Source organism: Polynucleobacter sp. Latsch14-2 (assembly GCF_018881925.1).
In the GTDB taxonomy this organism is placed as follows: Bacteria; Pseudomonadota; Gammaproteobacteria; order Burkholderiales; family Burkholderiaceae; genus Polynucleobacter.
Genome location: NZ_JACVPL010000004.1, coordinates 1 through 57,671, shown reverse-complemented (window position 1 = coordinate 57,671; position 57,671 = coordinate 1). Strand labels below are relative to the sequence as shown.

At 45.3% G+C, this 57,671-nt stretch carries 55 protein-coding genes, 2 tRNA genes, 1 pseudogene and 1 riboswitch (1 of these 59 running past the window's edge); of the genes and pseudogenes, 32 read left to right on the top strand and 26 right to left on the bottom strand.

The annotated features are described in order from the left end of the window. Together ICN46_RS05405 and ICN46_RS05400 are read right to left on the bottom strand one after the other, a co-directional pair. Positions 1-848 carry the 5' portion of a TauD/TfdA dioxygenase family protein gene (locus ICN46_RS05405; protein WP_216205654.1) on the bottom strand. It extends 4 nt beyond the left edge of the window, so only the first 848 of its 852 coding nucleotides appear in the window; it begins with the start codon at positions 846-848; its stop codon lies off the left edge, out of view. A gap of 48 nt (positions 849-896) precedes the next feature. After that, positions 897-2,354, bottom strand: a complete 1,458-nt coding sequence (locus ICN46_RS05400) for an MmgE/PrpD family protein (RefSeq protein ID WP_216205651.1) — start codon at positions 2,352-2,354, stop codon at positions 897-899. Positions 2,355-2,484: 130 nt separating this feature from the next. Here ICN46_RS05400 and ICN46_RS05395 point away from each other — a divergent pair, with 130 nt between their 5' ends. The 7 genes from ICN46_RS05395 to ICN46_RS05365 all read left to right on the top strand — a co-directional run bounded on the left by ICN46_RS05395 (position 2,485) and on the right by ICN46_RS05365 (position 6,858). Next, entirely contained in the window at positions 2,485-3,690 is a 1,206-nt protein-coding gene (locus ICN46_RS05395; RefSeq protein ID WP_216205648.1) for a Gfo/Idh/MocA family protein, read from the top strand. A 9-nt stretch (positions 3,691-3,699) separates the two neighbouring features. Next, positions 3,700-4,656 carry a Bug family tripartite tricarboxylate transporter substrate binding protein gene (locus ICN46_RS05390; RefSeq protein ID WP_216205645.1) on the top strand — a complete coding sequence of 319 codons (957 nt, stop codon included), beginning with the start codon at positions 3,700-3,702 and terminating at the stop codon, positions 4,654-4,656. A 351-nt stretch (positions 4,657-5,007) separates the two neighbouring features. Further along, on the top strand, positions 5,008-5,304 hold the full coding sequence (locus ICN46_RS05385) for a hypothetical protein (RefSeq protein WP_216205642.1): 297 nt from the start codon (positions 5,008-5,010) through the stop codon (positions 5,302-5,304). Between the two features lie 59 nt (positions 5,305-5,363). After that, positions 5,364-5,816: a Smr/MutS family protein gene (locus tag ICN46_RS05380; protein ID WP_216205640.1), complete on the top strand. Its 453-nt coding sequence runs from the start codon at positions 5,364-5,366 to the stop codon at positions 5,814-5,816. Positions 5,817-5,859: 43 nt separating this feature from the next. Beyond that, complete coding sequence (locus ICN46_RS05375) at positions 5,860-6,201, top strand: ElaB/YgaM/YqjD family protein (protein ID WP_216205638.1); 342 nt, start codon at positions 5,860-5,862, stop codon at positions 6,199-6,201. Between the two features lie 7 nt (positions 6,202-6,208). Next, entirely contained in the window at positions 6,209-6,577 is a 369-nt protein-coding gene (locus ICN46_RS05370) for a phage holin family protein (protein ID WP_216205635.1), read from the top strand. Continuing rightward, complete coding sequence (locus tag ICN46_RS05365) at positions 6,577-6,858, top strand: YqjK family protein (protein WP_216205631.1); 282 nt, start codon at positions 6,577-6,579, stop codon at positions 6,856-6,858. The genes ICN46_RS05370 and ICN46_RS05365 overlap by 1 nt, the downstream gene beginning before the upstream one ends. Before the next feature lie 7 nt (positions 6,859-6,865). Here the strand turns inward: ICN46_RS05365 and ICN46_RS05360 are convergent, their stop codons facing one another. Continuing rightward, positions 6,866-7,384 carry an adenine phosphoribosyltransferase gene (locus ICN46_RS05360; RefSeq protein WP_216205628.1) on the bottom strand — a complete coding sequence of 173 codons (519 nt, stop codon included), beginning with the start codon at positions 7,382-7,384 and terminating at the stop codon, positions 6,866-6,868. 11 nt (positions 7,385-7,395) lie between these two features. Between ICN46_RS05360 and ICN46_RS05355 the strand changes: the two genes are divergently transcribed. Together ICN46_RS05355 and ICN46_RS05350 are read left to right on the top strand one after the other, a co-directional pair. Beyond that, positions 7,396-7,959: a phosphorylase family protein gene (locus ICN46_RS05355; protein ID WP_216205626.1), complete on the top strand. Its 564-nt coding sequence runs from the start codon at positions 7,396-7,398 to the stop codon at positions 7,957-7,959. Between the two features lie 11 nt (positions 7,960-7,970). Next, on the top strand, positions 7,971-9,650 hold the full coding sequence (locus ICN46_RS05350; RefSeq protein WP_216205623.1) for an AMP-binding protein: 1,680 nt from the start codon (positions 7,971-7,973) through the stop codon (positions 9,648-9,650). An 18-nt stretch (positions 9,651-9,668) separates the two neighbouring features. Here the strand turns inward: ICN46_RS05350 and ICN46_RS05345 are convergent, their stop codons facing one another. The 3 genes from ICN46_RS05345 to ICN46_RS05335 form a co-directional block, all read right to left on the bottom strand. Then, positions 9,669-11,420 (bottom strand): IlvD/Edd family dehydratase, encoded by a 1,752-nt coding sequence (locus tag ICN46_RS05345; protein ID WP_216205620.1) that lies wholly within the window; start codon positions 11,418-11,420, stop codon positions 9,669-9,671. An 82-nt stretch (positions 11,421-11,502) separates the two neighbouring features. Further along, positions 11,503-12,375 (bottom strand): transporter, encoded by an 873-nt coding sequence (locus ICN46_RS05340; protein WP_216205617.1) that lies wholly within the window; start codon positions 12,373-12,375, stop codon positions 11,503-11,505. A gap of 9 nt (positions 12,376-12,384) precedes the next feature. Continuing rightward, positions 12,385-12,918 carry a hypothetical protein gene (locus ICN46_RS05335; protein WP_216205612.1) on the bottom strand — a complete coding sequence of 178 codons (534 nt, stop codon included), beginning with the start codon at positions 12,916-12,918 and terminating at the stop codon, positions 12,385-12,387. Between the two features lie 108 nt (positions 12,919-13,026). Between ICN46_RS05335 and ICN46_RS05330 the strand changes: the two genes are divergently transcribed. Next, positions 13,027-13,857, top strand: a complete 831-nt coding sequence (locus ICN46_RS05330; RefSeq protein WP_255538758.1) for a peptidylprolyl isomerase — start codon at positions 13,027-13,029, stop codon at positions 13,855-13,857. Between the two features lie 3 nt (positions 13,858-13,860). On the opposite strand, the gene trhP is transcribed toward ICN46_RS05330, so the two are convergent. Both trhP and ICN46_RS05320 read right to left on the bottom strand, forming a co-directional pair. Continuing rightward, a complete protein-coding gene (gene trhP, locus ICN46_RS05325; RefSeq protein WP_216205610.1) occupies positions 13,861-15,180 on the bottom strand; it encodes a prephenate-dependent tRNA uridine(34) hydroxylase TrhP in 1,320 nt (439 codons plus the stop codon). A gap of 87 nt (positions 15,181-15,267) precedes the next feature. Continuing rightward, entirely contained in the window at positions 15,268-16,311 is a 1,044-nt protein-coding gene (locus ICN46_RS05320; RefSeq protein ID WP_216205607.1) for an amidohydrolase family protein, read from the bottom strand. A gap of 256 nt (positions 16,312-16,567) precedes the next feature. On the opposite strand from ICN46_RS05320, the gene ICN46_RS05315 reads away from it, so the two are divergent. The 13 genes from ICN46_RS05315 (at position 16,568) to ICN46_RS05255 (ending at position 29,796) form a co-directional block, all read left to right on the top strand. Continuing rightward, entirely contained in the window at positions 16,568-17,191 is a 624-nt protein-coding gene (locus ICN46_RS05315) for a flavin reductase family protein (RefSeq protein WP_216205604.1), read from the top strand. Between the two features lie 13 nt (positions 17,192-17,204). Beyond that, positions 17,205-18,071: a dioxygenase family protein gene (locus ICN46_RS05310; RefSeq protein WP_216205601.1), complete on the top strand. Its 867-nt coding sequence runs from the start codon at positions 17,205-17,207 to the stop codon at positions 18,069-18,071. A 9-nt stretch (positions 18,072-18,080) separates the two neighbouring features. Further along, positions 18,081-18,842 carry an SDR family NAD(P)-dependent oxidoreductase gene (locus tag ICN46_RS05305; protein WP_216205598.1) on the top strand — a complete coding sequence of 254 codons (762 nt, stop codon included), beginning with the start codon at positions 18,081-18,083 and terminating at the stop codon, positions 18,840-18,842. Between the two features lie 30 nt (positions 18,843-18,872). Further along, positions 18,873-19,853, top strand: coding sequence for a quinone oxidoreductase family protein (locus tag ICN46_RS05300; RefSeq protein ID WP_216205595.1), 981 nt, complete (start codon positions 18,873-18,875; stop codon positions 19,851-19,853). Between the two features lie 36 nt (positions 19,854-19,889). Then, on the top strand, positions 19,890-20,240 hold the full coding sequence (locus ICN46_RS05295) for a cupin domain-containing protein (protein WP_216205592.1): 351 nt from the start codon (positions 19,890-19,892) through the stop codon (positions 20,238-20,240). Positions 20,241-20,275: 35 nt separating this feature from the next. Further along, complete coding sequence (locus ICN46_RS05290) at positions 20,276-21,274, top strand: tripartite tricarboxylate transporter substrate-binding protein (RefSeq protein WP_216205589.1); 999 nt, start codon at positions 20,276-20,278, stop codon at positions 21,272-21,274. A 1-nt stretch (position 21,275) separates the two neighbouring features. Next, complete coding sequence (locus ICN46_RS05285) at positions 21,276-22,247, top strand: Bug family tripartite tricarboxylate transporter substrate binding protein (RefSeq protein WP_216205586.1); 972 nt, start codon at positions 21,276-21,278, stop codon at positions 22,245-22,247. Between the two features lie 134 nt (positions 22,248-22,381). Next, on the top strand, positions 22,382-23,776 hold the full coding sequence (locus tag ICN46_RS05280; protein ID WP_216205581.1) for an MmgE/PrpD family protein: 1,395 nt from the start codon (positions 22,382-22,384) through the stop codon (positions 23,774-23,776). A 17-nt stretch (positions 23,777-23,793) separates the two neighbouring features. Next, positions 23,794-25,161 carry an MmgE/PrpD family protein gene (locus ICN46_RS05275; RefSeq protein ID WP_216205577.1) on the top strand — a complete coding sequence of 456 codons (1,368 nt, stop codon included), beginning with the start codon at positions 23,794-23,796 and terminating at the stop codon, positions 25,159-25,161. Positions 25,162-25,163: 2 nt separating this feature from the next. Further along, positions 25,164-26,150 (top strand): tripartite tricarboxylate transporter substrate binding protein, encoded by a 987-nt coding sequence (locus ICN46_RS05270; protein ID WP_216205574.1) that lies wholly within the window; start codon positions 25,164-25,166, stop codon positions 26,148-26,150. A gap of 15 nt (positions 26,151-26,165) precedes the next feature. Then, a complete protein-coding gene (locus tag ICN46_RS05265) occupies positions 26,166-27,542 on the top strand; it encodes an MmgE/PrpD family protein (RefSeq protein ID WP_216205571.1) in 1,377 nt (458 codons plus the stop codon). A gap of 16 nt (positions 27,543-27,558) precedes the next feature. Next, positions 27,559-29,046 carry an FAD-dependent tricarballylate dehydrogenase TcuA gene (gene tcuA, locus ICN46_RS05260; protein WP_216205568.1) on the top strand — a complete coding sequence of 496 codons (1,488 nt, stop codon included), beginning with the start codon at positions 27,559-27,561 and terminating at the stop codon, positions 29,044-29,046. A gap of 21 nt (positions 29,047-29,067) precedes the next feature. Beyond that, positions 29,068-29,796, top strand: a complete 729-nt coding sequence (locus ICN46_RS05255; protein WP_216205565.1) for a GntR family transcriptional regulator — start codon at positions 29,068-29,070, stop codon at positions 29,794-29,796. A 77-nt stretch (positions 29,797-29,873) separates the two neighbouring features. Here the strand turns inward: ICN46_RS05255 and ICN46_RS05250 are convergent, their stop codons facing one another. The 3 genes from ICN46_RS05250 to ICN46_RS05240 are packed head-to-tail and all read right to left on the bottom strand — an operon-like array spanning position 29,874 to position 32,955. Further along, positions 29,874-31,388 (bottom strand): class I adenylate-forming enzyme family protein, encoded by a 1,515-nt coding sequence (locus ICN46_RS05250; protein ID WP_216205563.1) that lies wholly within the window; start codon positions 31,386-31,388, stop codon positions 29,874-29,876. 4 nt (positions 31,389-31,392) lie between these two features. Continuing rightward, entirely contained in the window at positions 31,393-32,364 is a 972-nt protein-coding gene (locus ICN46_RS05245; RefSeq protein ID WP_216205561.1) for a Bug family tripartite tricarboxylate transporter substrate binding protein, read from the bottom strand. A 48-nt stretch (positions 32,365-32,412) separates the two neighbouring features. Then, positions 32,413-32,955 carry a cupin domain-containing protein gene (locus ICN46_RS05240; protein ID WP_216205558.1) on the bottom strand — a complete coding sequence of 181 codons (543 nt, stop codon included), beginning with the start codon at positions 32,953-32,955 and terminating at the stop codon, positions 32,413-32,415. A gap of 124 nt (positions 32,956-33,079) precedes the next feature. On the opposite strand from ICN46_RS05240, the gene fahA reads away from it, so the two are divergent. Together fahA and ICN46_RS05230 are read left to right on the top strand one after the other, a co-directional pair. Further along, positions 33,080-34,390, top strand: a complete 1,311-nt coding sequence (gene fahA, locus ICN46_RS05235; RefSeq protein ID WP_216205870.1) for a fumarylacetoacetase — start codon at positions 33,080-33,082, stop codon at positions 34,388-34,390. A gap of 36 nt (positions 34,391-34,426) precedes the next feature. Next, positions 34,427-35,287, top strand: a complete 861-nt coding sequence (locus ICN46_RS05230) for a fumarylacetoacetate hydrolase family protein (RefSeq protein ID WP_216205555.1) — start codon at positions 34,427-34,429, stop codon at positions 35,285-35,287. 179 nt (positions 35,288-35,466) lie between these two features. On the opposite strand, the gene ICN46_RS05225 is transcribed toward ICN46_RS05230, so the two are convergent. Continuing rightward, positions 35,467-35,542 (bottom strand) — tRNA-Asn (locus ICN46_RS05225). Between the two features lie 21 nt (positions 35,543-35,563). Here ICN46_RS05225 and thiD point away from each other — a divergent pair. Next, positions 35,564-36,442: a bifunctional hydroxymethylpyrimidine kinase/phosphomethylpyrimidine kinase gene (gene thiD, locus ICN46_RS05220; RefSeq protein ID WP_216205552.1), complete on the top strand. Its 879-nt coding sequence runs from the start codon at positions 35,564-35,566 to the stop codon at positions 36,440-36,442. Positions 36,443-36,455: 13 nt separating this feature from the next. Here thiD and ICN46_RS05215 read toward each other — a convergent pair whose 3' ends face one another. The 6 genes from ICN46_RS05215 to ICN46_RS05190 form a co-directional block, all read right to left on the bottom strand. Further along, entirely contained in the window at positions 36,456-37,382 is a 927-nt protein-coding gene (locus ICN46_RS05215) for a thiamine phosphate synthase (protein ID WP_216205549.1), read from the bottom strand. A gap of 22 nt (positions 37,383-37,404) precedes the next feature. Beyond that, positions 37,405-38,223 (bottom strand): thiazole synthase, encoded by an 819-nt coding sequence (locus tag ICN46_RS05210; protein WP_216205546.1) that lies wholly within the window; start codon positions 38,221-38,223, stop codon positions 37,405-37,407. A 3-nt stretch (positions 38,224-38,226) separates the two neighbouring features. Continuing rightward, positions 38,227-38,424 (bottom strand): sulfur carrier protein ThiS, encoded by a 198-nt coding sequence (gene thiS / locus ICN46_RS05205; protein WP_216205542.1) that lies wholly within the window; start codon positions 38,422-38,424, stop codon positions 38,227-38,229. Further along, positions 38,415-39,563, bottom strand: coding sequence for an FAD-dependent oxidoreductase (locus tag ICN46_RS05200; RefSeq protein ID WP_216205540.1), 1,149 nt, complete (start codon positions 39,561-39,563; stop codon positions 38,415-38,417). Before ICN46_RS05200 ends, thiS begins: the two co-directional genes overlap by 10 nt. A gap of 8 nt (positions 39,564-39,571) precedes the next feature. Further along, complete coding sequence (gene thiC / locus ICN46_RS05195) at positions 39,572-41,509, bottom strand: phosphomethylpyrimidine synthase ThiC (RefSeq protein ID WP_255538757.1); 1,938 nt, start codon at positions 41,507-41,509, stop codon at positions 39,572-39,574. Positions 41,510-41,546: 37 nt separating this feature from the next. Next, positions 41,547-41,654: riboswitch (TPP riboswitch) on the bottom strand. A 64-nt stretch (positions 41,655-41,718) separates the two neighbouring features. Beyond that, positions 41,719-42,552, bottom strand: coding sequence for an NUDIX hydrolase (locus ICN46_RS05190; RefSeq protein WP_216205538.1), 834 nt, complete (start codon positions 42,550-42,552; stop codon positions 41,719-41,721). A gap of 22 nt (positions 42,553-42,574) precedes the next feature. Here ICN46_RS05190 and ICN46_RS05185 point away from each other — a divergent pair, with 22 nt between their 5' ends. Beyond that, positions 42,575-44,236, top strand: coding sequence for a thiamine pyrophosphate-binding protein (locus ICN46_RS05185; protein ID WP_216205536.1), 1,662 nt, complete (start codon positions 42,575-42,577; stop codon positions 44,234-44,236). Between the two features lie 80 nt (positions 44,237-44,316). Here ICN46_RS05185 and ICN46_RS05180 read toward each other — a convergent pair. From ICN46_RS05180 to ICN46_RS05165, 4 genes and pseudogenes are all read right to left on the bottom strand, one after another. Continuing rightward, positions 44,317-45,301: pseudogene (locus ICN46_RS05180) on the bottom strand (Bug family tripartite tricarboxylate transporter substrate binding protein). 220 nt (positions 45,302-45,521) lie between these two features. Continuing rightward, positions 45,522-45,596: transfer RNA gene (locus ICN46_RS05175), tRNA-Arg, on the bottom strand. 190 nt (positions 45,597-45,786) lie between these two features. Continuing rightward, positions 45,787-47,019, bottom strand: coding sequence for an MFS transporter (locus tag ICN46_RS05170; RefSeq protein ID WP_216205532.1), 1,233 nt, complete (start codon positions 47,017-47,019; stop codon positions 45,787-45,789). Positions 47,020-47,024: 5 nt separating this feature from the next. Then, the gene (locus tag ICN46_RS05165; RefSeq protein WP_216205530.1) at positions 47,025-48,245 is read right to left on the bottom strand and encodes a CaiB/BaiF CoA transferase family protein; all 1,221 of its coding nucleotides are present in this window, start codon (positions 48,243-48,245) and stop codon (positions 47,025-47,027) included. A 79-nt stretch (positions 48,246-48,324) separates the two neighbouring features. On the opposite strand from ICN46_RS05165, the gene ICN46_RS05160 reads away from it, so the two are divergent. Together ICN46_RS05160 and parC are read left to right on the top strand one after the other, a co-directional pair. Next, complete coding sequence (locus ICN46_RS05160; protein ID WP_216205528.1) at positions 48,325-50,313, top strand: DNA topoisomerase IV subunit B; 1,989 nt, start codon at positions 48,325-48,327, stop codon at positions 50,311-50,313. Between the two features lie 68 nt (positions 50,314-50,381). After that, the gene (gene parC / locus ICN46_RS05155) at positions 50,382-52,769 is read left to right on the top strand and encodes a DNA topoisomerase IV subunit A (RefSeq protein WP_370625487.1); all 2,388 of its coding nucleotides are present in this window, start codon (positions 50,382-50,384) and stop codon (positions 52,767-52,769) included. A gap of 61 nt (positions 52,770-52,830) precedes the next feature. Here parC and ICN46_RS05150 read toward each other — a convergent pair whose 3' ends face one another. After that, positions 52,831-53,784, bottom strand: a complete 954-nt coding sequence (locus tag ICN46_RS05150) for an XdhC family protein (protein ID WP_216205525.1) — start codon at positions 53,782-53,784, stop codon at positions 52,831-52,833. 44 nt (positions 53,785-53,828) lie between these two features. On the opposite strand from ICN46_RS05150, the gene ICN46_RS05145 reads away from it, so the two are divergent. After that, entirely contained in the window at positions 53,829-54,476 is a 648-nt protein-coding gene (locus tag ICN46_RS05145; protein WP_216205520.1) for a nucleotidyltransferase family protein, read from the top strand. Between the two features lie 88 nt (positions 54,477-54,564). On the opposite strand, the gene ICN46_RS05140 is transcribed toward ICN46_RS05145, so the two are convergent. Together ICN46_RS05140 and ICN46_RS05135 are read right to left on the bottom strand one after the other, a co-directional pair. After that, entirely contained in the window at positions 54,565-55,740 is a 1,176-nt protein-coding gene (locus ICN46_RS05140; protein ID WP_216205517.1) for a vWA domain-containing protein, read from the bottom strand. Positions 55,741-55,767: 27 nt separating this feature from the next. Further along, the gene (locus ICN46_RS05135; RefSeq protein WP_216205515.1) at positions 55,768-56,625 is read right to left on the bottom strand and encodes an AAA family ATPase; all 858 of its coding nucleotides are present in this window, start codon (positions 56,623-56,625) and stop codon (positions 55,768-55,770) included. A 159-nt stretch (positions 56,626-56,784) separates the two neighbouring features. On the opposite strand from ICN46_RS05135, the gene ICN46_RS05130 reads away from it, so the two are divergent. After that, positions 56,785-57,150 (top strand): c-type cytochrome, encoded by a 366-nt coding sequence (locus ICN46_RS05130; protein WP_255538755.1) that lies wholly within the window; start codon positions 56,785-56,787, stop codon positions 57,148-57,150. Positions 57,151-57,167: 17 nt separating this feature from the next. After that, positions 57,168-57,512, top strand: a complete 345-nt coding sequence (locus ICN46_RS05125) for a c-type cytochrome (protein WP_216205511.1) — start codon at positions 57,168-57,170, stop codon at positions 57,510-57,512. 63 nt (positions 57,513-57,575) lie between these two features. Here the strand turns inward: ICN46_RS05125 and ICN46_RS05120 are convergent. Further along, a partial coding sequence (locus ICN46_RS05120; RefSeq protein WP_216205431.1) for an IS3 family transposase occupies positions 57,576-57,671 on the bottom strand: 96 nt, incomplete at its 5' end.

The following is a 57,671-nucleotide window of genomic DNA, read 5'->3' as shown; positions in this document are numbered from 1 at the left end:
TGAAGGACATAGCCAGAGGGCGTCCCCAAAATAGTGGTTCTTTCTAGGTGGCGTATCTCAGACTCGTCGTAATCACCTAAAGCAAGGTGCATCGTGCAGCGGTTATCCCAAAACAATAATTCATTCGCTTGCCATTGGTGGCGGTACACAAATTGCGGTTTGCTGGCATGCCTGCATAAGTAATCTATTAAAGGCTTACTTTCGTCTTCTGTCATACCAACAAATGACTTTACCTTTTCTCCGATATAAAGCGCTTTTTTTCCAGTTTCAGGATGAATGCGCACAATGGGTTGTGCTACGGGTGGAATTAACTTTTTAGTCTCATCAATTCTATCTTGGCTTAAATCGATAATTTTCCTGGCGCTCGTATGGACGCCATGTAAATCACTGATTAAATTTTGCATTCCCTTTGATAGCTTCTCGTAAGCTAGCGTCATATTCGAAAACATCGTGTCGCCACCAACTGAAGGGACTTTGATGCTTCGCAGAATTGAGCCCATGGCTGGCGCTAGGGTAAAAGACATATCTGAATGCCACACCTGACCAGTATATTTAGAATCCGATGGCATACCATTTGGCTTGGGCTCATTAGTTACCATTAACAATTCGGAGTAATCTGGATGACGATCCCGAGGCAGAGATTCATGTTGGTCTAGTTCACCAAAGAGCTTGCTAAAGCCAATATGCTGTTCGCGACTAATATGTTGATCGCGAAATAATAAGATTCCGTATTTTAGGAATCCTGCGCGCACCAACTCGATTTGCTCTTTGGAAGGACTATCTTTAATTTTTAGACCTAGAACCTCAGCACCTAAGCTAAAGGATAGGGGTTTAAATTCAATAGTCATGAGCTATCTCCGCATGGCTTAAATTGACTCTAAATTTTTTTAGAGATCCTACGCTACTGTTGATTTGGCGAACTTGCCAGCACTTTGCAGTTCTGCCATACGCCAAGAGTCCGCTAGGAGAGTTTTGCAGCGAGCACGCGGCAGAATATCTTCGGTTAGATCCAAAAATTTCGCATCTAACTGCTCATTGGTCATCGGATTTTCAACACCACCAACAGCACTCTCAATGAACTTATTGAGAACTCGACCATCGTTGAGGGTAATAGTGACTTCACCAGATTTTTTCGGTAAAGATTTATCGATCTCGACAGTAATTTTGTTACGTAGGGCAATAGTCTTTGGACTCAATACAGCTGCATCAGAGTATTGTTTTTCGCCAGCGCGACCGTCAATGATGGCAATCGCAACAGAATGGTATACGCTGAATTTCCCTTCTAGACCAGTTTGTGGTGTTTTTTTACCAGTCAACTCTACAACATAGGGATTGGCTTTAATTAAGATCGATTTTATTTGGTCTGGCTTTAGTTTGTATTGGTCTCTTAATTGGATGGCAGCATCTAATGCCGGATGAATCACAATCCCGCAGGCAAAAGGTTTATAGGTATCCTTGGCTATTTCATAACGTGAACCAAGATCACCTAGCATCTCTTGATAGTCGCACTTAGTGCTCATTGCGGCAGCCCAGCCAATGCGAGATTCTATCATTTGGTTTGAGCTGGTAAAATTGCGTTGCGCCAAAAGGGCTGCAAAGAGTCCATTGGCAGCAGATCTACCAGGATTAAAGCTCTTGTTCATTGAGCCAAAAGAGTCTCTAAAGCCAACCTGCTGTGATGCGGCTAATCCAAGATTCCAAATCATTTGCTGCTCGCTGAGATTCATCAGTCGACCAACAGCTGCAGCAGCGCCTATGCAAGGGGCAGTACCCGAGACATGCCAGCCAATGTCAGCATGATTGGGGGCTAATGCATTAGAAAGTCGAATACTGTATTCCACGCCTAGATAGAAGGCGTTCATGAACTCACGTCCGGTCACAGGTTTAATTTCTGAATACGCTAGTAATGCAGAAGCAATAGGGCCGGCAGCATGAACATTCGTAACGAGGTGAGTATCATCAAAATCAAACACATGGCTACTTACGCCGTTGATAAATGCGGCATTAAGTGCATCAAATCGTTCTTTTCTGCCCAAGACGGTTGCCTGACTAGATCCGGAAACTGGCCTGAGGGCATCAATCGAAATTTCCACGGCCTCATGGCGACAGCTGCCGACTGTAACGCCAATATAGTTAACAAATGCCCTGGATGCCTCCCTTTTAATATTGGCTGGCAAATCATCATATTTTGTTTTGAGAGCATATTGCGCCAATATTCTTGTTGCATCTTTACCGTTTTCAAAAGTAGTAGCTTGCTCCGCTGCCGCAGAAAATATTGTGTATCCCGGCAAAGCCATTGCAGCGATTCCGGTTGCGCTAGATTTTAAAAAAGATCTTCTTTGCTTGCTGTTCATATTGTTGTCTCCGGCTTTATGTTTTATTTTTACTGCAGGGAAAAAATTAAACGCTTGTATAAATATACCAATTCTGATGCTATCCTACCTGAGTTGACTGTCAACTTCATTCGGATGGCTGGTTACATAAATGTTGCTGAGCAGCATTTACAGGCCTTTGCATTATTGTTTAGTATCAGACGTATTAAAAATATTGATTCGATATAAAAAAGATAGTGCTGATCGATTATTTGATTGGGATCGGCACGGCAAGGAAATCATGAAGACACAAAAACAAATTGGCTTAGCCATCATTGGCTCTGGGCGTATTGGCACATTGAGGGCAAAGTTAGCAAAGATGCATCCATCGGTTGGCTACATTGCGGTTTCCGATGTGAACCCTGAAGCTGCAGAAAAATTAGCCAAAACAGTTGGCGCTGATTTTTGGAGTGTTGATAGTAATGAGGTGATGACAAGACCCGAGGTCAATGCCATTGATATCGCCACCCCAGAGCACGAACACACTAAACCCTTGCTGGCTGCTCTAGAGCTTGGATTTCCGGTGCTGGTGGAGAAACCCATAGCTCTCCTAGAGTCAGATGCTGATTTGGTTTTGAAGAGGGCTCAACAATTAAATAGCGACTTACATATTGGCTATAGCCGACGCTATAAAAATCGCTATTTGATTGCTAAAGAACAAATTGTGCAAGGGCGCTTAGGAACTATTACGGGAGCATGCGCGCGCCTCTACAATTCTCGTTCGCAATGTTTTGCCATGCTCAAGCGCAATAAGGGTGCAACACCTGTAGTGGATGCGCTGACTTATTACGTTGATTTGATGGGCTGGTTGATGGCTAACAATCCTGTAACCGAAGTCTTCGCTAAGGGTCAAAAGGGCATTATCCATGCGGCCGGATACGATACAGAAGACGTGACTTGGGCGATCTTGACTTGTAAAGACGGCGCAGTCGTGAACTTGGGTGTCAGTTACGCCTTGCCAGAAAAATGGCCTTCAGTTGGGCACAGTGCCCGCGTTGAACTTTTGGGCACTCACGGCACGCTGCTGATTAATGACGACCATACAGATCAGATTATGCAAACTGAGTTGGGTTTTCCACATGTATATCTCTCTGATCACAAGATTGAAACCGTCTTTTTGGAAAGTTCCACTCCTGGGGACTGGGCCTTGGGAGATTTTCTTGGCCCCATTGCTGATGAGACAAGAGCTTGGCTTGACTACGTCTCAACTGGTAAGCCATGCAACCTAGCAAAGCCAGAGGATGCTAGACGCACACTTGCGGTTACCTTAGCCATCGAAGAATCTGCCAGAACTGGCAAAACCATTTACCTAAAATAAGACTATATTTTGAAAGCTATTTTTTTTGGACTCATGCTTGCCCTAGGCTGTGGCTTTGCAAACGCTGCCTATCCCGATAAACCAATTCGTTTGATTGTTGCCTATCCACCTGGTGGTGGTACGGACATTATTGCTAGACTGATTGCTCCTGAGCTTTCCAGAAAATTAGGTCAACCCATTGCAATTGAAAATCGCGGCGGGGCTAGTGGCAATATTGGTACAGAAGCGGTTGTGAATTCTGCACCCAATGGTTATACGCTTTTGATGGGGAATGTTGCACCCAACGCCATTAACGTCAGTATCTTCAAGAAGCTTCCATACAACCCTGAAAAGGATCTGGCTCCGATTTCGTTGGTGGCAATTACCCCAAATATCTTGGTTTCCAACCTTAATGTTCCAGTTAAATCCGTAGCTGATCTCTTGGCATTGGCTAAAGCCTCCCCTGGAAAAATCAACTACCCATCAGCAGGAAACGGCTCTTCATCCCACTTGGCAGGTGTCTTATTTGATTCCATGGGTGGGGTAAGCATGACCCATGTCCCTTATAAAGGGGGCGGTCTTGCCATGAATGATCTCTTAGGTGGGCAAGTGGATATCTTCTTTGCCACCATGCCTGCAGCCATGCCTTTTGTTAAATCTGGTCAGCTGAGGCCTATTGCTGTCACTTCTGAAAGATCCTCGTTGGCGATGCCAAGTTTGCCGACTATTTCTGATTCTGGTCTTCATGGTTATAGTGCCACTACCTGGTATGGTTTGTATGCACCCAAGGGTACGCCGCCTGAAATTATCAATCGTATTAATCAAGTCACCCTTGAGGTACTGAAAATTCCTGAATTAAGGGAGCAGTTGATTCAGAGGGGATTTGAACCGGTTGGTAACTCACCCAAAGAATTTGCTAACTTTATTTCTTCCGAGATTGTTAAATGGGCAAAGGTAGTTAGGATTGCCGGCATAGAACCCGAGTAGTCGTAGCCTCTTTCTTCTCCTTCCTTTTCAGATTTAAAGCCCCTCTGCGGGGCTTTTTCTTTTTGGGTTTCCTTACACATCGATGCAGAAAAACGACAATAATAAATTATTGTTCACAACTTCACAACTTCACTACTTCTGTGGTATAGTATTTACATGGAAGGAGTGTTATGAAAAGACTGGTGCCAAAAACCCATCAAGCAATTGAGTGGGTAGGGAAGGGAATGAGTGCAGCCCAGGCGGCGAGAAAGATGGAAATCTCGGAATCAAGTGTTTACGCAGCACTCAGAAAACTAAAAGCGAAGGATTTAGGTTGTTGTCCAACATGCGGTCAAAAAGTTAGGAAATAAAATGAAAAAGACATTACTAGCAGGTGTTTGTATATCAGTGGCAGCCTTTGCATTTGCCAATACGACAACAGATTCATCGGCGCTGATGACTCAACAGTGCAGACTATCGGCGGAGACGGTCGCTACCCTGAAGAATCTACAGTATGGAAATACGGCCATTCGCAAAGATGTTGGAAGTTTGATTTCGGCAACGCTCAAGGTGCAAGACAATAGAGAGGAAGCGCAAAAGGCGATGAACTTGATGGTTGACGACAAGGCAAAAGATGCCAGCACCTTAGAGATGAAGTATTGCTCTTAAACCGTCATCGCTGCCTGTGGATTCTCCAGGGTTGATATTGCTGGTGTGGGTATAACTAAATGAAGCAGTCATTTAATTGCCCTGAGTGTGGCAATGCTCGGCATTGGATGGGCGCTTGTCAGCATTGCGGAAGTCAAGCAATGCCAGAGTCATTGAGTGATACGCTAGAGATTAACTTGAAGCGTGGCGGACCCAGTGCGGAAGAGGCTTTAGACAGACTGACTCACCAATTACGCAGAGCTAGTGAGCTTGGTATCAAGGTTGTTCTATTGGTTCATGGGTATGGATCAAGCGGCGAGGGTGGCCACATTAAAAGGGTAATACGTGAGGCTCTAGATAATAACTATTTCTCAGACCGAGTTACTGACTATTATTGTGGTGAAGATTTGGCCTATGGAAGCGAGTTGTACCAAGCTTTATTGCGCAGGCGACCAAGCATAAAGCATCATCTACAGTCATCTAAGCATGGAAACGCCGGGTTAACCATTTTATTGTTGGGTGCAAGCTCGTAAATGCTTAGAATGGGTTAACCAGTCATTTTTCGAAAGCAGGGCTATGACAGCTAAAAAAAATTCAGATAAGCTTGAGCATAATCAATCAGATATCAATCCAGAGCAATTGGTGAGCGACTTTAAGGCGCTTATGAGCGATGCTGAGGCCTTGATTAAGGCAACAGCTGGACAGGAGGATGGCATGATAGCTTCCATTCGCTCTAAAGCGCTCGAGACCTTATCGAGCGCAAAGGAGAGTCTCTCAAATACTGAAGATGCTTTTACAGAAAAGGTGAAGCTTGCCGCCGAGGGTGCGGATGATTTTGTTCATCGGAACCCCTGGGAGGCTATTGGAGTAGCCGCAGGTCTGGGCTTATTAATTGGCCTATTTATTCGACGCCGCTAGGAAAAGAATGTCACAAGAAAACTTGCTTTCATCGCTGAAGAATTTGCTGGCCACTGGTACATCAATCGCACAAACCCGTCTTGAGCTTATTTCTACCGATGTACAAATTGCCAGAAGTCGATTCATTAGCTTATTGGTAATGATTATATTTGCCCTATTTTTTCTTTTTTTTGGGCTTGTGATGTTCGCATTATTAATCGTCATTTATAGCTGGGAGTCGAATCGCATTTTCGCCTTAACTTTATTGGCGAGTGGCTTCTTGATAATAGGTTCGATCTTAGCCGCTCTAGTTTTGCAATCACTCAGAACTATGCCTAAGTTATTTGAGGCAACAATCGATGAGTTACAAAGGGATCGCGAGGAGCTTTCAAAGTAATGAACTCAAAACTAAAAGCTTTGCAGCAACGCCGAGTAGCGCTACAAGACAGAGCCGCGCTTGAGCGTCGTAATTTATCTCTGCATTTTGAGCCTTGGCAAAAGCCTCTGACTTGGGCTGACAAAGGAATTGATGCTGTTAATTTTATAAAAAGCAACCCCATTGTTTGGAGTACTGCTTTTGCAGCACTTGCGCATTACAAACCAAAACTTGCTAGCAAGACTCTTGCAATCGGCTGGGGGGCACTCAAACTCTTAAAAGGTGCCAAGAGTATTCTTTAGCGTCTATTTAGGCGACCAGCAAGGTGCGACTTGTAATGCCGTTCTCTTTTAGGATGTTGGAGCCGTTTAATCCTGCAATTTCCAGCAACGTCAGTGCACCACAAACTTCAAATCCAGCGCCCTTGAGTAATTTGTGTGCCGCGACTAATGTTCCCCCGGTAGCCAGCACATCATCTATTAACAAGACTCTGGCATCCTTTGTAAGGGCCGATTGCTGGAATTCCAATGAGTCTTGACCATATTCAAGTCCATAAGTCTGCCTGTGGCTCGCTAAGGGTAATTTATTTGGTTTTCTGGCTAAAGCCAGTCCTTTGTGAGCGTAGTGAGCTAGAGCAGAGCCAAAGATAAAGCCCCGAGATTCAATGCCTAAAATGTGGGTGTAATCAAAAGACTTGGCTAGCTCATTCAGTTGCCTAATGGCCTCTTGGAAGGCGATTGGACTGGCCAATAATGGAGAGATATCCCTAAAGAGGATGCCCGGCTTTGGGAAGTCAGGCACACCAGGTAGATAATCTAATAAATTCATAATTTGCCGACATGAAAAATCAATTACTCATTATTGCCGCATTAGAGTCTGAACTCAAGCATGAATTCCTTCCGCATGGGGTGAAGATTGCCTACTCTGGGATTGGTAAGATCAATGCCGCACTGACTACGCTCAAGGCCGCACAAGAATTCCAACCCAAAAGAATCTTAAATTTTGGGACTGCTGGAAAAGTCAATCCTAGTGTGCAGGGATTGCTGGAGATTGCTCGAGTCATTCAGCGTGATATGCAAACCGAACCACTTGCGCCGAGAGGAAAAACCCCGTTTTGCCCGAGACCATTTGAATACTTTTCTTTGGGCGGCAACTATGTATGTGGCACTGGGGATAGTTTTGTAACGGCGCATGATCCTTGGCTACATACTCAAAGGGTTGATGTGGTTGATATGGAGCTATTTGCGATTGCGGCTGTTGCGTACCAATTGAATATTCCTTGGCAAGCCTATAAATACATAACAGATAATGCCAATAAAGATGCTGGAAAAGATTGGGGTGAAAAGGTGAATCATGGCCAAGAGCTTTTTTTAGAAAAGCTGAGTGAGATCGTAAAGGATTGATTGGATTGGGTATGAATTCTGAAAAGCCTTGGTTAAAACACTACCCCGAAGGAGTTCCTCACGATATTGATCTGAAGAAATATTCCTCATTGGTGGATATTTTTGAGGAATCTTTTAGACGCTACCCCAATCGCCATGCTCTAGAGACTATGGGCAAGCCTTTGACTTACCGTGAGCTAGATCAGATGTCGAGAAATTTTGCAGGATATTTGCAGACATTAGAGTTAGAGCCGGGATCTCGGGTAGCCATCATGTTTCCTAATGTTGCGGAATATTTGGTGGCTATGCTAGGTACGCTCCGTGCAGGATTGGTAGTTGTGAATATCAATCCTCTTTACACATCCAGAGAACTTGAATATCAACTGAAGGATAGCGGTGCATCTGTCCTCGTAATCTTGGATAACTTCTGCCACACATACCAGCAGATCGAAAGTCAAGGCGCATTGAAGAAGGTGATTGTCAGTAGTCTTGGTGAGCTACTTAGTCTAAAGGGTTTATTCATCAATTTTGTTGCACGCAAATTCAAAAAGCTTGTGCCGGCTTGGAATTTCCCCTGCATTAAATTTAAAGAGTCATTGAATCTTGGTAGGGAGCACGCCTTTGTTAGGCCCAATATTGGCCTAAATGACTTAGCTTTTTTACAATATACCGGCGGGACGACTGGAGTTTCAAAAGGTGCCATGTTGCTCCATAAAAATATTCTTGCAAATGTATTGCAAATTGAATCATGGCTAGAGCCTGGCCTAAAGCATGCCAAAGTCGAACAATTGGTTATTTTGTGCGCGCTTCCGCTAACCCACATTTTTGCTTTAACAGCTTGCGCTTTACTCGGTATCCGTAAGGGTGGTTTATTGATTTTAGTGCTTAACCCAAAAGATATTGCTGGGTTTATTAAGTTGCTCATACGCCATCCTAATATCAATATCTTTCCAGCTGTGAATACACTGTTTCATGCACTCATTCACCGACCCGATTTTTTACGAGTCAAACTCCCTAATTTACTGGTTACCATCGGGGGTGGTATGGCCGTTCAAAAGAAAACAGCCGACTTATGGCAAAAACTCACTGGCGTTCCAATTGCACAAGGCTATGGTTTATCCGAAACTTCCCCGGTAGTTTGTGTCAACACGCCTTTAGTTGAGGGCTTTAATGGGACTATTGGTTTACCTATGCCCGGTACCGATATTGCAATTCTAGATGACGACGGAATTGAGGTGGCAAATGGCTCTCCTGGAGAAATTTGCATCAAGGGTCCCCAAGTGATGGCGGGTTACTGGAATCAGGTTGAAGAAACAAAACGCTTTACCACCACAGATGGATTCTTTAAATCAGGCGATATAGGCATCATGGATGATGACGGGTACATCACAATTGTTGATCGCAAGAAGGATATGATTGTTGTCGCTGGGTTTAAAGTTTTCCCCAATGAAATTGAGGATGTTTTATCGCGGATGATAGGTGTTCGAGAGTGTGCTGTGATCGGCACTCCACATCGTAAGCTTGGAGAGGTAGTCAGTGCTTATATTGTCAAAGAGAGCGAAGATCTGAGTGAGGAACAGGTCGTTCTGTACTGTAAAGAGCAAATGACCAGCTACAAGCGTCCGAGAAAAATTATCTTTGTTCAGGACCTTCCAAAATCAAATGTTGGTAAGATCTTGCGCCGGGAATTAAGAGCGCTTAAAGTTGAGTGAATATTGCCGGCCTTGACTTTATTTCTGGGGGGTTTTACCAACCATCTTAGCGGCCCGTAAAAAATCAAAATCAACGCCTTTGTCCGCTTGTGTAACAGTATCTAAAAATAATTTCTTATAGCCGCGATCTGCGGTCGGTTCGGTGATGGGGTTATCTTTCATACGTTTGGCCAGTTCTTCATCAGAAATCAGAAGGCTAATTTCGCGGTTTTTCACGCTCAAACGTATCCGGTCACCATTGCGCACATGTGCTAACGGACCGCCAATAGCCGATTCTGGCGTCACATGCAAAACAATCGTGCCAAATGCAGTACCACTCATACGACCGTCGGAGATGCGAACAATATCTTTAACGCCAGCCTGTGCTAGTTTCAGCGGAATTGGGATATAGCCAGCTTCAGGCATTCCAGGCGCTCCTTTGGGTCCGATATTCTTCAGGACCAAGATATCATCAGCCGTGACATCGAGATCTAGACTATCAATACGCGTCACTAAATCTTCAGCATTTTCAAACACTACCGCACGACCTTCATGCTCCATGAGTTTTTCATCGGCTGCAGATTGCTTAATGATTGCGCCACCCGGCGCCAAGTTCCCGCGAAGAACGACAATGCTGCCACGCGGATAAATGGGGTCATCAAATTTTCTAACAACATCTTGTGGAAAACTAGGCGGTGCTGCATTTATCTCTTCGCCTAATGTTCTGCCAGTAACAGTCAGGGCATTGAGTTTGAGTAAGGGCTTTAGCTCGCGTAGGAGGGTGGCCATACCGCCAGCATCATGGAAGTTTTCCATATAGTGGTCACCAGAGGGCTTTAGATCCAACAAGACTGGGGTCTCATCACCCATTTTGTCTAGGGCATCTAAGTCGATTTCTAGGCCCATACGTCCGGCAATGGCAGCTAGATGAACGATACCGTTTGTGGACCCACCAATGGCCAGCAAAACCCGCATAGCATTTTCAAACGCATCTGCAGTTAATATCTTATCGATGGTTAAACCATCTCTTGCCATTTGTACGGCGAGCGTACCAGTCTCTTCTGCAATTCGAACTCTATCGGCAGTAACTGCCGGCGGTGATGCACCGCCTGGGACTGTCATGCCTAAAGCTTCTGCAATGCAGGCCATTGTGCTGGCTGTTCCCATGACGGAGCAGGTGCCAACGCTAGCAACCAATTGGTCATTAACTTCGTCTTTCTGCTGCTCATCAATTTCACCCGCGCGAAATTTACCCCAGTAACGACGGCAATCAGTGCATGCACCAACACGTTCATTGCGATGTGATCCAGTCAGCATTGACCCGGTAATCAGTTGTATTGCAGGCAAACCGGCAGAAGCTGCACCCATCATTTGCGCCGGAACGGTTTTATCGCAACCGCCAATCATGACCACCGCATCCATCGGCTGAGCACGTAGCATTTCCTCTGTGTCCATTGACATCAGGTTCCGTAAATACATGCTGGTTGGTGCTGCAAAGCTTTCATGAATTGAAATTGTTGGAAATTCCATTGCCAACCCACCAGACAACATGACACCACGCTTAACCGCTTCAATTAGAGCGGGCATATTGCCATGACAGGGGTTGTATGCGCTGCCTGTATTAATAATGCCGATGACTGGTCGGTCTAGAGCGCTATTGGTGTAGCCGGCGCCTTTGATAAAGGCTTTGCGTAAAAACAGTGAAAATCCCTTATCGCCATAACTAGTGAGACCTTTGCGTAAACCGCTTTCGGGATTGCTTGGAAGCGTTTTCTTTGGTTCATTGCTCATGATGGTCATTAGCCTCAAATAACTATATTTAGGGGGTTTAGCAGTCTTTACTGATTTTAGCTATTTTGCGCTATCTCAGTATTTATAGACCAGGACCCCAACGATATTGCCATGCCATACCAAACAGGTCATAGTTGTTACTCGTTCTGGAGTATGCCCCAGTGCTGGCATAGAACTTAATGGCATTGTGTTTGTCGATTGGAGTGGAGAAGGTTCCACCGAAGCGCCAATTCTCTTGGGGTACTCCTGACGATGTGCCATTGATAGAGGTTTGACCACCCGTGAAATAGTTTGCGTCTACCGATAGCCATGCCGTTGACGGTAGATAGTAAATTACATGGCTCTCGACAGAATAAATCGGAGCTTGTGAAAGAGAATTTCCTCCGACAAAATTCTGATTATCGGTGAAGATCGTAGCGGCACCAGCCAACTCAAATCGCCATGAATCAATGGCTTTTGAGCCGCCTAATCCAGGTTGAATAAACCAGCGATTAGCCCCAACATTTAACAGTTGATTGCTATCATATTTTCCCCATGGTATGGAAGCAGCCAAACTCATACCAATGATGAGATCTTGTTTGTAATTCTTAAAATCTTCAGAAGAGAGTGCTGGTGCACCATAAAGATTTACCGAGGCTCTAATCATAGGGTCGGATAAACCCTCTGAGGAAGCGTTGATTGATTGGCCACCATTTTTTGCTGAGCCAGATAGCTCGGCATAGGGCAGCACGATGCCGAGCTTTGCTGATTGGCCGCCAATATCGAAAATATGGGCGTATGAGAGTACCTCACTAGTGAGTTTGTACTGAGCACTTTTGGCTTGGCCAATTCCACCAGAAACAAAGTTCAATCCGATTGGCGCATTTGAATATGCCCGTGGTTCTATTTCTTGCCCAAAAGATACCTTTGTCGCGATGCATAGCACGAGAACAATAAAGCATTTCTCAAAGGACATCTTCAATGGCTAGCGAGGTCTTTTAGGGCCAAACATTATTTCTGCAACCGTTGCATTTCCTAAGGCTAGTTTCATCCCCGAAAACAATAGATAGGGCCATATGATGAGCCAATAGACGATCGATAGGGCTAGAACATATAGAGGATCGGCATGACCAAAGGAGGCTAGTGATTCTACAAAATTTCTGCCATGGATAAGGCCATCAACTCCGGACTCTAGGTAGCTAAAGATTAATACGATAGCTGAATACACTAGCGATTCAGTAAATAGCGATGGAACAATGCCATATTTTTTATTAACAGTAATGGGATAGGCGGCTTGACCTAGTAGCATAAATTTTGCACAAATACCTGCTTTAATCATGGCTAGGCCAAATATCGTTAAATGGATTGGCCTCTCTCTCAAGGCAGTTTCTGCCAAAAAGGTAATGGCACAGAACCACGTACCTAAATAGAGTGTTAAACGGATAGCTTTTTGAAATTCGTTTACTACACGTCTTTTGAGATTCGGTGGTGCATCTTTGGTGGGGTTGCTTGAGTTCATTCGATGATTGTAAGTGCTAAAAGGTGTTTTCCAGAAACTTGGAAAGTTTGTGCAATGCAGGTTTCAATTAGCGTCCTTACGGCTGTTAATATATAGATTCAACCCTTATTGAAAGTATTTTTGATGAAAATTCTGTGCTCTAGACTCGTTGTGGCATGCGTTGCAATTGCAGCGTTTTCTGGTACGGCTTTATCCCAAGCTCTCCCTTCTAATGCTGCAGCTAGCGTTAATGGGAGCCTTATTACTAACGATGCAGTGGAGCAGGGTATTCAGATTGCTTTATCCCAGGGTCAAAAAGACTCACCGGAATTACGCAATGCAGTGCTCGGAAAATTAATTGAAATTGCTCTTTTATCTCAACAGGCTGAGCGTGATGGCGTAGCAAACTCTGATAAGGCTAATTATCAGTTGGCCCAGATACGCCAAAACTATTTGGCCGATCTTGAGTTGGCGACTTTTACTGCACAAAACCCAGTGACCGATAGCGATATTTCAGCGGCATACAACCAGCAAGTTGCCTCGCTCGGACCCCAGGGTCTTATCGTTGAATATAAAGTCAGTGATATAGCGGTTGCGACTGAAGAAGATGCAAAGGCCGGTTTGGCCAGAATTAAAAAGGGTGAGTCATTCGACAAGGTTGCCAAAAGTATTTCTTTGGCACCCAACAAAGTTCAAGGTGGTGCAGTGGGATGGGTTCAATTGGGTCAGGTTGCACCTCAGATCTCATCTGTTTTAGTGGCCCTTTCAGTTGGTCAAGTTTCACCGTTGCCGATTAAGATGCCGCAGGGTTGGTACCTTGTTAAGTTGGAGGATAAAAAATCGAGCAAGCCACCAACACTAGACCAGGCAAAGGCATCTATTCGTGCTGGCTTAAATCAGAAAAAACAATTTGAATATTTAAATCAACTAAGGCAGGGTGCCAATATCGTTGTTCAGTAAGGACTAATCAACCGAACAACTCTCCTGGCCATTGCAGCAAGAGCTTGCCTCGACTTTTGCTGGCTCGTTAGTGTATCTGGCAATATAGGCATGCTTACTTGTTAATGGCAGTTGCGCCCAAACAAAGTGGCCTGAGCCAGGAGCAACCTGAATGGATTCACCCTTCATATTCCACATGCTCTCTAGGATCAAATCTTGATTGCCTTGTGGCTCGATGATCTCTAATTTATCGCCAACTGAAAAGCGATTTTTCACATCAATCTTGACTCGACCAGATGCAGGGTCTATTTCAAGAGTTTCGCCAACATAAAGACTTCTGCCCGAAAGGGAGTAGCCTCTCATGTACAACTGATATTCCTTATCATGGTGGCGTTCATAAAAGCCATCCGTGTAGCCACGATTTGCTAAACCCTCTAAGTTCCCGAGCAGCGCAGTATTAAATGGTTTGCCTTGTACGGCATCGTTAATTGCCGTCCGATACGATTGGCATGTACGCGCAACATAGTAAGGAGATTTAGTGCGACCCTCAATTTTGAAAGAATCAACTCCCATGGCGGTAAGTCTTTCTATATGCTCAACTGCTCGTAAGTCTTTGGAGTTCATGATGTAAGTGCCATGCTCGTCTTCTTCCATTGGCATTAAATCATCTGGCCGTTTGCCTTCCTGTATTAGGACCACATCACCGCTCGCAGTTTCTTTAGCGGGTTTAACTTTGTAGTCCCAACGGCATGCATTGGTACAGGCACCCTGATTTGAATCTCGATGAGACATATAGCCGGAGAGTAAGCAGCGACCTGAGTAGGCGATACATAAAGCCCCATGTACGAAGACTTCAAGCTCCATTTCTGGGCAATCTTGGCGCACTTCTTCGATCTCATCAAAAGAAAGTTCGCGAGACAAAATTACTCTACTGATACCAACTGAGCGCCAAAATTTAGCAGAAGCCCCATTAACTGTATTGGCCTGCACTGATAAATGAATCGGCATCTCTGGCCATGCTTCGCGAGCCATCATGATGAGGCCTGGATCGGACATGATGAGGGCGTCTGGTTTGAGAGCGACGACCGGAGACATGTCTTTGATGTATGTACGGGTTTTGGCACCATGCGGGAGTAGATTGGATACCAAATAAAACTTTTTGCCCAAATCATGGGCCGTATCAATGCCTTGTTTAAGCACTTCAATTTTGCCAAAGTCATTATTGCGCACTCGCAAGGAGTAGCGTGGCTGACCCGCATAAATAGCATCAGCGCCAAAATTAAAAGCTGTTTGCAGCATGTCAATGCTGCCTGCAGGAGCAAGGAGTTCTGGGATTTTAGTCATTGCGCTATTTTAGTGGAATTACAAAATGTAATAACTTTGTCTCCAGAACTTCCATTTCAACCCTGAACCAGCCCTAGCACTCATTTTTTAGACCTTTAAACGCGGAATGAGCTTAACTGCGTTATTACGGGTGATCTGTTGCAGGTCTGATGGACTAAATCCATAAGCTATAAGACCCTGTACATTGTCTTCACTAGTGCGATAGGGGTAATCTGATCCATATAGGACCTGATCTTTCTTGACCAACTTTAAGAGTGAAGAAAGTGCATATGGGTTTGAAGTCCATGCGGTATCGTAATAAAAACGTTGTAGCTCGTGCATTACGCCGTTGGGTACTCGTGCCTGTAGTTTTGGATCTAATACCGGCATCATTTGCAGGCGCTCAGTGAGGAAGGGTATTGTTCCGCCGGCATGCGAGAAGATGTATTTAACATCTGGAGTGCGTGCGGCGGTTCCAGAAAAAATAATATTCACAATCGTGCGGCTTGTATCTGTGCCATATTCAATGACTGTTGGCGGAGTATCGGGTAATAAATTCTGGCAGCAATTAGCAGCAGTAGGGTGCGTATATAAAATTGCCTTGCGGCGATTCAGCTCCTCCATCACTGGGGTGAAATAGGGATGTCCTAGCCATTTGTCACCATAGCTCGTGAGTAGGCCAATCCCATCAGCCTTGAGTACATCCATCGAATATTCGATTTCTTTTAGAGCGTCATCGATGTTTTGTAGGGGCAGCATGGCAAATGAACCAAACCTTCCTTTGTATTGATCGCATAGTTTTGCAGCATATTCATTGTTTTCTCGCGCAAATTTTTTGGCGAGTTCTGCATTCAAGAAGCTCACTTGAGGGGTGGTTGCGGAGAGAATGGCGGTTGCTGTCCCGGCTCTATTCATATCATTTAGAGTTGCACTCACAGACCAATCCAGAGCAGGTTTTGCTGCAATTTTCTTCTCAACCATAATCTCTAATAGGCTAGGAGCAAAAAAGTGATGGTGGGTATCGATCCGATCCCTATTTCCAAGTACTGCAGGGGTTGGGCTGGCTGCCTTACCGGGGATAGCGGTGCAGGCAATTCCACCTAAGAGGCCGCTAATAAACTTTCTGCGTGAGGATGTGCAAGTGCAATACATTCTGTCTCCTTTTTGCTTATAACTAGTAGTTTGATTCTCAAGATTGGTGCTCGGATCCTAATTTATCCCCAAATTGACCAATGTTCAATAAAAACAATGCTTGTAAGCCGAGATTGGCAAGCATTGGACTCCATGAGCGCCACAAACCACCCTTTAAACGAACGTTTAAAAATGGATTAATATTGAGCCTTCAGAGCAATCGCAGTAAGGTGGTGATTGCGTTTATAAAGGCACTTAATGTGGGGTTGAGATATCAATGAATAGGGCGAGCCACTCATACCAGCCAGGTTTAGGCCATGGTTTGCCACATGACCCTTTTAACTCGATTGTTGGACCCCGCCCAATCGGGTGGATTTCTACTCGAAGTGCTGCCGGGATTTTGAACTTAGCACCTTATAGCTTCTTCAATGCATTTAACTATATCCCACCCATTATTGGATTTTGCAGCATTGGCCACAAAGATACAGTCAGCCATATTGAGCAAACAGGGGAGTTTGTATGGAATTTGGTCACCAGAGATTTAATGGGGAAAATGAACCAAACTTCAGCGCCATTGCCACCTGATGAATCTGAATTTGGTTTTGCTGGTCTGACGCCGCTAAATTCTGACTTAATTTCAGCGCCCCGCGTCCTTGAAAGCCCCGTTACTTTCGAATGTCGAAAAACCAGCATTTCTCAACTTCTTAACAAAGAAGGCGAAAAAATTAATTCCTGGTTAGTGCTAGGTGAAGTTGTTATGGTTCACATAGCAAGCGATTTATTGGAGAATGGCATTTACAACACGGCAAATGCGGGCCATATTTTGCGAGGTGGCGGTCCAGCCGATTATTTCAGCATTGGCCCTGAGCAGTTAATTCAACTGGGTAGGCCAACTCTCTAGGAGGGGTACTAATATGTCACTTATAACCAGCCCAGAATCCATTTTAGATATTACCGTCGCTGCAATGCAGAGTACGGAAGACCAAAGACTTAAAAGCTTAATTGTTTCATTAACCAAACACTTGCATCAATTTGTTCTGGAAAATCAGCTAACAGAGTTGGAATTTGAGAGGGCTCTTCAGTTCATAGTGGGTATTGGTCAAGCTACCGGTGCAAATACGAATGAAGTAGTGCTGGCGGCTGATATTTTGGGCGTGTCATCCTTGGTATCCACAATTAATAATTTAGATTTAGATGGTGGATCTTATGCCGCCTTATTGGGCCCATTTTGGCGTAAGAACGCCCCCTTGTGCGCTTGGGGTGAAAACATTTCAAGAACTGATTTAGGTGGTCAGGCGATGGAAGTGCGTGGCCGCATTATGGATGAATTCAAGAGACCTGTTGCTGGTGCAATTGTCGATGTTTGGCATTCTTCGCCCGTTGGCTTTTATGAAAACCAAGACGAGCATCAGGAAGATATGAATTTACGAGGGCGTTTTCAAACTAACGCTGATGGCGAATTCTTCTTCACCTCAATACGCCCGGCTGGTTATCCAGTGCCCACCAATGGGCCATGCGGAGAATTGCTGCGTGCCCAAAAACGCCATCCGAACCGACCCGCACATATTCATTTTATGATTTCAAAGCCTGGTTACAAAGTATTAATTACTCAAGTTTTTGATTCTACAGATCAAAACTTAGAGAGCGATCCAGTATTTGGCGTTTCTAAACAATTGGTTGGCGAATACCTTACCGATGCTGCAACTGGTATTTGCAAACTCAATCATTCATTTTTGTTACAAGCTGGTGAGATGGTTTTTCCAGCCCCACCCATTCCTTAGGAGTTTTGTATGAGTAATTTTCAATCGGTTGACGATTTAAATGGCAAGGTTGCAGTCATCATCGGAGGCAATGGAGCTGTTGGTTTCGCTACGGCTCAACGTTTGGCAAAATTGGGCGCCACCTGCGTACTGATAGGTCGTAATGCGCTTGAAAAAGGTAAGGAACAGTTGAACCTTCTGCCTGGCAGTAAGCATTTATGCCTTAATGCCAATATCACTGATTCTGCAAGCTTGGTAGCCGCAGCCAGTGAGGTTAATAGCCGCTTAGGACGTTGCGATATTTTGGTGAACTCTGCTGGCTTTACTAAGCCCGTACCTGCCGCCAATCTCGATGATTTAACTGATGAATTAATTGATGATGTTTTAAAGTCTAACTTTCGTGGAGTGCTCGCTTCAATTCGGGCCTTCCAATCGTTATTAAAGGCTAATAGTGATGGCTTGGTAGTCAACGTTTCCTCGATCTCTGCTTTTACTGGTGTTGGTAGCAACTTGGCCTACGTTGCAGCGAAAGCAAGCTTAGATATTGTGAGTGAATCTCTTGCTAAAGCTCTTGCTCCTAATATCCGGGTTCTTTGTGTTTCACCTGGCGTAGTTGATTCGGCGTTTGTTCCTGGACGGGGAGGCGACTTTAATGAAAAAACAGCCGCCACAACACCACTTAAGCGTATTGGCATACCGGATGATGTAGCGTCAGCCATTGAAGCTTGTGCAACACGCCTGCGTTTTTCGACGGGAACACGAATTGTGATTGATGGCGGTCGTCACCTTTAATCAAAGCATTCCTAATACATACTCCAATATATGAATTTCTCCTTACGTGTAAATCAAAAAGCTAGCTCGATTACCGACTTAAGACTTGAGTTAGTGGAGCAGGCGCCAATTAAGCCGGCACCAGGTTTTGCTTTAGTGCAAGTAAAGGCTGCAGCCATTAATCCCAGTGATGTGAAGGCGACCCTTGGCATCATGCCAAAGGCGGTCTTTCCAAGAACGCCCGGCAGAGATTTTTCTGGCATCGTGATCGAAGGACCATCGGAGTGGATTGGTAAGGAGGTCTTTGGTTCTGGTGGTGATGTAGGTATCACTAGGGATGGCTCACACGGTAGTTTTTTGAATTTACCCGTGGCCGCTTTGCACCTGAGACCAATGAATATTACGATTGAAGAGGCTGGTGCGATTGGCGTGCCTTTTGTAACGGCTTTCGAGGGTTATCGCCGCAGTGGATTTCCTCAGGCGGGGATGACTGTTGCGGTGATGGGCGCCAATGGAAAAGTGGGGCAGGCCGCTGTTCAAATTGCCGCAATGTATGGTGCAAAAGTCATTGCAGTGCAAAGATCATCAATATTTGAAGCTTTCTCATGTTCGACTGTAAGCGTTGTTAATTCGAAAGGCTTAGCTCCCGATGAAGTATCTGAACAGATCCTTCTGTTGAGTGGCGGCAAAGGTGCTGATATTGTCTATAACACTGTTGGTAGTGCTTATTTTGAGGTCGCCAATAAATCGATGGCAAAAGGTGGGGCTCAGATATTTATTGCCACTCAAGATCGTGCGGTCCCGTTTGATATTTTTACTTTTTACCGGGGTATGCATACATATGTTGGCATTGATACATTGGCCTTAGATTGTGTAGCATCAACTTCGTTATTAGATCTACTGCGTCCAGGTTTTGAGTCGCAAAAATTGAAACCATTTCCAGTTGATCAAGTTTTTTCTCTCGATAACGCACTTCAAGCCTATGAACTTGTTTTGAGTGGCTCTGAAAAACGTGTTGTCTTTAAGTTGTAGTTATACGCATTGATATAAAAATTATTGGGACGATTTATGCACATCACGCGAATTAATGAGGCAAAGACTTATCAGGCTCCAAATCATGACAACATGACTTGTTATCGTCTTCAGGGTAAGGATGCTAGTCCCTGCGAGCAAATGTGGATGGGCATGAGTGTTTATGAACCCGGGGGTCAAACGGGTTTTGATGCCTCCGATGTTGAAAAGATCTATTTAGTACTTGAAGGTGAGATTACTGTTTTTTACGAACTCGAAGATGGCAGTAAATCTGAGACAATCTTACGCAAAAATGATAGCTGTGTTTTTTTAAGGAGCCAAAAAAGACAGCTAAAGAACCTGAGCAATCAGATTGCAAAAGTTGTATTGGTGATGGCCTCAAATTAAATCAATTAGTTAATTTAAATAGACAATTAAATATCATGAGACAGTTTATAAATGCATTGAAAGTTTTCCCTGGCAATTTCATTATTTTGCTAGCGCTTACTGTATTTGGAATGGGTGCCGCTCATTCTCAGGAGGCTTGGCCAAAAGCTCGCACTATTCGCTTTATCGTACCGTTTACCCCGGGTAGCGGTACCGATGTTATTGCACGTATATTAGCTAACAAGCTAGGCGATTCCTTGGGCACATCTATTTTTGTCGAAAACAAGCCAGGCGCAGGCGGAACAATCGGAGCTGGTATTGTTGCGAAATCCGATCCCGATGGTTATACGTTTTTGATTCAGTCTTCTGGGCATGTTGTAAATCCATTTTTATATACCAATCTTCCCTACGATACGGTTAATGATTTTGCCGGCATTACTCCTCTGGTGCAATTACCCAATGTTATGGTCACCGCACCAGCCGCTGGATATGTCTCTGTAAGTGACCTTGTGAGTAAAGTTCAGGCAGCGCCGGGGGTAAAAAACTATGCTTCAGCTGGCAATGGTTCTGCCACTCATATGAATGCGGAAAAATTTAAGCTTGCTGCGAAGTTAAATGCCAATCACATTCCTTACAAAGGGACTCCTGACGCCATCACCGACACAATAGCGGGTCGTGTTGATTGGTTTTTTTCGCCAATTGTGTCGGCTCTCCCTTTAATTAAGGATGGAAAACTACAGGCTCTCGCGGTTGGTACCAGCAAGCGCTCGGCGGTACTGCCTAACGTGCCCACCACCATTGAGGCAGGAGTTCCTAACTCTTCTTACATATTTTGGGTGGGTATTTTTGCACCATCAAAGACTTCAATTAAGATCATCAATCAAATGAATGCATCCATCATTAAAGTTATGAAGGATCCTTCGGTTGTTGATCAATTGAGTAAGTTAGGTGCAGAACCGATGTTGATGAGTCCTGCCAAGTTTGACCAGATGGTCAAGGTTGAAATGGACGCAGCTTCCATTTTGGTTAAAGAATCAAAAATGAGCGTTAACTAAGGTGCATGGATTTAAGTCTTTTGTAGTTGGTTTACTTTTGCTTGGGGCTGCTTCATATCCTGCATGTGCGGATGTGTATTCGAATAAAAGCATTCGCCTTATTGTGCCTTTCGCCCCTGGTGGCGGTAACGATACTGTTGCCCGTGCGGTTGCTCAGCAAATGAGTCATAACCTTGGTCAAGCTGTAGTGGTTGATAACAAGCCTGGTGCAGGAGGAGTTTTGGGTGCCGATCTTGCCTCCAAGGCTCTGCCTGATGGATATACCCTTTTCTTGGGTGGAGTGGGGAGTCTTGCGGTCAATCCTCAGGTTATGTCGAAGATTCCGTACGACTCTCAGAAAGACTTCTCGCCTATTATTCTTCTGGCTACAGCTCCATCTGTTGTTGCTGTAAATGCGACCTCCCCATTTAAGACCATTCAAGAAATGACGGCGTTTGCAAAACAAAATCCTGGTAAATTAAATTACGCCTCGAATGGCAACGGTAGCTCCGCCCAAATTGCCACTGTTATTTATGAATCTATGGCAGGCGTTGATTTGGTGCACATTCCTTATAAGGGTTTAGCGCCAGCATTATCAGACTTACTTGCTGGGCAAGTTCAGCTCATGTTTAGCAGTACAGTTGCCATTCTTCCGCATATTCAGGCTGGTAAATTAAGGGCGCTGGCAGTAACTAGTGCAAAGCGATCCCCTCTATTGACTAATATACCCACTTTGGCAGAGTCTGGTCTTCCCGGTTATGAGGCAGGCTCCTGGTATGGCTTGCTTGCCCCCGCAGGTACTCCTAATGATGTCATCCTTCGACTCAACCAAGAGGCTGGAAAGGCTTTAAGCCAGTCAAAGGTCAAAGAATCGTTGGTGACAGAAGGGGCTGAAGTCATTGGTGGTAGCCCTCAGGATTTTGCTCGATATATCCGTATCGAATATACCCGCATTGGTAGGCTTCTTAAAGAAGGCCGTTTGCAAGTCAACTAAACCTTTTGCCAAGAATTTAAAGTAGTTATCCACCCTGAATACTCAAAAGTTTCATTATTGAGCTATTAATTTCTAAGATATACTATTGTATACAATGGTATATATGCAGATTAATCAGCACTCAGGAGATACAGATGGCAGATGCAGGACGAGATAATCCTTACACAAAAGGTATAGCGGAATTTGTAAGTGGCTTGCAGTTTGGTGATATTCCCCCTGAGGTAATTCAGAGAATTAAATTGTTGATTCTGGATTCTCTAGGATGTAGTTTGTATGGCCAGAAACTGGAGTGGACTCGAATATTGCAGGAAACACTGGCCGCAGTGGACTCTTCAAATTCCTCACAAATTTGGGGTACCAATAAACGGTTGTCATTGCCTCATGCTGTCTTAGTTAATGGCACGCAAATCCAAAGCTTCGAGTTAGATGACGTGCATCGACAAGGTGTCATGCACGTAGGTGCAGTTGTACTGCCGGGCCTAATTGGCATTGCTGAGTCACAGCGGAGCATGAATGGCATGGAGTTTTTAACTTCGGCTGTTGCTGGTTATGAAATCGGTCCTAGGGTTGGTATTTGTATGGGTCAAGAGCACATAGCCCAAGGGTGGCACTCTGGGGCTACATTGGGAGTTTTTTCTTCCGCGGCTGGAGTAGCTCGTGGCTTGAATTTAGATGCTCAGAAAACAGTTCATGCACTTGGGATTGCTGGAACACAGGCGGCGGGCTTAATGGCGGCTCAATACGGCTCGATGGTTAAGCGTATGCACGCAGGACGTGCTGCACAAAGCGGTTTGTATGGCGCCTTACTTGCTAAAAATGGTTTTACTGGCATTGAGAATGTATTGGAAAGCGAATATGGCGGTTATTGCACAACATTTTCCAGGTCGAATGATCGTTTTGATTTAGAGCAGTTAACCGCTGGTTTCGGCAGTGTATGGCAAACGATGGGTATCGCCCTGAAATTCTATTCATGTGTTGGTAGTAATCACACCACTTTGGATGGCATTCGCTTATTGCAAGAACAACGTCATTTCGGCCCAGGCGATATTAAAGAAATTTTAGTCAGTGGCTCACAAGTCACGATGGATCATGTGGGTTGGACTTATATCCCGCAGGGGCTGACCTCAGCACAGCTCAATTTACCGTATTGCGTAGCCACTTATTTGCTAGAGGGTGACTGCTTTGTAGATCAATTTAGCGAGGAATTGGTTGCAGATCCAGAGCGCATGGCTTTGGCTGGCAAGGTTCGCGTTCAGCATGATGAAGCCATTACTAAGCAAGGTTCAAAGTATCGTCACAAAGTTCACGTCCAGGTTGAGTTAAATGATGGCACACTGTTAAAGACCACGGTTGAGTCTGGTCGTGGTAGTGAGCATAACTTTGCAAGTGAGGAAGACATCGTGAGTAAATTTATGTTTTTGGCTACCAAGGCATTGCCAAAGTTGCAAGCAGAAGAGTTGTGTGAATCTATTCTGACGCTAGAGCGCTTGGATAATGCAAAGAAATTAACAGCCCTAATGACTCTGTAATGCGAAAAGAGAGTGATATGTACGCCTCTGAAAGATTAGCTAGGTTTGCGGTAAATTTTAGATTGGAGTCCGCTCCTCTTGAAGTAATGCAAGCCGCTAAATCACTTGTCATTGATACAGTTGGTGTTGCTAGCTACGGCAGTCGTTTCCCCTGGAGCCAGGCAATTATGCGTTTTGCTAATGCCAATAGTGGTGTTGGTCATTCTCGTCTTTTTGGTATTGCCGGACTGCGCTTATCGGCTCCTCAGGCCGCCCTCTGCAATGGCGCATTTGCACATGCTTTTGAACAAGACAGCCTGCGTAAACCAGGGGCAGGGGTTCATCCTAGTGCTACTGTTGTTGCCCCGGCTTGGGCTGTTGCTGAAGAGTGCAATTCATCTGGCGCTGCCTTGCTTAAAGCGGTCATTGTTGGATGCGAGGTCATGTTTCGCATTGGCGCAGCCTCACTTCACAGTAGTGAGAAAAAAGGTTTTCATGCGCCAGGCTTAACAGGTCCTTATGGGAGTGCTATTGCATCTGGGATATTGCTAGGGCTCACTGAGGCGCAAATGGTATCCGCATTGGGTATTGCGGGCTCTTTGTCCGCTGGGCTAATGGCCTTTACAAAATCTCAATACGGTTCTGATGTTAAGCGTTTGCATTTGGGCAGGGCTGCTGAAGCTGGTGTAGTTGCTGCCAAGTTAGCAAAGGAGGGCTTGGATGGGCCCGAATCTATTCTTGAGGGGCGCTTTGGTTTTCTTGAGGCTTATTGTGATGATTCAAATCCGGAGCTCTTGGCTTCCAATCTAGGTTCATCGTGGGAAACTACAAAGACCTGTTTGAAGGCTTTCCCCTGTCACATTACTGCTCATACCTCAATAGAGTCACTCAGAATGTTAATGGAAGAGTATCTCTTTAATGCTGAGCAAGTAGCCCAAATTGATTTAGAGGTTTCTGAAAAAGTATTGAGTCATCATGTCATTCGCGAGCCAGCGGATATTAAGCAAGCACAATACAGTACGCCATTTTGTGTTGCCTGGGCCTTGCATCATGATCCTTATCAGCCAAGCAATATGAATGACTCTGTTTTGCATGATGAATTAGTGCGCCAAACTTGTCGGGATATCAATCTTCAGCCATTTACACAAGGCGATAGAAAGCATTCTGCTTGGTCGTCACTGCTGCGCATCACTTTAAAGTCTGGCAAAGTTTATGAGCGTTGGTCAGATGAATTTTTGGGCTCTCCAAATAAGCCATTGGATGCGCATCAGTTACAACAACGTTTTCTTCAGCTTACCAGTGGATGTGTCGACGCTCAGCATTGGTGGGATGCATTATTTTTATTGGAAGATTTAAAGAGCCTGCGGGATATGCCTGAACTTATTTATTCACTGGATACGCAATAGTTATGAATTTCAATCGACGAAAATTTTCCATCATGTGTGGATTTGGTTACTTAGCCACTTTTTTACCAAAATCATGGGCGCAAAGCGAAGTAGATTCGTACCCCAATAAGCCGATCCGTTTGCTTTGCCCATTTGCTCCAGCAGGTGGAGTTGATATAACGGCTCGAACCATAGCTCAAAAATTAACAGAGGCTTGGGGGCAACCAGTAGTTGTTGAGAATAGGCCAGGTGCAAACGGTACGATTGCAGTTGAAATTGCCGCTCGCGCTGCGCCTGATGGTTATACCTTAACCATGATTTCATCGAGCCATTCGGTGAATGTAACCCTACAAACTAAGCAGCCGTACAACTTATTAAAAGATTTAGCCCCAATTACGCAAGCTACTTCACAGCCCTATGTTTTAGTCATTAACCCATCCTTGCCCGTTAAAAATGTCGCCGAATTATTGGCATATGCAAAGAGTTCTGGCAGACCATTGACATACGGCTCTTCTGGTATTGGTGGCTTTAGCCATCTTGCAGGCGGCTTATTTGGGTTATTAACAAATACTAATGTGATGCATGTTCCTTACAAAGGCGGCTCTTTAGCAATGAATGACGTCATAAGTGGGCAGATTGACATGCTTTTTTCAACCATCTTGCAGTCTCATGGACATATCGAATCTGGACGCCTCAATCCGATTGCAGTCACTACATTGCAGCGGTCGCCTTCTTTGCCACAAGTCCCTACGATGCAGGAAGCAGGGGTAAAGGGTTATGAAGTGGCGGGGTGGTATGGCATTACAGCCCCAGCAGGTGTCCCTCCGGCCATTATTAACAAACTGAACAAAGAAATTGTCAAAATCTTAAAAACTCCAGCCATGGCTGAGCGTTTAAGTACCGATGGTTCGGTGGCTGTTGGTAGTGCCCCGCAAGAGTTTTCACAATTTATTCGCTCTGAAGTAATGAAGTGGAGAAAAGTAATTAAAGAATTAAAGATTCAGGAATAAAAGGCGGGCAAGAAAATGAAAAATACTCATGTAGCGCAATTCTTTGCATCCAAAATAACTGAACTTAAGTATTCGGATTTTGATGCAGATGTGATTCATTGGGCCAAAGTTGGTATTTTGGATACTGTTGGCGTTACCTTGGCAGGCTCTGCAGAGCCTTGTGCCAAAATCTTGGCCGATGTTCTCACCGGCTCAATTGGTAAGTCCATTATTTTTGGAAAGCCCAAAACACAATCTGCGTTAGACGCTGCTTTTATCAATGGTACAGCTTCGCATGCGTTAGATTTTGATGACTGTAACAATACAATGGGGGGGCACCCATCCGTACCAATCCTGCCGGCTTTATTTGCCTTATCGGATGAGATCACTGTTAGCGGCAAAGATTTTATGACTGCCTATGTTGCGGGATTTGAAGTAGAGACCAAAATTGCCATGATGGTAAATTTCCATCATTACACGAAAGGGTGGCATCCCACAGCAACCTTAGGCGTATTTGGGGCAGCCGCTGCTTGCGCGCGACTCTTGAATTTAAACGAACATCAGACAATGGTTGCCTTAGCGCTTGCCGCCTCTGGCGCCTCTGGTATTAAGGCAAATTTTGGCAGCATGACTAAGCCTATGCATATTGGACGTTGTGCGCGCGAAGGTCTCTTGGCGGCAAAGCTTGCTAAGGCTGGATATACGGCCAACACTAACGATGTATTTGAGCATGCCCAAGGTTTTTTTGAGGTTTATAACGGTGCTGGAAATTACGATATAGCAAAGGGCTTAAATGCCTGGGCTAAGCCGTTTGATATTGTTAAACCCGGGATTGCAATTAAGCAGTACCCGTGTTGCGGCAGCACACATCCGGCGATTGATTGCGCCATCAGCCTCTCGCTTGAGCATTCTATAGATGCTGAACAGATTAAACATGTCGATGTTTGGATTCATGAGCGCAGACTTGCGCATACCAATCGCCCCAGTCCGAAAAGTGAACTAGACGCTAAATTTAGCGTTCAATATGTTGTTGCACGAGGCCTCCTAGAAGGCTGCGTTTCTTTGGGCCATTTTTTGGATGGTGAATACAGCAATCCTAAGGTTGTTGATTTAATGAAAAAGATTCTTGCTCGACCCTATAACGATGTCCAATTTTCACCAGAAAACCATTTTGGTGGCGAGGTTCATGTACATCTGCAGGATGGCAGCTGCATTGCCGCCAAAGTACAGGAACCCTTGGGCAGGACTTCCGATAATCCCTTGCCAAAGGATCGCCTAAAGACCAAATTTGAACTGTGCTCCAAGGGAATTATTTCTGATGATGCAGTTCAAGAAGCCTACCAACTGATTGATCGATTGGAATCGCTAGAAGACATGCGTTTATTAACAAAATTATTTAAAAACTACTCATAAAAATTTAGGAGAAATCATGACCAATCAATACGATGTCATTGTTGTTGGAAAAGGGAATGCTGCCTTGTGTTCTGCTTTGGCGGCAAAAGATACTGGGGCGAAGGTTCTAGTGATTGAAGCAGCCTCAAAAGATGAGCACGGCGGTAATAGCCGTTTTGCTGGCGGTGTAATGCGCTTTGCCTATGATTCAGTGGACGACTTAATGAAAGTCACTGATATCACCGAAAAAGAATTGGCTGAAACTGATTTTGGTACCAACACTACGGATGAATTTTTTGATGATCTATTTCGCTTAACGCAATATAGAACTGATCCAGATTTATCAGAGATTTTGGTGCGTCGCAGCCTTGACACCATGATTTGGTTGCGTGAGAAAGGCGTTAGATTTGTACCTAATTTTGGTAGGCAGTCGGCTTTAGTTGATGGCAGGCGGAAATTTTTTGGTCGTTTACCGATTGAGGTTTCAGGTGGTGGTGCCGGCCTAGTTGATTTTTTAGATAAATCAGTTGAAAAATCTCAAATAGATGTTGTCTATGATACGAGGGTAGTGTCTCTGATTTTGGATGGCTGTAAGGTTACCGGTGTTAAGACGCAATGCAATAACCAAATTGTTGAATACCATGCTAAATCAGTGGTTCTGGCCTGCGGTGGTTTTGAGGCCAATCCTGAGATGCGTACCAAATATTTGGGTCATGGCTGGGAATTGGCTAAAGTCCGCGGCAGTCGTTTTAACCAAGGGGATGGACTCAAAATGGCGTTAGATATTGGGGCTGCCCCATACGGAAATTGGTCTGGCTGTCATGCCACTGGATGGGATCGTAATGCGCCTGAGTATGGTGACGTGAATGTCGGTGATAAGTTTCAAAAGCATAGCTATATTTTTGGACTACTCATTAATGCCGAAGGTCGTCGTTTTGTAGATGAGGGGGCTGATTTCCATTCATTTACTTATGCAAAATATGGTGGAGAGGTTCTCAAGCAGACCGGTCAATTCGCATGGCAAGTATTTGATTCCAAGGTAAAAGATATTTTGCGTAATGAATATCGTATTAAATTTGTTACTAAAGTGAGTGCAAATACCTTGGAGGAGTTAGCCGAGAAACTTGAAGGAGTTAACCCTGAGGAGTTCCTAAATACAGCTCGCGCATACAACGCAAGCATTAAGTCTGAAGTGCCATTCAATCATACGGTTTTAGATGGACGAGGTACTGAGGGGATTTATCCGCCTAAGTCTAATTGGGCGCAGGCGTTAGATGCACCTCCATATGAGGCGTATCAGACAACTTGTGGCATCACCTTTACCTTCGGCGGATTGCGCACCGTAGCCGATACCGGACAGGTGCTTGATGTTCATCTTAAGCCAATTGAGGGCCTCTATTGCGCCGGAGAAATGCTTGGGGGAATCTTCTACTTCAACTATCCAAGTGGTACAGGACTGGTATCAGGCTCAGTATTCGGACGTATTGCCGGAAGCTCGGCCGGCAATGCTGCATTGAATCGCTAATCCCAATACCGAAACGAACCCGTGATTAAAAAACCTACTAGTACTAAGGCACCTAAAAAACCGACATTGCTTAAACGGGCGGCGGATGATGATGCGATGTCTCTTGGTGAGAGGGCATATCAGGCGATTCGTAAAGCTATCCGTCAGCGACGTTTTCAGAGTGGCGATCGATTGCGCGAAGCTGAACTGGCAGAAATGCTGGGACTATCACGAACGCCTATTAGAGAGGCGTTAGCTCGACTCCAAGTTGAGGGCTTGGCTGCGGAAAATGGTCAGCGTGGATTTAGCATTATTGAATTTGATCATTCGATTGTTACGGAATTATTTGTTATTCGAGAAATCCTGGAGGGGGCCGCAGCAAAACTCGCAGCACGCAATGCTCAAGATGCAGAACTTGCTTGGCTTAGAAGTTTGCATGAGGAGTATGCTTCTTTGGTAGATTCTGGCAAGGTAGAAGACTTAACTGAAAAGAATCGTCAGTTTCATGAAGCATTGGCTTTGTGTGCCCACAATCGTTTCTTACTCAAAATGCTCGAACCTATTCGTGATGCGTTAGGTTTACTTGGTGAATCTAATCTCATGGATGAAAAACGCGTTCGTGAAAATTTAACGGATCATCAAGATATTGTGAGTGCGCTAGAAAACCGCGATCCCGTTGCGGCGGATGAGGTGACTAAAAGGCATATTCGTGCAGCATATGCCTCTAGAATTAAGCGCATGTTTAGCGCACCAAAATCTAAGGATCTATAGGAATCTGACGCCTGAATAGTCGACAATCAGATTGAATAACAATCTGATTGCAAAGCAGTTTTTAAGTGTTTTTCTGATTAAGAGAGTGTTTGCAACAACTCTCTTTTCAGAATCTTACCGCTAAATGTCAGGGGAAATTTATCCATTGCGATTATTTGAGCTGGCAACTTATAGGGCGCTAGACGATCTTTTAAAAATTCTCTTACAGATTCTTGGTCAATCTTTTGATCGGAGCTCAGTTGCACAAAGGCAATAATAGTTTCATTGCCATCAGCCTCTTTTTTGCCAACCACAGCGCTTTGTGATATTCCTGGGTAGCTATTTAAGATTGTCTCAACCTCAGCAGGATAGACATTAAATCCTGAGCGAATGATCATTTCTTTGAGTCTACCGACGACAAAAAGAGCCCCATCTTTATCAAAATAAGCAATATCACCAGTAGCCAACCACCCACCTGGCCTCATCACTTGCTTGGTTGCGTCGGGGTCTCGGAAATAACCAGGCATCAAACCGATGCCACGAATCCAAAGTTCACCGCGTTCACCTTGCGGCAATTCTTTCCCATCGGCATCAACAATAATGACCTCACCACCTTCAACCAAATATCCAGAGGATGTATCTTTTCTCCATACATGATTCTTGGTAACAGAGACGGCTCCAGCATATTCAGACAATCCATAGCCGTGATTGAGGGGAAAGCCAAAGAATTCCTCAACACGTAGCTTGATCGAATAATCCAATGCTGATGCCCCCATGTAGACATAACGTAGGTCTGGGTGCAAGGGTTTTTGCTTTCCTTCTGCGTGACTTTCCCAGTAATCAAGAAGTCGTGTATACATTGCAGAGGGTCCTTGAAGGTTTGTTAGCCCTCCGGTAGCAAGTGCTTCATACGCCTCAGCCGGATCGAATTGCGTGCGCAATATTAGCGCAGCGCCTGCATAGAGGGACGCCATAAGCACTGTGCCGAGACCAAAAATATGAGTCATTGGTAGGTAGGCGTAGGACTTATCACTAGGACCTAGATCACGAGATTCAGCTGAGACGCGACCAAAATGGGTCAGTCCAAGATGGCTCACAAGCACTCCCTTGGATGCGCCTGTCGTGCCAGATGTAAAGATAATGGCAGCAATTTTATCTATCAGATCAGGCTCTGCTGGTAAAGCTGGTGTATCGCTCTTGCTTAGGCTGAGAGCGTTCAAGACTGAAGACTGCGTTGCATACTGAGTAGCGTGCTGTTGAGCAGCTGGAGAGACGCCACTAGTAAAGTAAATCAAGCGAGGATCGGCCATCTTAAGATAGGTGGCGATTTCACCTTTAGACATCCGCGCATTGACGCCACAAGACCATGCGCCGACACGGCTGCAAGCCAGAATGAGGGCGATATGCTCAGGACAATTTTCGGCAATGATCAAAATACGATCGCCGGGAATTACTTTGTTGGCTAATAATTCTTTTTCTAGTTCATTGACTAGGGTATTGATCTGCTCGAAGGTATAAGTGCGAGTTGGGGTAAATAAAAATTCTTTATTTGGATCAAGTTTATGGCGGTATTCAAATAGTAAATGGATGCGATCTAATGTTGGTTTGTTCATACGCTTATTCTTTTATTGCTCCTGTTTCTTTGATGACCTTGGCCCATTTATTGACTTCAGATTTGACATAAGCAGAGAATGAAGCTGGTGAGCCACCAACCGGATCAAAGCCAAGCGCTGTTAGGCGGTCACGAAATTCTTGCTCTGCCAAGATTGACTCTACGCTGGCATTAATTTTATTGATAATTGCAGGGGGCGTACCACCCGGCGCAAATATTCCAATCCATGTGTAATCTTCAAAACCCGGGTAGCCAGATTCCGATAAGGTGGGGGTGTCGGGTAATGTGCTCAGGCGCTTTGAGCTTGTGATGGCCAAACCTTTTACCCTACCTGTTTTAATTAACTGTATTGCAGGAGGTGCCGAAGTGCTGGCAAACTCTGTTTCGCCGGTCATTGCTGCATTTACTGCAGGTCCTGCACCGCTATAAGGAATTGGTGTGACATTCACCTTTGCTAAGACCTTGAACAGATATTCTGCGGTGAGATGGGGGGTGGTGCCTAAACCAGGTGAGGCGTAATTCAATTTGCCTGATTTTGCTTTTTGAAGCGCCTCTTTTAGATTGCTGGCGTCAAAGTTGTTGTTTGCAATAATGACATTAGGACTCCATCCAATATTAACAACCGGGATCAGTGACTTGTCTAGATCGTACCCTGGATTGTTAAATAAGCTCACATTTACTGCGATTGAAGTGCTGGTGACGAGGAGAGTATAGCCATCAGGATTGGCTTTAGAGACTTGCGCAACGCCAACGTTACCGCTACCACCAGGTTTATTTTCCACGACAACTGCTTGACCCCACGCGGTACTAAGTTTTTGACCAATAACCCGCGCCATAATATCTGTTGGTCCACCAGTTGCAAATGGAACAATGATCTTGATTGTTCTATCAGGATAGGTTTGCGCATTGCTTGCTTGCGCTATTAGGATAAAAAAAGCAGCAGGTAAATAAAGCAAATATGAAATGCGTTGTTTCATAGTTCAGCCTCGTCTCAATTATTTTTTTTGGTATCAGTCAATATTAGCCTAATATTTTCCGTCTAACAAGATAAAAAGGATGCGTGCAGCTTGTCCGGACCGATTCGCCCATGCATGGTTCGTACCCCTCTGAATCAGAATGTCGCCAGTCTTTAAAACCGTTTCCTCTGTTTCAAGAATGGCGGTCATTTCACCAGCCAAAACCACGGCATAGTCAACCGTCTCTGTGATGTGCATACCAGGGTGATCATGAGGTCCAAGTTCATGCCCGGCATCGGGATAGAGCGCTCCAAATGTGGCATCTTGTTGGCGTTTTAATTCAGCCGCATCTTTAGGTTCAGGCGGGTAGTCGATCACTCTGAAAACGTTGCCATTTTTAGGTGGCAATACACCTATATGTTCATGAATGGAATCGGGCGCATTGATGAGCGCAGGCGATTCGGTAGTTCTCCAAATATTGCTGACGCGATACCCGGGACGCTCTGGAACTACTTTGATATTTGTTATAAGTGCATCTTCTGAGATGTACGATTTCCCATCGGGATTATTTTCAGTGATGACACGACGGATGGGATCTGCTAGGTCAATCATTTTTAGTCTCCATTACATGCTTTATGATGAGATTTAAGAATATATCAAAGCGATTAAAAGATGAATAATTGTGGTTAATGCACAGAATTAATCTATACACCTAGGCAATCCCCAATCTCCAATCATTACAAAGAGGATTAATGTGAGTCAAATATCAGTCGGTAGCTGGGTTGAAAGCGCCAATCACATTGGATGCGACTTTCCAATTGAAAACTTACCTTTTGGCAGGTTTTACTTAAAATCCGATCATTTAAAAAAAGAGCGAATAGGGATTGCTATAGGGGATCAAATATTAGACTTTTTTATCCTTTCCACGTCTATTGAAATACCTAGCGAACTTAGCGCTTCAGTCCAGCTTTTAGCAACTGCCAATCTCAATACTTTCATGTCTAAATCTGATGCAGATCATCAGTTATTACGCAGTTGGCTTTCTCAATTGCTTGGGAGGCAATATCTAGAACGAACGAAAATACAGGCAGCACTGATACCGCAGATCGATGTGGTCTTGCTATTGCCATGTGAGATCGGTGATTACACGGATTTTTATGCCGGCATCCATCATGCAATGAATGTTGGTAAGATGTTGCGTCCCGATGCCCCGCTAGGTGAGAACTATAGTTGCTTGCCTGTTGGTTACCATGGCCGCTCCTCTTCTTTGCTGCCTTCTGGCACCCCAATCAAAAGGCCTACAGGGCAGACTAGGGCTAGCGATGGTAAGCCTCCCTATTTTCAGCCAACCAGACGCCTTGATTACGAATTAGAGCTAGGTGTTTTTATTGGCTGCGGCAATGAACTGGGTTCGCCAATTGCCATTGAAAGCGCAGAAGATCATTTCTTTGGCATGTGCATTCTCAATGATTGGTCTGCTCGTGATATACAGGGATGGGAAAGTACGCCGCTTGGACCATTTCTCGGCAAGAGCTTTGCGACAACGATTTCACCTTGGCTTGTGACTAAGTTTGCCTTAGAACCCTTTAGATGCCCGCTCACTAGAACGATCAAAGCTAATGCAGGCTTGCCTTATTTAGAGTCTACCCAGAATACTCAAGGTGGGGCCATCCAAATTATGTTGGAGGTACTGATCCAGACGGAGGAGATGCGCTCAAGTGGAGAGCCCCCCTATAGACTGGTTCAATCAGAGTTTTCGGAGGCTGCCTATTGGACGATTGCGCAAATGATTACTCACCACACAAGTAATGGATGTAACCTTCGTGCAGGTGATTTATTTGGCACGGGAACGCTGTCTGGGCCAACTCCAGAATCTGCTGGCTCCTTACTTGAACTCACTTTCGGTGGAAAGCAGGCAATAAAGCTACCGAATGGACAGGTACGTGGATTCTTGGAAAATGGGGATACAGTCATTATGAAAGCCTATTGCGATTTACCAAATGCCGTTAGGATTGGATTTGGTGATTGTGTTGGAATGATTGTTTAATTTTTATGCTGGTAAACAGTTTTAGGGAGATTTGAGATGAAGTTAGTGCGATTTGGTGCAGAGGGCAAGGAGAAGCCGGGATTAATTGATAGCTCTGGAAAATTAAGGGATCTATCCGGAATCATTCCAGATATAGAGCCACGCTATTTATCTAAAGGGGTATTGACCAAGATATCTAAAGTTAAACCAGAATCTTTACCTCTTGTTAAGGGTAAAAAACGTTTTGGCGTTCCAGTCAATGGCGTCAGCAAGTTCATTGCGATTGGATTGAATTACTCAGACCATGCTGCTGAAGCAGGTATGGCTATTCCTCCTGAGCCGATAATTTTCTTCAAGGCTAATTCAAGCTTATGTGGCTGTAATGACGACACGATTACACCAAGAAATTCAAAAAAATTAGACTGGGAGATTGAGCTTGGAATCGTTATCGGGGAAAAAGCTCAGTATGTTTCTAAAAAAGATGCCCTGAAGTATGTGGCCGGCTACTGCGTCATTAACGATGTCTCTGAACGTGAGTTTCAACTTGAACGTGGCGGCACTTGGGATAAGGGCAAAGGCTGCGATACCTTCGGACCAGTTGGGCCTTGGCTTGTTACTACTGATGAGATTAAGAATCCACAAAAACTCGATATGTGGCTTGATGTGAATGATGAGCCTAGGCAGCGTGGAAATACTAAAACCATGATTTTTGATGTTGCCACTATCGTGAGCCGTGTCAGCGAATATATGACGCTTCTCCCTGGCGATATTATTGCGACAGGAACTCCACCTGGAGTGGGTATGGGGATGAAGCCAAAGCCACGTTATCTAAAAGTGGGTGATGTCGTTACCTGCGGCATAGAAGGTTTAGGAGAGCAGCGACAAGCAGTTGTTCCCAGCAGAGTGGCTAAAAAGTAGATTGATGGAATCTGCAATATCTAAATAAGTGCAAAAAGTTGATTTTGCTTTACAAAACCCTCACCATTTGTGGTGGGGGTTTTTATTTGGAGGGGCTATCCCAATGCGATTCGTTGAGTTGGAAAATTTCCAGTACGCAAAGAAAAAGGGGCTAGCCTTAGCTAACCCCTTGTATTTCTTGGCTCCTCGACCTGGGCTCGAACCAGGGACCTACGGATTAACAGTCCGGCGCTCTACCGACTGAGCTATCGAGGAATAAGCCGATATTATAGCAAGATGAAAGCAACTCTTCCCACTTCTGTGCAGATCCCCAAAGTACTGACCATTGCTGGCTCGGATAGCGGCGGCGGGGCGGGGCTTCAGGCTGACCTTAAGGTCATTACTTCTCTTGGTGGCTTTGGGATGTCTGTCATCACCGCTATTACGGCTCAAAATACTCTTGGGGTCACGCACATACAGGATGTTGACCTAGAAGTTGTGGAGGCTCAAATTGATGCTGTTTTATCCGATATTGGCGCAGATATCGTCAAGATTGGCATGTTGGCAAGTCCAGAAATTGTCCGTACGGTAGCAAATGCTTTGCGCAAGCATGACATTAAAAGAATTGTGTTGGACCCTGTATTGCGTGCAACATCGGGTGCAAGTCTGGGTGGTGACGATACTGCTCAAGCCATGATTCAGGATTTATTTCCAATGGCAACATTGATTACGCCAAATTTAGACGAAGCATCCTTGTTATTAGGTCGCGAGATTGCATCTCCGGATGACTTCAAAGCAGCGGCGCAAGAATTACTAGATATGGGCCCTCAAGCGGTGCTGATCAAAGGCGGTCATCTTGACGCAACCCATACGCAAATTTCTGATTACTTAATGTGGCGAAGCCTCGAGGATGGTCTTGAGGTAATTCAAGCAAAAGAATTTAAACACGAACGCGTACCCACTGAAAATACTCATGGCACCGGCTGTTCATTAGCATCGGCCATTGCAACGTATCTAGCCGATAGCCATGATTTAAGTCATGCTGTCGCTAAAGGCATTTCTTATGTTGAGGCTGGACTTAGGGCCGGTCGTTTCTTAAGTATTGGTGAGGGGCCTGGACCTCTTTGGCATATGTTTGAGTTTTACCCAACAGCGCTACCCAAAGAAGAGGGTTAGTTTTACTGTGCACTTAAGTTCGCATTAATTCTTGTAAGTGTTTGACTGCAGCCTTTGGGTCTTTGGCATTTGTGATTGCCCTGATGAGCGCTACAGAACCCACTCCACTTTGTGCTACTGCATGGATGCTAGTTTCATCAATGCCGCCAATCGCAACTAGCGGATAGTGACTCATAAGCTTGGCATATTGGTAAATGCGACCTAAGCCTTGTGGGGCAGTGGGCATTTGCTTGATGGGTGTTGGAAACACTGCACCCATCGCAATATAGCTAGGGCAAAATCGATCCGCATAAACCATTTCGGCATAGCCATGAGTACTCAGGCCTAGTCGCAATCCAGCATTACGAATCGCCTCTAGATTGGCTGTTTCCATATCTTCTTGCCCGAGATGAACACCATAAGCTCCAGCAGCTATGGCCTCTTGCCAATAATCATTAATAAAGAGCAAAGTCTTGCTACCTTCAACTGCAGATACGGCTTGTGCGATCTGTTTTTTAATTTTGGACTTGTCCTCGGATTTAAAGCGCAGCTGTACAGTTGGCAGTTCTGCATCAACCATACGCTTAACCCAATCAGAGTCAGGCATCACTCCATAGAGACCTAAGCGTTTAGGGCATTCAGCAAAGGCCTTGGGATTCATATTGCGAGTCCAGGGTAGTAAATCAAAATGCTCTGGTCTTTTGGGCCATTTGTAAGGGTCAAATCCACCATCTTGATGGACCATGCGTGACCAGGCCTTACCTAAGACGCTCGCATCAGATTCAATAAAACCCATTTCAATTGCAGCGAGGGTGCCGGCTAATTCATAATGATCGCTAGCATGTTCATTATCTATTTTTGGTGGTGGTGTTGCTAGGGTAAAGGTTGGAATTGTAATAGCCAAATCAGCCGCACGATGTGCTGCCACAATTTGATCTGCAAGGTCGCGAATGAGGCTCATATCTTGATATTAATCGTCAACATTAACTTTGATGCCAGAACGGCGTGCCGACTAATGGGGTGCTGGCCTGTGCCGAATCTTGCGCTTGCATTGCACCCGATAAGTAAGCTGAGCGACCAGCAGAGACTGCCATTGCAAATGCTCTTGCCATAGCAGCAGGATTATCAGCCAAGGCAACAGCTGTATTGAGTAGAACGCCATCAAAACCCCATTCCATGACGGTGCAAGCATGTGAGGGTAGACCAAGCCCAGCATCAACCAATAGCGGCACCTTAAGCCGTTCACGCAAGAGTTGCATCGCGTAGGGATTGAGAGGTCCTTGACCGGTGCCAATCGGAGCAGCCCAAGGCATTACCGCCTGACACCCGACGTCTACCAGACGCTGGCAAACAATGAGATCTTCCGTGCAATATGGAAGAACTTTGAAACCATCTTTAATTAAGGTCTCTGCAGTTTGAACTAGCCTGAGAGTATCGGGTTGCAATGTATAGTCGTCACCAATCAGCTCTAACTTAATCCAATTAGTCTCAAACACTTCCCGTGCCATCTGAGCGGTTGTAATAACCTCTTGAGGGCTATGGCAGCCAGCAGTATTTGGCAGTACTGGCACTGCCAATTTTTTAAGAAGGTCCCAAAAGCCGCTGTGAGCCTCAGTTGTAGAGCTCCCTTGACGCCTCAAACTTACTGTAATCATGGCAGGGTTGGATTGAGTTACAGCATTCTCTAAAATTTGCGGTGAAGGGTAGCGTGAAGTGCCTAACAATAAGCGGCTAGCAAAACTCTCCCCATATAAGACTAAGGTGTCTGCGTTTGTGAGATTTTTAGGTAGTGGTGCAGTCATTTTTTAGCCACCGGTTACCGGTGCAATGATTTCAATTTGGTCATTCTCATGCAATTGGTGCTCAGCATATTTTGTTTTGGGAATGAAATTCAGATTTACAGCAACAGCATAAGGTGGCTTGGCATTAAGTAGTGCAATTGCATCGCTAAGCTTGCACCCCGATGGAACATCATGGTCTTTTAGATTGACAATTACACGCATAGACTTGTCTCTCGAAGAGTAAGATCTTTATTGATACGTAACCCTAGATCTATGGCTGTATTGCTATGACCGTCTTCGAGGAGTTCGATTGCACAGTCCATCACCGCCGGTGAAATCATAAAGCCATGACGATATAAACCATTAATAAGCATTAAACCGGATTGATCTGGTTGTTTGCTAAATTTAATTTCTGGAAGATTATCTTTTAGGGTTGGGCGACATTGCGTTGCCATTTCTAAAATACGGGCCTCTGCAAAACCGCTATGCACTGTATAAATCGCACTGAGTAATTCCATAGCAGATCGGACGCTAACTTCTGATAGGTCCTCAGATTCAATTTCTGTAGCGCCCACAACATAGACATGATTTTCTTTCGGGGCGATATAAATTGGGTAACGCGGATGAATTAATCGAGTGGGGCGTTGTAGGTTAACTTCTGGTGCATAAAGACGCACTACCTCGCCACGCACACCGCGTAGAGGGTTGTGGCTTGCATCATCAGCTTGCCATGCAGTTTTAGCGCCAAGCCCGCGACAGTCTATAACCCAATCATGATGACGCTGAGATCTTAATATCTCTGGTTCGACGGGCGTATTCCAGTAGCAATTTACCTCGAGCAATTTCAGTTCAGCTAGCAAAGCATCTAGTAGCTGTCGATTATCCAATTGACCTTCATTTGGTAAATACAAGCCTTGGTGAAAACGATCTGCAATGCTAGGTTCTATATCTTTTAATGACTGACTGTCGAGTTTTTGTGGTGTTGGCAGTTGCTGATTATTTCTAGCGTTGCTCTCAAGATGTGCAGTGAAGCGTTCTGCATCACTGACATCTTGGCGGTGCCACAAAATAAGCGTGCCATTTTGCTGAAAGAAAACTGGTGAACTTAGGCTGGCAATGATGCTTTTCCAGCGAGGCAGACTATGCATGCCCATACGCACCACACTATCTTCGGTAATGGCAGATTCAGCAAGAGGGGCAAGCATAGCAGCAGCAACCCTAGCCGGAGAGAGTGCGGCATCGGCAGATCCCTTTTCAAAAAGATCTACTTGAGCGCCTCGCTTAGCCAAAGCAACAGCAAGCATCCGACCCATTAGGCCGGCGCCTACTATTGCATATTTGCCATTAGCGAACTTGCTCATCTCTTGCCTTACTGATAGATCTCGCTGCCGCGTTTGCGGAACTCTGCTGACATTTCCTCCATGCCTTTAGTTGCTTCTGTAATTTCTGCAATCGGAATAACTTTTGGCGGTGTTTTTGGATTTCCATCGGCATCTAAAGTTGCGGCATAGTCACGTACTTCTTGGGTAATTTTCATTGAGCAGAACTTAGGCCCGCACATTGAGCAGAAGTGGGCAATCTTTGCGCCTTCAGCCGGTAGTGTGGCATCGTGATATTCCCGAGCACGCTCCGGATCAAGACCCAGATTAAATTGATCTTCCCAACGGAACTCAAAGCGCGCTTTAGATAAGGCGTTGTCACGAACTTGTGCACCAGGCAGGCCTTTTGCGAGATCGGCACCATGGGCTGCAATCTTGTAGGTGATGATTCCTTCCCGCACATCCTCTTTATCTGGTAAACCTAAATGCTCTTTTGGCGTGACATAGCAAAGCATGGCGGTGCCATACCAGCCAATTTGCGCCGCACCAATGCCGCTAGTGATGTGGTCATAACCTGGAGCAATATCAGTGATCAATGGTCCAAGGGTGTAGAAAGGGGCCTCCAAGCAGTGCTTTAGCTCTTCAGTCATGTTTTCTTCAATGCGCTGCATTGGTACGTGACCAGGGCCTTCAATCATCACCTGAACATCATGCTTCCATGCTTTAGCGGTGAGCTCACCAAGGGTATGGAGTTCGCCAAATTGCGCAGCATCATTGGAGTCGGCAATGCAGCCTGGTCGCAAGCCGTCACCCAAGCTAAACGAAACATCATAGGCCTTCATGATCTCGCAGATTTCATCGAATTTCGTATAGAGGAAGTTTTCTTTGTGATGAGCCAAGCACCACTTGGCCATGATAGATCCGCCACGCGAAACGATGCCTGTAATGCGGTCTGCGGTTAGGGGTACGTAGCGCAGCAACACGCCGGCATGAATTGTGAAGTAATCCACGCCTTGCTCAGCTTGCTCAACAAGGGTATCTCGGAACATCTCCCAAGTGAGATCTTCAGCAATCCCGCCAGTTTTGTCTAAGGCTTGATAGATGGGGACGGTACCAATAGGTACCGGGGAATTGCGAATGATCCACTCGCGAGTCTCGTGAATATGTTTGCCTGTAGAGAGATCCATGATGGTATCTGCACCCCAACGGATAGACCAAACCATCTTTTCAACTTCTTCATTAATTGAAGAGGTAACTGCGGAATTGCCAAGGTTGCCATTAATCTTCACGCGGAAGTTGCGACCAATAATCATTGGCTCTAATTCAGGGTGATTAATATTGGCTGGAATGATGGCACGTCCTGCTGCGATTTCAGAGCGGACAAATTCACCAGTCACGGTCTCCGGCAGATTAGCGCCGTAACTTTTACCTGGATGCTGTTTAAGTAGCTGTTTATATTCTGGGTTTTTGCGAAGTTGATCAATCCCCATTGACTCACGCAAGGCTACGTATTCCATTTCCGGGGTGACGATGCCTCTACGTGCGTAGTACATCTGACTGACATTGCTGCCAGCTTTGGCTACCCGTGGTGCGCTAATGTGAGCAAAGCGGAGGGTTTGTGTGGCTGCATCTTGCGAGCGTGCCACTCCATACTCGGAGCTTGGTCCAGAAAGTTGCTCAGTATCGTTACGCTCTTTGATCCATGCGTCCCGCAATCTTGGCAAACCCTTTTCAAGATTAATTACAATTTCTGGGTCGCTATAAGGACCAGATGTGTCATATACCGGTACTGGTGGATTAGCCACCATTTGTTCGCCAACACGCGTTGGCAACTGTTCAATCATCCTGAATGGTGCCTTGATGTCAGAACGCGAGCCCTCTAAGTAGGTTTTAGTTGACGCCGGGTATGCAAATTTTTGACCGAAATCTCGCTCCAAGCTTTTGAGGCTTGGAATCTCATGTTTGTTTTTTGAATTATGTGTACTCATGCCCATCTCCTGACTGTTTAAGATGGACGAAACCGGGTGTCGGTCTGATGTAACTCCCCACGCCAGCATTACCTGGATCGGGTTTTAGGGTCTTTCTCAGCGCCTTTAGCAAATCCTAACTTAAAGGGCACCCCTGTTTCATCCTTAGGTAAGATTTAACCACGAAATGTCTTGCTGTGGATATTCGTCGTCCAGGGCGGTTCTGATGGTTATTTATGATTCCGCAGTATGAAATCAGCCGTCACCAGTGCGGCATCGCTAGTAAATTCATCCGCTAATATGCGGGCTGCAGCTTCTGCGAGGGAAATTTCGATAAAACCACTAACTTCACCATCATGATTGGTGGGAATAAAGTTATTACTAAGCTCTAGATCATAGATAAAGAGCTGTTCATCATGAAAGCCTCGCCCTGGTATTGGCCTACGCATATGGAGTTTTCCTGCTGGGGAAATCGTGGCGGCTATATGTGGGGGCACTCCAGCCTCCTCCCAAAGTTCTCTGCGAGCATTTACCCAGGGAGTTTCATCGGCGGAAATGCCGCCAGCAGCTAAATTATCCAGTCTGCCCGGATCGGTGGCTTTATTTTCACTGCGCCGGCCTAGCCAAATATTGCCCTGTTGGGTATAGCCATTAATATGGCTTGCCATGCTGCGAAAGCCAAAGGTTCTAAATGCCGCGCGTTCTAGGCGGAAATATTCATGACCATTTAGGTCAAGCCAAGCAAATTCTTCATTACGCCACCCAGGAATAAAGCCGCCTAGGCGCATTCTATTGGCCAATATGCTTAGATTGGTAGATAGCTCTATCGGTCGTCCAGCCGAAATATGCAAAGCCTCATGTCCAAGCTCAATAAAAGCGATCGGCTTCTTAACTAATGATTCTTGTAAGTAAGGAATAAACTCGGGATTTATGTGGCCAATGATTTGTTTGACGTTGCCGCCGCCGGCAAAGTGAATCGGCATGTATTCAGGCGGAGCAGATCTTGCAGTATTTTGAAGCATCTCCTCGAGTGCAGCTAGAGTGCTAGTGTTGAGGGTATTCATAGGGAAAGTGTAAGAGAAAAAGATGGAGACAAAGAATAAATTGCCACACGGTGGCCAAATTCTGGCTAACGCTTTGGTTCGACAGGGTGTTGATATTGCATTTGGCGTGCCTGGTGAGAGTTTTCTGCCCTTGTTAGATGGTTTGGTTGACCACTCGAATGATTTCCGCTTCATCACCTGTCGTCAAGAGGGTGGTGCAGCTTATATGGCTGAAGCCTACGCTAAGCTAACTGGTAAGCCGGGTGTGGTGATGGTAACGCGTGGTCCTGGCGCATCTAATGCGATGGTTGGTATACATACCGCTTTTCAAGATTCTTCTCCATTGGTTTTATTGGTGGGGCAGGTTGGTACTGATATGGTGGAGCGTGAGGCTTTTCAAGAGATTGATTACCGCCGTCTCTATTCTGAATGTAGTAAGTGGGTTGGCAGTATCGATCGTGTTGATCGAATTGATGAGTTTGTCTCACACGCATTTCATATTGCACAGTCGGGGCGAAAGGGGCCTGTGGTACTGGCTTTGCCAGAGGATATCCTCTATCAATGCGCCCTTGAGAAACCTACTGCAGCAGCGCATATAGTGCAGCCCGGCTTAGATCGCACTATTTTTAATGACGCGATGACTGCTTTTGTCAACGCAAGCAGACCAATGATTTTGGCGGGTGGCGGAAATTGGAATGCTTCAGCCTGTAGCGCTTTAAGCGCCTGGGCAAGGCGTGAGCAGTTACCGCTTGCCACTAGTTTTCGTTCGCAAGATTTGATTGATAACCAAGATGCTTGTTATGCAGGCGACTTGGGGATTGGCGCAAACCCATTGCTCGTAAAACGCATTCAGGAGGCCGATGTTTTATTGGTAATTGGCGAACGCTTAGGGGAAATGACTACAGCCGGCTATAGCATTCTATCGGCACCTGAAGCTGCCACTAAATTAATCCATGTGTTATCTAGCCCCGATGAATTAGGTCGGGTATATCGCCCAGAGTTTGCCATCAATTGCAGCCCTGAAAATTTCTGCACCGCCTTAAGCGATGTGCGAATGGGCAAGCAATACGATCCTGAGGCAATGTCGAGCGCTCATACTCAATATCTCTCTTTTTCAGCCCCAATAAACGTAAAGGGTGATTTGCAGTTAGCGCAGATCATGGCCTCATTACCTGCTAGCATCCCACGTAATGCTATTTTGACAAATGGCGCTGGAAACTTTGCTACTTGGGTTCATCGTTTTTATCCCTATGGTGGCTTTAAGAGTCAATTGGCCCCTGCAAATGGATCCATGGGATATGGACTACCAGCAGCTATCGCGGCAAAAATTGTCGATCCCAGCAGAGTAGTGATTGCCGTCTGTGGTGATGGTGATTTCATGATGAATTGCCAAGAGCTCGCAACTGCCTCACGCTATCAGGCTTTTCCCATCATTCTGTTAGTGAATAACAATATGTTGGGAACTATTCGGATGCATCAAGAGCGAGAATTCAGTCAGCGTGTTATCGGCACAGGCCTAACCAATCCTGATTTCATTAAATTTGCCGATAGTTTTGGCATGCCTGCATACCGTGTTGCCAAGACAGAAGAATTTGCTCCAGCTTTTTCCAAGGCACTAGATAGCAAGAACGGGGCACTTATTGAACTTGTATTGGATCAAGAGGTGATTTCTCCTTCGAAGTTGCTGTCACAGCTCGGGAAATAATTTTAAGCAATCAATTAAATGATAAAAGGGCGCTAAGCACCCTTTTTAATTCCAACGATTAAACATTGCTGCTTAAGTGATTAATCGACTTTTGCGCCAGAATCCTTGACGACTTTTGTCCACTTTGCAATTTCATTTTTAATGTAAATGGAAAATTGTGCCGGTGTATTGCCAACAGGTTCGGCACCCATTGCCAAGTATTTATCTTTTACAGCAGGACTGTTAATGACCTTCATTAGTTCAGCACTGGTCTTATTCAATATATCTGGCGACATATTCGCTGGACCAACAATTCCAAACCATGAAGTTGCTTCATATCCAGGTAGATTTGCTGCCTCTGCAACTGTTGGAAGATCTGGAAATGCAGGAGAGCGCTTGGCGCTTGTCACCGCTAAGGCTTTAAGTCTGCCGGCGCGTATGTAATTGATTGAGGAGGGCAGATTATCAAACATGATGTCTACATTTCCCGACATCAGATCTGTTACTGCTGGAGGACTTCCTTTGTAAGGCAAATGAACCATAAATGTTTTAGTCATTGATTTAAAGAGTTCCCCAGCCATATGGATCGAAGTGCCATTCCCGCTAGATGCCATATTGACTTTGCCCGGATTTGCTTTCGCATAGGCTATAAGGTCATTTACGCTATTGATATTATTTTTTACAGCCCACTCAGGATTTAGAACCAACACATTTGGTAATTCAGCAACCAATGTAATGGGCGTGAAATCTCTAATTGGATCAAAGGGTAACTTACCCCCTCCTTGTGTATACAGGGGGGAGATTAATGCCATGTGTACCAACAGAGGCCATCAACCAGGTGTAACCATCGGGGGCAGCTTTTGCCACAACTTCAGCGCCAATATTTCCACCGGCACCTGGCTTATTATCAATCACAATATTCCACTTAATTGTGGAAAGTAGTTCACTCTGTAGTGGGCGAGCAATGTTATCTGTTGCGCCCCCGGCAGGAAATGGAACTACCAAGCGTATTGGTTTACTGGGAAATGTACTTTGGGCAAATGCAATTTGAGTAATGAATGCGCCCGCTAGAATAGCGCCAACCATTAAGCTTGTTGCGCTTCCCCAAAGATTACAGTTGTTTTTCATTTCAGTCCCCGTCTTTATATTCTTTAGCTATATACAGAATTAGCTTATTCACAATGTAAACGATTATTTGTTTACTTGTAAGTAGTGCTTAATAATTAAGCAAGACAGGTCTGTCTATACAAATCGGTGACTTACGAAAATATTTGACGATTTATCCACAAAATCTGTGGATAAGTTTTGGTCCCGCCGACAGGAATCGAACCTGTATCCCACGCTTAGGAGGCATGTGCACTATCCATTGTGCTACGGCGAGATTAAAAAATTGTTACTGAGCCACTATCAATTGCCTGCAAATACGCTAGGGTAATTACCAACCACATAATGCCCAAACTTGATTCGTTAAAGCAACCATCATAGCGGGTGCATAGTAAGTCGAAAAAATTCCCGCCAATAGTAACAAGCTTATAAAGTAAAACATCCAACGCATTAGAAGTTGCTTTCGTTTATGCCGCAACAGGTCGTTGGATTGCGCGCTCTTTTATCGGTAGATTTACTAAGAATGCAAATACTCCAAGGGCAATTGCGATTTCCCAAACAATTAAGTATGAGCCGGTTTTATCAAAAAGGTAGCCGCCTAAATACGCTCCGCAGAAGCTGCCTAATTGGTGAGAAAAGAATACTAAACCAGAAAGCATTGTGAGGTATTTCACGCCAAAGATTTGGGCAACAATGCCATTGGTCAATGGTATGGTTGAGAGCCAGAGAAAGCCCATTATTGAGGCAAAGATGTAAGTAGTCATCGGACTAAGTGGTAGCCATAAGAATCCAATAATGGCAATGGATCTCCCTAGATAGATGCCAGATAGCAAATATCGCTTGGGGAAGCGCTGACCCAGCATGCCTGCGGCATAGGTACCAAAAATATTGAACAGTCCGATAAGGGCTAATGCGGTGGTTGCAATTGCTGGTGCGCCAACGGCAGGATAAATCTTCGATAGATCTTTTAAATAAGGCGCTAAATGTACGGCAATGAATACAACCTGAAAGCCGCAGACAAAATAGCCTAGAGTGAGTAATCTAAAATTTGGATTACGGGCGGCCTCCTTAAGGGCTTCTTTAATGGTTTGGTCCCCAGTTTTGTGGCTGTGAGCAAAGTTTGGTTCGCGCAACATAAACGCAATGGGTATCATCAGACTGGCAATTAATGCCAGCATTAATAACGCATCTTCAGATCCAAAACTGCTGAGTAGTCCTTGTTCTGTTGGGATCATCAGAAATTGACCAAACGAGCCCGCTGCCGCGGCAATACCCATGGCCCATACGCGTTTATCAGCGGGGACATTGCGACCTAGGATTCCGTAAATAACGCTATAAGTCGTTGCTGTTTGCGCAAGACCGATGAGAAGTCCGCCCGCAAGGGTGAAATTCAGTGCATCGCTTGATAGGGCCATGCCAGCCAACCCAAGAGCATAGAGAATGCCACCGGCAATCATAATTTTGAATGCGCCATAGCGATCTGCAAGTGCACCAGTAATGGGCTGGAATGCGCCCCAAATAAGATTTTGCAGTGCGATGGTGAGGGCGAAGGTTTCTCTACCCCAGCCATTGGCTGAGGTGATGGGTAAATTAAACAAACCAAAGCCATGGCGAATACCCATGGAAAGAGTGACCATCAAGCCGCCGAAGATTAGGACTTGTTTTAAAGAAAGTGAGTATGCAGACTTAGTATTGGTCATGTGAGTTAAATGATCCCTTTTTTTCGCAGCTGATCGATTGCTTCAGTATCGAGATTGAGATGGTCGCGAAGTATAGCTTCGGTATGCTGACCTAGTGTTGGCGGGGGCATGCGTATCTCCGTAGGGGTTTTGGATAGACGCATGGGGCTGGCAACCAGTTTCATACTTCCGGTTGTGGGGTGCGGAACCTGCAGTTCGACGCCACGCGCTGTAACTTGTTCATTTTCAAATACTTCTTTGAAATTATTAATCGGCCCACAGGGAACGCCGGATTCCTCTAAGAGCGATATCCATTCAGCCTTGGTTTTCTTGCGCGTCATTTCCTCCAAGAGTGGAATCAATTGCTTACGGTGTTGAACGCGTAGTGGGTTTTCGCAATAGAGCGGGTTTTCGGCAAGATGGGATTCGCCCCCAGCTGTCACAAAGTGACTAAATTGGCCATTATTCCCAGCTGCGACAATGATCCAGCTATCAGATGTAGGGAATGTTTGATAGGGGACTATTGTTGGTGCTGCATTGCCCCAGCGATGCGGAATTTCATTCGAACAGAGATAGGCGCTTGCTACATTGGCCATAACTGCAATTTGTGTATCAAGCAGTGCCATATCAATGGATTGACCTTCGCCAGTTCTATCTCGATGGACAACTGCTGCCAAAATTGCGGTACTAGCATACATGCCGGTAAAAATATCGGCTATGGCAACTCCTGCTTTTTGTGGGCTAGCCCCTAGAAAGTCACCCGCCTCTCCAGTAACGCTCATAAAGCCACCCATACCCTGCACAATGAAGTCGTATCCAGGGCGATGAGCATAGGGACCCGTTTGGCCAAAACCAGTGATTGAGCAGTAAATGAGGTCAGATTTAACCTTCTTTAGGCTCTCGTAGTCCAGGCCGTACTTTTTAAGCTGTCCAACTTTGTAGTTTTCGATGACAACATCCGACTCAGCGGCCAGTTTGCGGATAATCTCTTGGCCCTCTGGTTGGCTAATGTCGACCGTAATAGACTCCTTATTGCGGTTAATTGCTATGAAATAAGCGGTTTCTTCGGTATCTCTACCTTGAGCATCTTTGGCGAAAGGAGGGCCCCAATGCCGGGTGTCATCGCCGGATTCAGGCCTTTCAACCTTAATCACCTTTGCGCCGAGATCAGCTAGGTTTTGCGCACACCAAGGGCCAGCTAGTACTCTGCTGAGGTCTAAAACCCGGATATGACTCAATGCTCCCATGCCCTAATTTTGGCACGGATGAAGGGGTAATTTGGGAAAATTTCGGCCTTTGCTTCAGACATGACTACAATTTGCGCGCATGGCTACCCGTAAAACCTCCGAATACAGCGAATCGTCAATCCAAGTCCTAAAAGGGCTAGAACCAGTCCGACAGCGGCCTGGAATGTACACCCGCACTGACAATCCATTACACGTTATCCAAGAAGTTTTGGATAACGCCTCCGATGAGGCTCTGGGCGGATTTGGGAAGCACATTACCGTCACCTTGCATTCCGATAGTAGCGTGAGCGTTGAGGATGATGGGCGCGGTATTCCAGTGGGTATGCACCCCACTGAGAAGCTCCCAGTCGTTGAGATTGTCTTTACCCAATTGCATGCAGGTGGAAAATTTGAAAAGGGTAGTGGCGGTGCTTATGCATTCTCAGGCGGTTTGCATGGTGTTGGCGTATCCGTTACAAATGCCCTATCTAAGCGTCTAGAGGTGACAGTTTGGCGTGAAGGTCAGGTATCAACCCTGACTTTTGCTGACGGCAAAGTCATAGAGAAGTTAAAAACTCGAGCCGCAGGCAAGGATGATAAATCCCACGGTACGCGGGTTCGTGCCTGGCCTGATGGTAAATATTTTGACAGCTCAGCAATCCCGATGCCCGAGTTAATACGCCTGTTGCGTTCTAAAGCCGTATTACTGCCGGGCGTAAAAGTAACTTTGATTCAAGAAAAATCTGGTGACAGCCAAACTTGGCAGTACGCTCAAGGTTTGCGTGGCTATCTAAACGAAGCTATTGCCCAAGCAGGTCATGGCGCTGAAGTGATTCCACCATTTGAGGGCGAGCAATATGCCACTGGCAATGGCGATGATGATTCCTTCGCCGAAGGCGAGGGCGCTGCTTGGGTGGTTGCCTGGACCGAAGATGGTCCGCCAGTGCGCGAAAGTTATGTGAATTTAATTCCAACACCTGCTGGTGGCACACATGAAAGTGGTTTGCGTGAAGGGCTGTTTAACGCTGTTAAAGGTTTTATTGAGATGCATGCCTTGCAACCCAAAGGCGTAAAGTTAATGCCTGAGGATGTCTTTGCACGTGCCTCCTTTATTTTGTCAGCTAAGGTACTCGATCCACAGTTTCAGGGTCAAATTAAAGAGCGCCTCAATTCGCGTGATGCTGTCCGCCTTGTTTCTGGTTACGCAAAATCGGCTTTAGAGCTTTGGTTGAATGAGCATGTCGATTACGGTCGAAAGCTAGCCGATTTAGTCATCAAACAGGCCCAAGCAAGAACACGTGCCGGCCAAAAAGTAGAGAAGAAAAAATCTTCTGGTGTAGCAGTTCTTCCTGGGAAGCTAACTGATTGTGAGAGCCAAGATATCAGCATGAATGAAATCTTCTTGGTTGAGGGTGATTCTGCAGGCGGTTCAGCCAAGATGGGGCGCAACAAAGAATATCAGGCGATTTTGCCCCTGCGTGGCAAGGTTCTCAATACATGGGAAGCTGAGCGAGACCGTCTCTTTGCTAATAATGAAGTTCATGATATCGCTGTAGCCATTGGCGTTGACCCCCATGGGGCCAATGATGAGCCGGATTTATCGAACCTGAGATATGGCAAGGTTTGTATTTTGTCAGATGCGGATGTTGATGGTGCGCATATTCAAGTCCTACTATTGACCCTTTTCTACAGGCACTTTCCAAAGTTAATTGACTTAGGGCACATCTATATCTCTCGTCCACCTTTGTTTAGGGTTGATGCTCCCGCACGCGGTAAGAAGCCCGCTCAAAAGATTTACGCTCTAGATGCGAGCGAACTAACAGCTATTGAAGATAAGTTACGAAAAGATGGTGTCAAAGAAACTGCCTGGCAAATTTCTCGCTTCAAAGGTTTGGGTGAAATGAGTGCAGAGCAATTGTGGGACACCACTTTAAATCCAGATACTCGTCGCTTATTGCCAGTAACCCTGGGTGAGTGGACTCAAAATGAAACCATCAAGACGATGGATATGTTGATGGGTAAATCAGAATCGGGCGCTCGTCGTGATTGGCTTGAAGAGCGTGGCAATGAAGTTGAGGCTGACATCTAATGACTAATAAAAAAATACCCGGAGTATCTGATTTAGAACAGGCTGATTTATTTTCAGGCGTTGAAAATATAGAAATCGTTGAAGTTTCCGAGCCTGCTGACGCTAACAAGAAAGGACCTGTTTCTGGAGGTCCAAACGATCCACACGATCCTAAACTTGTTGAGCTTAATGAGGATGGTAAAGATAGTCTGACCCTTGCTGTATACGCAGAGCGTGCCTATTTAGATTATGCGATTAGCGTTGTTAAGGGTCGCGCTCTGCCTGATGTGGCGGATGGTCAAAAACCAGTCCAGCGCCGTATTTTGTTCTCTATGAGCGAGATGGGCTTACGTTCTGACGCTAAACCAGTCAAAAGCGCTCGTGTAGTTGGTGATGTTCTGGGTAAGTTTCATCCGCATGGTGATCAATCAGCTTATGACGCTTTAGTGCGTCTAGCCCAAAGCTTTTCACTCAGGTACCCATTGATTGATGGTCAGGGGAACTTTGGCTCACGTGATGGCGATGGTGCAGCCGCAATGCGCTATACAGAGGCACGCTTAACTAAGATTGCTGATTTGTTGCTGAGTGAAATTGACGAGGGTACCGTTGACTTCACGGCCAACTATGACGGCTCCTTCCAAGAGCCTAAGTTGCTTCCAGCTCGTCTGCCATTTGTATTGCTAAATGGCGCCTCAGGGATTGCTGTTGGTATGGCAACTGAAATTCCATCGCATAACTTGCGTGAAGTAGCCGCAGCAGCAATTGCCTTGATGAAATCACCAAAGCTGTCTACGACAGAGTTACTGGAGATTATTCCTGGCCCGGATTTCCCTGGTGGCGGTCAAATTATTTCAACTCCAGCTGAAATTGCGCAGATTTATGAAGCTGGTCGGGGCAGCTTAAAAGTTCGGGCACGCTGGTCGGTTGAAGAACTTGCGCGTGGCCAATGGCAGATTGTGGTTAATGAGTTGCCGCCTGCTACTTCATCGCAGCGTGTACTTCAAGAAATTGAAGAGATTACCAATCCAAAAGTAAGAGTGGGTAAGAAATCTTTAACCCCAGAACAAAATAACCTCAAGTCAACGATTCTGAATGTCTTAGATGGTGTGCGAGATGAATCAAGCAAAGATGCCGCGGTACGTTTGGTTTTCGAGCCCAAGAGTAAAAATATTGATATCAATGAGTTTGTCAATCTATTGCTAGCACATACCTCTCTCGAATCTAACGCCCCAATGAATTTGGTGATGATCGGCAATGATGGCCGACCACGTCAAAAAGGCTTAAAAGAGATTATTTCTGAGTGGATTGCGTTTCGTGTTGCTACCGTTACTCGACGCACTCAACATCGTCTTGGTAAGGTTAAAGACCGTATGCATATTTTGGAGGGGCGCTTAACCGTTCTTTTAAATATTGATAAGGTTATTAAGATTATTCGCAATAGTGATGAACCTAAGTTGGATTTGATTAAAGAGTTCAAGCTGAGTGATCGTCAGGCTGAAGATATTCTAGACATTCGCCTACGCCAATTAGCTCGTCTCGAAGGCATCAAGATTGAGCAGGAGCTTAAGGGGCTTAAAGCGGAACGTGCTGAGCTAGAGGGTTTACTGCAAAGCGACGCTGTTTTACGTAAACGCATTATTAAAGAAATTGAATCTGATATGAAGGATTACGGCGATGACCGTCGTACTTTGATTCAGGAAGATAAGCGCGCCGTTGCAGAAACCAAAGTAATTGATGAGCCTGTTACCGTAATTGTTTCTCAAAAAGGCTGGGTGCGAGTTCGTCAGGGTCATGAACACGATGCAACACAATTTAGTTTTAAAGCTGGTGATGCTATGTATTCCACCTTCGAATGCCGCACCGTTGATGTTATGCAAGGTTTTGGTAGTGATGGTCGTGTCTATACTGTTCCGGTAAGCGATCTTCCAGGTGCTCGCGGTGATGGTTCGCCATTGACCAGCTTTGTAAATTTGGCCCCTGGGTCGCAGATGGTGGCTTATTACGCTGGTCAATCTGATGACTTGGTTCTGATATCTACAAGATCTGGTAACGGATTTTTGGCCAATGTGGCTGATATGACAACTCGCAATAAGGCGGGTAAATCATTTGTGGGTATAGATCCTAAGTTCCCTGGAGGCGATGCACCTTTGGGGGCGGCTAAAGTAAAGGTGGGTATGAAGCAGGTTGCCTGCTTGTCAGAGAGCTCGAAATTGTTGGTTTTTCCTTTAGATGAATTAAAGCGTTTACCAACAGGCGGTAAAGGTGTGATCTTAATGGGCTTGGATGGTTCAGAGAAACTGGCTTCAGCAGTTGCCGTTGGGCCAGATGGAGCAACATATTCTGGTGCTGGTCGAGCGGGTAAGCCAACGGAATTGGCTTTAGACGCTAAAACCTTGAAATCTTTTGCGGGCAATCGTGCGCGTAAGGGGCACTTTGTTGAGCCGCGCCTTAAGGATGGGAAGCTCAAAGCGAACTAATCCCTTGTACTAACGTCTTAATTCGTTAAAAAAGACCCGGACAGTTAACGCTGCCGGGTTTTTACTTTTCAGCCAAGCAACCATACTTCACGGCAATAACTTCTGCCATGATCGATACAGCAATTTCAGGCGGCGTTAATGCGCCGATACGAAGCCCTACGGGGCCATGCAATTTTTCTACTTGCTCCTTGCTGACATCAAAATCAAGTAGGCGCTCTTTGCGTTTTTGGGTATTCACTTTGCTTCCTAGTGCTCCTATATAAAAAGCGGGCGACTTCAAAGCCTCCATGAGTGCCATATCGTCCAACTTGGGATCGTGTGTGAGGGCAATTACGGCAGTATGGGAATCGATACCTAGGTCAAGCAAAACATCGTCTGGCATCCCTTGGATGAAGGTGATGTCGTTTCGTGCAATACCGTGCGCATACTCTTGGCGTGGATCAATCACAATGACCTCAAAATCTGCGGCAAGGGCAAAGTCTGCAGTGTAGAGCGATAACTGCCCAGCCCCAATGATCACCATGCGCCAGCGTGGCCCATAAGTTGTTTTCATGGTTTGATCGTCGCAGGTGAATGCATCATTGCGATTGCCATCCTCCAGGTGAGATTTACCCGACGCAATATGAATGGTACGAAGGGTGATTTGATGTGCCGTGATTCTATTTAGGAGCTCCTCCAATACGGCAAGTTCCGGCCTGGGTTCAATCAGCAATCGGAGTGTGCCGCCGCAGGGAATGCCAAAGCGAGCGGCTTCTTGTTGACTCACGCCATAAATAACCATTTCGGGGGTGGTGCGAGTCAGGATCTGTGTTTGTACACGGCGGATGAGATCATCTTCAACACACCCCCCTGAAACTGACCCTGCAACTTGCCCATCATGGCGGATTGCCAGCCAAGAGCCTACTGGCCTTGGTGCAGAACCCCAAGTTTGGATAACTGTGGCAATGGCCACTTGATCTCCGGCTTTAAGCCAGTCAATTGCAGATTCGAGTACGCTTAAATCAGTGCTATTCATGCTTTGTCTTTTGATTTTGCAAATATCTATTTATTATCACCCCAATGAACTATTCTCAAACAGCCCCACAAGCTTCGCTTCGTTTGGCGGTACTGTTGCTTGCTGCAGGCGAGGGTAGTCGCTTAGGTTCCCACCCAAAGGCGTTGCTTCAAAGGGATGGCAAATCACTTCTCATGCGGTTTTTCTCTGCTTTGGCAATGTTTCAACCGGTGGAGTGTGTTGTGGTTACCGGATTTCATGCAGATCTTATTGAAAGTGAGATCGATGCAATTAAAAAACAATCCCCATTCCCGATTTCGATCGCTAGAAATTTATCCGCTAAGGATGGTCAGGCTACATCGGTTAGATTCGGTCTGGCATCGCTACAAAGCCAATATGATGTTTTGTTGGTGGCATTATCTGACCAGCCTGGTATCGGGTCATCTGAGATTCAAGTCCTGCTTGATTGGTATATGCATAAAGACAATGACCTGGATGTGATCTTGCCAGTTGTTGATGGTAAAAGAGGAAATCCCGTGCTATTTTCATATGCCGTTATACAAGACATTTTGGCTTCTCCGGGTATGGTGTGTCGGTCTTACATGGATAGGCATCCTGAGCTAGTAAAGGAGCTGGAGACAGACCTACCTGGTTTTGTGTTGGACGTCGACACCTTTGAAGACATCCAACGTGAGAATTTGACTCTGGGTTGATTTTTTTATATTTCAGCTATTAACCCGATTTCAACACTAGCTACTTTTTCTAGCGGGTCAAAATGATGCTGCAATAAATGCTTGGATCTCACTTTGAAAGTTGACGCATCGCACTTTCTAAGCCATTTAAAGTAACTGGGTACATCCGATTTTTCATGAGCCCTTGCATAATATCGATGGATTGACGGTACTGCCAAATTGATTCAGGCTCTGGATTCAACCAAACAAAGTGATGGAAGTGATCAATCAGGCGATTAACCCAGGTTGCGCCGGCCTCAAGGTTGTTATATTCCACTGAGCCATTAGGACTCAAAATTTCATATGGAGACATGGTCGCATCACCAACAAAGATTAGCTTGTACTCAGGCCCATATTTATTAATTACATCTTGAGTTTTGGTGACTTGATCGCGACGACGGCGATTGCTTTGCCATAAATTTTCATACACGCAGTTATGAAAATAATAATGCTCAAGATGTTTAAATTCGGTCTTGGCGGCAGAGAAGAGTTCCGCAATTCTCTGAATATGATCATCCATGGAGCCACCTACGTCCATTAGCAATAACACCTTCACTTGATTATGGCGCTCCGGGCGCATTTGGATATCGAGCATCCCTGCATTGGCTGCAGTTGAGTGGATGGTTTTATCTAAATCTAATTCGAGATGAGACCCCTCTCTAGCAAAGCGTCTCAGTCGACGTAATGCCAACTTAATATTGCGTGTCCCTAACGCAATATCACTGTCATAGTCTTTGAATTCTCGCGCTTCCCATACTTTAATAGCGGTGCGATTGCCAGCGCTTTCACCGCCGATCCGAATCCCTTCTGGGTGATAGCCGCTATGACCAAAAGGGGACGAGCCGCCAGCACCAATCCATTTTTTTCCGCCGCCATGCCATTCCTTTTGCTCTTTCAATAATTCTTCTAGACGTTTTTTAAGTGCTTCAGGACCGCCTAATTTCTTTAGGGCCGCCTTTTCCTCGTCGCTTAGCGCATGCTGCAGTTTTTTTTCTAGCCAATCAAGTGGTATGTCTGGTTGTAGGGCAATTAGCTCTTTGACGTCATTAAAGTAGGCGCCAAAAACCTGATCAAAGCGGTCAAAGTGTTGTTCATCCTTAACCAATGACATGCGTGCAAGCTGATAAAACTCATCAATAGAGGGGTTGATCACACCAAACTTGAGTGCTTCGAGCAAAGTCAAAAACTCCCTGACTGAGACGGGAATTTTCGCTTCTTTCAGTTTGAGAAAGAATTGAATAAGCATCTAGATGGTTAATTAAATAATAAGCGCTTAACGATGGTTACGATTCATCGCGACAAGGCGCTCAAAGAGGTGAACATCTTGCTCGTTCTTGAGAAGCGCGCCATGCAATGGTGGCACTACAATTTTTTCATCAGAGCTAAATAGGGCCTCAGATGGGATATCTTCTGCCAACAGAAGCTTTAACCAATCAATCAGCTCTGATGTTGAAGGCTTTTTCTTAAGTCCCGGTAGAGCTCTGATTTGGTAAAAAGATTTGAGTGCGGCATTCAGCAAATCTTGTTTGATATTGGGGTGATGGACATCAACTATGCTTTGCATTGTTTTCTCATCCGGAAAGGAGATGTAATGAAAGAAGCAGCGGCGCAAAAATGCATCAGGCAATTCTTTTTCATTATTCGAGGTGATGATCACAAGAGGGCGATGCTTAGCTTTAATGAGTTCGCGTGTTTCATAGACGTAAAACTCCATCCGATCAATTTCCCTGAGTAGATCATTAGGAAATTCGATATCAGCTTTGTCGATTTCATCTATAAGTAGGACGGTAGGCTCATCGGCTTCAAACGCTTGCCATAAGACACCTTTCACAATGTAATTGCGAATATCGTTTACTTTTTCGTCCCCCAGCTGGGAATCCCTTAGTCGGCTAACTGCGTCGTACTCGTATAAACCTTGCTGTGCTTTAGTGGTCGATTTGATATGCCACTGAAGTAGGGGCATATTTAGAGCCGCAGCTACCTCTTCTGCCAGCATTGTTTTGCCCGTTCCTGGTTCGCCTTTAATTAATAAAGGGCGTTGCAAGGCGATAGCTGCATTGATTGCCAGTTTTAGGTCATCTGTGGCTACATAGCTTTGTGAACCATCAAAGCGGGATTTGGTCTTAGTCATGGCTTGGCATTAAAGTCGTTTTGGAGTACCTAAGTATAGGTAAAAGGGTCGCAAATATCAGTCTTTTATCGATTTTTAGGGCATATATGACTGTTTTTTCATCTCTCCGCTATACTTCCACAACTTGTTCTGAATCAAATTGATTAAATAGTGATTTATATGAAAAAAATCTTCACTCTTCCCCACTTAGCGGTTAGCGCTTTTTTGCTACTTTCAGGATTGCCAGCTCAAGCAGCCGATGTCCAGGGCTCTGCCGATTCCGGCAAAGGTAAGGTATGGCTTTGTATAGGTTGCCACTCCATTCCAGAATATCGCGCTGACTATCCATTCGTTTATAAAGTGCCTATGCTTGGGGGTCAAAATGCTGGCTATATTGCTACCGCACTTTCTGAATACAAAAAGGGCGAAAGAAAGCATCCTACGATGCGTTCCATTGCTGCCAGCTTGTCTGATCAAGATATGGCTGATATCGGCGAATACTATGCTGCGCAGAATGCCAGCTCACCTATTAACCCATTGAAGTGATATCTAGAGGCACGTTTATGAAAGTCGCACTATTTACCGCCGTTTTGTTAGCAAGTATCGGCCTAGCAAATGCCGCTAACATTGATAAAGGTCAGGCTCTAGTGGAGAAGGGCAATTGCGCTTCCTGCCATGGCGCTGGCTTGAATGCCCCCATTCTGCCTGCTTATCCGCGTTTGGCTGGTCAGTATTCGGACTATGTTTATTACGCATTGCGTGCTTATCAGGTGGGCAATAGCAACCCTCAGTTTGGACGCAACAATGCAGTCATGTCATCACAGGTTCAGGCTTTTTCAGACGCCGATTTGCATGATATAGCTGCTTACGTTTCTTCTTTGCCTAGCACGCTCATCGTCAAGAAGTAAGGTTTCTCATCCCATAAAAAAGGCCTAGAATTTGAACTGACCCACAAAAGTTGGACAGTTTAATTAGGTTAGCACGAGGGATTGAGTTCGGTAATTAACCGGGCTCAATCCCTTCAGTTTTTGTTTGATCCGATCATGGTTGTAATAGTCGATATATTC

Bases quoted from the DNA above. Each gene is read 5' to 3' on its own strand.
- ICN46_RS05375 (WP_216205638.1), top strand. From the start codon at position 5,860: ATGACAGCTAAAAAAAATTCAGATAAGCTTGAGCATAATCAATCAGAT.
- ICN46_RS05135 (WP_216205515.1), bottom strand. From the start codon at position 56,625: ATGACTAAGACCAAATCCCGCTTTGATGGTTCACAAAGCTATGTAGCC.
- ICN46_RS05165 (WP_216205530.1), bottom strand. From the start codon at position 48,245: ATGGGAGCATTGAGTCATATCCGGGTTTTAGACCTCAGCAGAGTACTA.
- tcuA (WP_216205568.1), top strand. From the start codon at position 27,559: ATGACCAATCAATACGATGTCATTGTTGTTGGAAAAGGGAATGCTGCC.
- ICN46_RS05290 (WP_216205589.1), top strand. From the start codon at position 20,276: ATGAGACAGTTTATAAATGCATTGAAAGTTTTCCCTGGCAATTTCATT.
- ICN46_RS05355 (WP_216205626.1), top strand. From the start codon at position 7,396: ATGAAAAATCAATTACTCATTATTGCCGCATTAGAGTCTGAACTCAAG.
- ICN46_RS05340 (WP_216205617.1), bottom strand. From the start codon at position 12,375: ATGTCCTTTGAGAAATGCTTTATTGTTCTCGTGCTATGCATCGCGACA.
- thiS (WP_216205542.1), bottom strand. From the start codon at position 38,424: ATGCGTGTAATTGTCAATCTAAAAGACCATGATGTTCCATCGGGGTGC.
- ICN46_RS05170 (WP_216205532.1), bottom strand. From the start codon at position 47,019: ATGACCAATACTAAGTCTGCATACTCACTTTCTTTAAAACAAGTCCTA.
- ICN46_RS05265 (WP_216205571.1), top strand. From the start codon at position 26,166: ATGAAAAATACTCATGTAGCGCAATTCTTTGCATCCAAAATAACTGAA.
- ICN46_RS05190 (WP_216205538.1), bottom strand. From the start codon at position 42,552: ATGAATACCCTCAACACTAGCACTCTAGCTGCACTCGAGGAGATGCTT.
- ICN46_RS05245 (WP_216205561.1), bottom strand. From the start codon at position 32,364: ATGAAACAACGCATTTCATATTTGCTTTATTTACCTGCTGCTTTTTTT.
- ICN46_RS05200 (WP_216205540.1), bottom strand. From the start codon at position 39,563: ATGAGCAAGTTCGCTAATGGCAAATATGCAATAGTAGGCGCCGGCCTA.
- ICN46_RS05160 (WP_216205528.1), top strand. From the start codon at position 48,325: ATGGCTACCCGTAAAACCTCCGAATACAGCGAATCGTCAATCCAAGTC.
- ICN46_RS05370 (WP_216205635.1), top strand. From the start codon at position 6,209: ATGTCACAAGAAAACTTGCTTTCATCGCTGAAGAATTTGCTGGCCACT.
- ICN46_RS05310 (WP_216205601.1), top strand. From the start codon at position 17,205: ATGTCACTTATAACCAGCCCAGAATCCATTTTAGATATTACCGTCGCT.
- ICN46_RS05215 (WP_216205549.1), bottom strand. From the start codon at position 37,382: ATGAGCCTCATTCGCGACCTTGCAGATCAAATTGTGGCAGCACATCGT.
- ICN46_RS05280 (WP_216205581.1), top strand. From the start codon at position 22,382: ATGGCAGATGCAGGACGAGATAATCCTTACACAAAAGGTATAGCGGAA.
- ICN46_RS05345 (WP_216205620.1), bottom strand. From the start codon at position 11,420: ATGAGCAATGAACCAAAGAAAACGCTTCCAAGCAATCCCGAAAGCGGT.
- ICN46_RS05125 (WP_216205511.1), top strand. From the start codon at position 57,168: ATGAAAGTCGCACTATTTACCGCCGTTTTGTTAGCAAGTATCGGCCTA.
- ICN46_RS05130 (WP_255538755.1), top strand. From the start codon at position 56,785: ATGAAAAAAATCTTCACTCTTCCCCACTTAGCGGTTAGCGCTTTTTTG.
- ICN46_RS05250 (WP_216205563.1), bottom strand. From the start codon at position 31,388: ATGAACAAACCAACATTAGATCGCATCCATTTACTATTTGAATACCGC.
- ICN46_RS05150 (WP_216205525.1), bottom strand. From the start codon at position 53,784: ATGAATAGCACTGATTTAAGCGTACTCGAATCTGCAATTGACTGGCTT.
- ICN46_RS05240 (WP_216205558.1), bottom strand. From the start codon at position 32,955: ATGATTGACCTAGCAGATCCCATCCGTCGTGTCATCACTGAAAATAAT.
- trhP (WP_216205610.1), bottom strand. From the start codon at position 15,180: ATGACTAAAATCCCAGAACTCCTTGCTCCTGCAGGCAGCATTGACATG.
- ICN46_RS05275 (WP_216205577.1), top strand. From the start codon at position 23,794: ATGTACGCCTCTGAAAGATTAGCTAGGTTTGCGGTAAATTTTAGATTG.
- ICN46_RS05380 (WP_216205640.1), top strand. From the start codon at position 5,364: ATGAAGCAGTCATTTAATTGCCCTGAGTGTGGCAATGCTCGGCATTGG.
- ICN46_RS05385 (WP_216205642.1), top strand. From the start codon at position 5,008: ATGAAAAAGACATTACTAGCAGGTGTTTGTATATCAGTGGCAGCCTTT.
- ICN46_RS05365 (WP_216205631.1), top strand. From the start codon at position 6,577: ATGAACTCAAAACTAAAAGCTTTGCAGCAACGCCGAGTAGCGCTACAA.
- ICN46_RS05320 (WP_216205607.1), bottom strand. From the start codon at position 16,311: ATGTATTGCACTTGCACATCCTCACGCAGAAAGTTTATTAGCGGCCTC.
- ICN46_RS05295 (WP_216205592.1), top strand. From the start codon at position 19,890: ATGCACATCACGCGAATTAATGAGGCAAAGACTTATCAGGCTCCAAAT.
- ICN46_RS05185 (WP_216205536.1), top strand. From the start codon at position 42,575: ATGGAGACAAAGAATAAATTGCCACACGGTGGCCAAATTCTGGCTAAC.
- ICN46_RS05360 (WP_216205628.1), bottom strand. From the start codon at position 7,384: ATGAATTTATTAGATTATCTACCTGGTGTGCCTGACTTCCCAAAGCCG.
- ICN46_RS05395 (WP_216205648.1), top strand. From the start codon at position 2,485: ATGTTGCTGAGCAGCATTTACAGGCCTTTGCATTATTGTTTAGTATCA.
- ICN46_RS05335 (WP_216205612.1), bottom strand. From the start codon at position 12,918: ATGAACTCAAGCAACCCCACCAAAGATGCACCACCGAATCTCAAAAGA.
- ICN46_RS05145 (WP_216205520.1), top strand. From the start codon at position 53,829: ATGAACTATTCTCAAACAGCCCCACAAGCTTCGCTTCGTTTGGCGGTA.
- ICN46_RS05350 (WP_216205623.1), top strand. From the start codon at position 7,971: ATGAATTCTGAAAAGCCTTGGTTAAAACACTACCCCGAAGGAGTTCCT.
- ICN46_RS05400 (WP_216205651.1), bottom strand. From the start codon at position 2,354: ATGAACAGCAAGCAAAGAAGATCTTTTTTAAAATCTAGCGCAACCGGA.
- thiD (WP_216205552.1), top strand. From the start codon at position 35,564: ATGAAAGCAACTCTTCCCACTTCTGTGCAGATCCCCAAAGTACTGACC.
- ICN46_RS05305 (WP_216205598.1), top strand. From the start codon at position 18,081: ATGAGTAATTTTCAATCGGTTGACGATTTAAATGGCAAGGTTGCAGTC.
- thiC (WP_255538757.1), bottom strand. From the start codon at position 41,509: ATGAGTACACATAATTCAAAAAACAAACATGAGATTCCAAGCCTCAAA.
- ICN46_RS05300 (WP_216205595.1), top strand. From the start codon at position 18,873: ATGAATTTCTCCTTACGTGTAAATCAAAAAGCTAGCTCGATTACCGAC.
- ICN46_RS05140 (WP_216205517.1), bottom strand. From the start codon at position 55,740: ATGCTTATTCAATTCTTTCTCAAACTGAAAGAAGCGAAAATTCCCGTC.
- ICN46_RS05210 (WP_216205546.1), bottom strand. From the start codon at position 38,223: ATGACTGCACCACTACCTAAAAATCTCACAAACGCAGACACCTTAGTC.
- ICN46_RS05315 (WP_216205604.1), top strand. From the start codon at position 16,568: ATGAATAGGGCGAGCCACTCATACCAGCCAGGTTTAGGCCATGGTTTG.
- ICN46_RS05270 (WP_216205574.1), top strand. From the start codon at position 25,164: ATGAATTTCAATCGACGAAAATTTTCCATCATGTGTGGATTTGGTTAC.
- ICN46_RS05230 (WP_216205555.1), top strand. From the start codon at position 34,427: ATGAAGTTAGTGCGATTTGGTGCAGAGGGCAAGGAGAAGCCGGGATTA.